Annotated in this window: 55 protein-coding genes and 1 tRNA gene (1 of these 56 cut by a window edge); 29 read left to right on the plus strand and 27 right to left on the minus strand. The window is 35.4% G+C overall.

Translation table 11 applies throughout. The features are described 5' to 3' along the window. Positions 1-1,446, plus strand: the 3' portion of a protein-coding gene (locus GJU43_RS03915) for a prolyl oligopeptidase family serine peptidase (RefSeq protein ID WP_154339512.1). 1,134 nt of this gene lie to the left of the window's left edge; 1,446 of the gene's 2,580 nt are visible here — the last part of the coding sequence; the start codon falls outside the window, past its left edge; its stop codon occupies positions 1,444-1,446. 35 nt (positions 1,447-1,481) lie between these two features. On the opposite strand, the gene GJU43_RS03920 is transcribed toward GJU43_RS03915, so the two are convergent. The 3 genes from GJU43_RS03920 to GJU43_RS03930 form a co-directional block, all read right to left on the minus strand. Continuing rightward, positions 1,482-1,757: a DUF6520 family protein gene (locus GJU43_RS03920; RefSeq protein ID WP_195760016.1), complete on the minus strand. Its 276-nt coding sequence runs from the start codon at positions 1,755-1,757 to the stop codon at positions 1,482-1,484. A 93-nt stretch (positions 1,758-1,850) separates the two neighbouring features. After that, positions 1,851-3,380 (minus strand): DoxX family protein, encoded by a 1,530-nt coding sequence (locus GJU43_RS03925; protein ID WP_154339514.1) that lies wholly within the window; start codon positions 3,378-3,380, stop codon positions 1,851-1,853. Positions 3,381-3,616: 236 nt separating this feature from the next. Further along, positions 3,617-4,381 (minus strand): LexA family transcriptional regulator, encoded by a 765-nt coding sequence (locus tag GJU43_RS03930; RefSeq protein WP_154339515.1) that lies wholly within the window; start codon positions 4,379-4,381, stop codon positions 3,617-3,619. Between the two features lie 85 nt (positions 4,382-4,466). Here GJU43_RS03930 and dinB point away from each other — a divergent pair, with 85 nt between their 5' ends. Together dinB and GJU43_RS03940 are read left to right on the plus strand one after the other, a co-directional pair. After that, positions 4,467-5,648 (plus strand): DNA polymerase IV, encoded by a 1,182-nt coding sequence (gene dinB, locus GJU43_RS03935; protein WP_152561045.1) that lies wholly within the window; start codon positions 4,467-4,469, stop codon positions 5,646-5,648. A 3-nt stretch (positions 5,649-5,651) separates the two neighbouring features. Continuing rightward, complete coding sequence (locus GJU43_RS03940) at positions 5,652-8,714, plus strand: DNA polymerase III subunit alpha (RefSeq protein WP_154339516.1); 3,063 nt, start codon at positions 5,652-5,654, stop codon at positions 8,712-8,714. 306 nt (positions 8,715-9,020) lie between these two features. On the opposite strand, the gene GJU43_RS03945 is transcribed toward GJU43_RS03940, so the two are convergent. Genes GJU43_RS03945 through GJU43_RS03960 form a run of 4 tightly spaced genes read right to left on the minus strand, consistent with a single transcriptional unit; the run spans position 9,021 to position 14,493 of the window. Next, positions 9,021-9,899: a hypothetical protein gene (locus GJU43_RS03945; protein ID WP_154339517.1), complete on the minus strand. Its 879-nt coding sequence runs from the start codon at positions 9,897-9,899 to the stop codon at positions 9,021-9,023. Between the two features lies 1 nt (position 9,900). Beyond that, positions 9,901-11,430, minus strand: coding sequence for an AAA family ATPase (locus GJU43_RS03950; RefSeq protein WP_154339518.1), 1,530 nt, complete (start codon positions 11,428-11,430; stop codon positions 9,901-9,903). Then, positions 11,427-13,100 carry a restriction endonuclease subunit S gene (locus GJU43_RS03955; protein WP_154339519.1) on the minus strand — a complete coding sequence of 558 codons (1,674 nt, stop codon included), beginning with the start codon at positions 13,098-13,100 and terminating at the stop codon, positions 11,427-11,429. Before GJU43_RS03955 ends, GJU43_RS03950 begins: the two co-directional genes overlap by 4 nt. Continuing rightward, positions 13,090-14,493: an N-6 DNA methylase gene (locus tag GJU43_RS03960; protein WP_154339520.1), complete on the minus strand. Its 1,404-nt coding sequence runs from the start codon at positions 14,491-14,493 to the stop codon at positions 13,090-13,092. Before GJU43_RS03960 ends, GJU43_RS03955 begins: the two co-directional genes overlap by 11 nt. 364 nt (positions 14,494-14,857) lie before the next feature. Here GJU43_RS03960 and GJU43_RS03965 point away from each other — a divergent pair, with 364 nt between their 5' ends. Beyond that, positions 14,858-15,904, plus strand: a complete 1,047-nt coding sequence (locus GJU43_RS03965) for a hypothetical protein (protein ID WP_154339521.1) — start codon at positions 14,858-14,860, stop codon at positions 15,902-15,904. 279 nt (positions 15,905-16,183) lie between these two features. Here GJU43_RS03965 and GJU43_RS03970 read toward each other — a convergent pair whose 3' ends face one another. The 3 genes from GJU43_RS03970 to GJU43_RS03980 form a co-directional block, all read right to left on the minus strand. Further along, positions 16,184-16,450, minus strand: a complete 267-nt coding sequence (locus GJU43_RS03970; protein WP_154339522.1) for a helix-turn-helix domain-containing protein — start codon at positions 16,448-16,450, stop codon at positions 16,184-16,186. A gap of 210 nt (positions 16,451-16,660) precedes the next feature. Then, complete coding sequence (locus GJU43_RS03975; protein WP_154339523.1) at positions 16,661-17,896, minus strand: site-specific integrase; 1,236 nt, start codon at positions 17,894-17,896, stop codon at positions 16,661-16,663. 300 nt (positions 17,897-18,196) lie between these two features. Next, positions 18,197-18,271: transfer RNA gene (locus GJU43_RS03980), tRNA-Pro, on the minus strand. A gap of 335 nt (positions 18,272-18,606) precedes the next feature. On the opposite strand from GJU43_RS03980, the gene GJU43_RS03985 reads away from it, so the two are divergent. The 6 genes from GJU43_RS03985 (at position 18,607) to GJU43_RS04010 (ending at position 23,909) form a co-directional block, all read left to right on the plus strand. Then, positions 18,607-19,374 (plus strand): ParA family protein, encoded by a 768-nt coding sequence (locus GJU43_RS03985; protein WP_029272236.1) that lies wholly within the window; start codon positions 18,607-18,609, stop codon positions 19,372-19,374. 5 nt (positions 19,375-19,379) lie between these two features. Continuing rightward, complete coding sequence (locus GJU43_RS03990; RefSeq protein WP_154339524.1) at positions 19,380-20,282, plus strand: ParB/RepB/Spo0J family partition protein; 903 nt, start codon at positions 19,380-19,382, stop codon at positions 20,280-20,282. After that, a complete protein-coding gene (locus tag GJU43_RS03995) occupies positions 20,282-20,839 on the plus strand; it encodes a DUF5683 domain-containing protein (protein ID WP_370455490.1) in 558 nt (185 codons plus the stop codon). The genes GJU43_RS03990 and GJU43_RS03995 overlap by 1 nt, the downstream gene beginning before the upstream one ends. 39 nt (positions 20,840-20,878) lie before the next feature. Next, on the plus strand, positions 20,879-21,580 hold the full coding sequence (gene dapB, locus GJU43_RS04000) for a 4-hydroxy-tetrahydrodipicolinate reductase (RefSeq protein WP_154339525.1): 702 nt from the start codon (positions 20,879-20,881) through the stop codon (positions 21,578-21,580). Between the two features lie 67 nt (positions 21,581-21,647). Beyond that, positions 21,648-23,201: a signal peptidase I gene (lepB, locus tag GJU43_RS04005; RefSeq protein ID WP_154339526.1), complete on the plus strand. Its 1,554-nt coding sequence runs from the start codon at positions 21,648-21,650 to the stop codon at positions 23,199-23,201. A 93-nt stretch (positions 23,202-23,294) separates the two neighbouring features. After that, positions 23,295-23,909, plus strand: coding sequence for a WbqC family protein (locus tag GJU43_RS04010; protein ID WP_154339527.1), 615 nt, complete (start codon positions 23,295-23,297; stop codon positions 23,907-23,909). Between the two features lie 60 nt (positions 23,910-23,969). Here GJU43_RS04010 and GJU43_RS04015 read toward each other — a convergent pair whose 3' ends face one another. From GJU43_RS04015 to GJU43_RS04040, 6 genes are all read right to left on the minus strand, one after another. Continuing rightward, positions 23,970-25,016, minus strand: coding sequence for an endonuclease/exonuclease/phosphatase family protein (locus tag GJU43_RS04015; RefSeq protein ID WP_195760017.1), 1,047 nt, complete (start codon positions 25,014-25,016; stop codon positions 23,970-23,972). Positions 25,017-25,035: 19 nt separating this feature from the next. After that, positions 25,036-25,899 carry a rhomboid family intramembrane serine protease gene (locus GJU43_RS04020; protein ID WP_154339528.1) on the minus strand — a complete coding sequence of 288 codons (864 nt, stop codon included), beginning with the start codon at positions 25,897-25,899 and terminating at the stop codon, positions 25,036-25,038. A 44-nt stretch (positions 25,900-25,943) separates the two neighbouring features. Continuing rightward, positions 25,944-26,693, minus strand: coding sequence for a rhomboid family intramembrane serine protease (locus GJU43_RS04025; RefSeq protein WP_154339529.1), 750 nt, complete (start codon positions 26,691-26,693; stop codon positions 25,944-25,946). Beyond that, positions 26,690-28,600 (minus strand): DNA mismatch repair endonuclease MutL, encoded by a 1,911-nt coding sequence (gene mutL / locus GJU43_RS04030; RefSeq protein ID WP_154339530.1) that lies wholly within the window; start codon positions 28,598-28,600, stop codon positions 26,690-26,692. Before mutL ends, GJU43_RS04025 begins: the two co-directional genes overlap by 4 nt. A 178-nt stretch (positions 28,601-28,778) precedes the next feature. Then, positions 28,779-29,351 (minus strand): 6,7-dimethyl-8-ribityllumazine synthase, encoded by a 573-nt coding sequence (ribH, locus tag GJU43_RS04035; RefSeq protein WP_154339531.1) that lies wholly within the window; start codon positions 29,349-29,351, stop codon positions 28,779-28,781. Between the two features lie 88 nt (positions 29,352-29,439). Continuing rightward, a complete protein-coding gene (locus tag GJU43_RS04040) occupies positions 29,440-30,219 on the minus strand; it encodes a tol-pal system YbgF family protein (RefSeq protein ID WP_154339532.1) in 780 nt (259 codons plus the stop codon). Positions 30,220-30,588: 369 nt separating this feature from the next. Here GJU43_RS04040 and GJU43_RS04045 point away from each other — a divergent pair, with 369 nt between their 5' ends. From GJU43_RS04045 to GJU43_RS04090, 10 genes are all read left to right on the plus strand, one after another. Continuing rightward, the gene (locus tag GJU43_RS04045) at positions 30,589-31,668 is read left to right on the plus strand and encodes a DNA replication/repair protein RecF (RefSeq protein ID WP_154339533.1); all 1,080 of its coding nucleotides are present in this window, start codon (positions 30,589-30,591) and stop codon (positions 31,666-31,668) included. A gap of 214 nt (positions 31,669-31,882) precedes the next feature. Next, positions 31,883-32,560, plus strand: a complete 678-nt coding sequence (locus GJU43_RS04050; protein ID WP_154339534.1) for a DUF2461 domain-containing protein — start codon at positions 31,883-31,885, stop codon at positions 32,558-32,560. A gap of 94 nt (positions 32,561-32,654) precedes the next feature. Continuing rightward, on the plus strand, positions 32,655-33,713 hold the full coding sequence (locus GJU43_RS04055) for a glycosyltransferase (protein ID WP_154339535.1): 1,059 nt from the start codon (positions 32,655-32,657) through the stop codon (positions 33,711-33,713). Positions 33,714-33,882: 169 nt separating this feature from the next. Next, positions 33,883-34,896: a UDP-N-acetylmuramate dehydrogenase gene (gene murB / locus GJU43_RS04060; protein WP_154339536.1), complete on the plus strand. Its 1,014-nt coding sequence runs from the start codon at positions 33,883-33,885 to the stop codon at positions 34,894-34,896. Positions 34,897-34,983: 87 nt separating this feature from the next. After that, a complete protein-coding gene (locus tag GJU43_RS04065) occupies positions 34,984-35,598 on the plus strand; it encodes an FMN-binding negative transcriptional regulator (RefSeq protein ID WP_154339537.1) in 615 nt (204 codons plus the stop codon). 83 nt (positions 35,599-35,681) lie between these two features. Continuing rightward, positions 35,682-36,788, plus strand: coding sequence for a glycosyltransferase (locus tag GJU43_RS04070; protein ID WP_154339538.1), 1,107 nt, complete (start codon positions 35,682-35,684; stop codon positions 36,786-36,788). Next, positions 36,779-37,330, plus strand: coding sequence for an RNA polymerase sigma factor (locus tag GJU43_RS04075; protein WP_154339539.1), 552 nt, complete (start codon positions 36,779-36,781; stop codon positions 37,328-37,330). Before GJU43_RS04070 ends, GJU43_RS04075 begins: the two co-directional genes overlap by 10 nt. Before the next feature lie 165 nt (positions 37,331-37,495). Further along, positions 37,496-38,317 (plus strand): energy transducer TonB, encoded by an 822-nt coding sequence (locus tag GJU43_RS04080; protein WP_154339540.1) that lies wholly within the window; start codon positions 37,496-37,498, stop codon positions 38,315-38,317. Positions 38,318-38,429: 112 nt separating this feature from the next. Further along, complete coding sequence (locus GJU43_RS04085; RefSeq protein WP_154339541.1) at positions 38,430-39,161, plus strand: DUF4184 family protein; 732 nt, start codon at positions 38,430-38,432, stop codon at positions 39,159-39,161. A 66-nt stretch (positions 39,162-39,227) separates the two neighbouring features. Further along, complete coding sequence (locus tag GJU43_RS04090) at positions 39,228-39,608, plus strand: PH domain-containing protein (RefSeq protein WP_154339542.1); 381 nt, start codon at positions 39,228-39,230, stop codon at positions 39,606-39,608. A 58-nt stretch (positions 39,609-39,666) separates the two neighbouring features. Here GJU43_RS04090 and GJU43_RS04095 read toward each other — a convergent pair whose 3' ends face one another. After that, positions 39,667-40,533, minus strand: coding sequence for a M48 family metalloprotease (locus GJU43_RS04095; protein ID WP_154339543.1), 867 nt, complete (start codon positions 40,531-40,533; stop codon positions 39,667-39,669). 331 nt (positions 40,534-40,864) lie between these two features. Here GJU43_RS04095 and lipA point away from each other — a divergent pair, with 331 nt between their 5' ends. From lipA to GJU43_RS04110, 3 genes are all read left to right on the plus strand, one after another. Next, entirely contained in the window at positions 40,865-41,731 is an 867-nt protein-coding gene (gene lipA, locus GJU43_RS04100; protein WP_154339544.1) for a lipoyl synthase, read from the plus strand. Between the two features lie 90 nt (positions 41,732-41,821). Beyond that, a complete protein-coding gene (gene gap / locus GJU43_RS04105) occupies positions 41,822-42,820 on the plus strand; it encodes a type I glyceraldehyde-3-phosphate dehydrogenase (protein WP_154339545.1) in 999 nt (332 codons plus the stop codon). 27 nt (positions 42,821-42,847) lie between these two features. Then, on the plus strand, positions 42,848-45,019 hold the full coding sequence (locus GJU43_RS04110; protein WP_154339546.1) for an ATP-binding protein: 2,172 nt from the start codon (positions 42,848-42,850) through the stop codon (positions 45,017-45,019). A gap of 3 nt (positions 45,020-45,022) precedes the next feature. On the opposite strand, the gene lpxK is transcribed toward GJU43_RS04110, so the two are convergent. Genes lpxK through GJU43_RS04125 form a run of 3 tightly spaced genes read right to left on the minus strand, consistent with a single transcriptional unit; the run spans position 45,023 to position 46,555 of the window. Continuing rightward, positions 45,023-46,045 (minus strand): tetraacyldisaccharide 4'-kinase, encoded by a 1,023-nt coding sequence (gene lpxK, locus GJU43_RS04115; protein WP_154339547.1) that lies wholly within the window; start codon positions 46,043-46,045, stop codon positions 45,023-45,025. A gap of 4 nt (positions 46,046-46,049) precedes the next feature. Further along, complete coding sequence (locus GJU43_RS04120) at positions 46,050-46,331, minus strand: Txe/YoeB family addiction module toxin (RefSeq protein ID WP_154339548.1); 282 nt, start codon at positions 46,329-46,331, stop codon at positions 46,050-46,052. Beyond that, positions 46,313-46,555: a DUF2683 family protein gene (locus GJU43_RS04125; protein ID WP_154339549.1), complete on the minus strand. Its 243-nt coding sequence runs from the start codon at positions 46,553-46,555 to the stop codon at positions 46,313-46,315. Before GJU43_RS04125 ends, GJU43_RS04120 begins: the two co-directional genes overlap by 19 nt. 179 nt (positions 46,556-46,734) lie before the next feature. Here GJU43_RS04125 and GJU43_RS04130 point away from each other — a divergent pair, with 179 nt between their 5' ends. From GJU43_RS04130 to GJU43_RS04140, 3 genes are all read left to right on the plus strand, one after another. Further along, a complete protein-coding gene (locus GJU43_RS04130) occupies positions 46,735-47,829 on the plus strand; it encodes a Nif3-like dinuclear metal center hexameric protein (protein WP_154339550.1) in 1,095 nt (364 codons plus the stop codon). 3 nt (positions 47,830-47,832) lie between these two features. Further along, positions 47,833-48,612 carry a zinc ribbon domain-containing protein gene (locus tag GJU43_RS04135; protein ID WP_127338398.1) on the plus strand — a complete coding sequence of 260 codons (780 nt, stop codon included), beginning with the start codon at positions 47,833-47,835 and terminating at the stop codon, positions 48,610-48,612. Between the two features lie 178 nt (positions 48,613-48,790). Then, the gene (locus GJU43_RS04140) at positions 48,791-49,651 is read left to right on the plus strand and encodes an alpha/beta fold hydrolase (RefSeq protein ID WP_154339551.1); all 861 of its coding nucleotides are present in this window, start codon (positions 48,791-48,793) and stop codon (positions 49,649-49,651) included. A 97-nt stretch (positions 49,652-49,748) separates the two neighbouring features. Here GJU43_RS04140 and GJU43_RS04145 read toward each other — a convergent pair whose 3' ends face one another. Further along, positions 49,749-50,426, minus strand: coding sequence for a helix-turn-helix transcriptional regulator (locus tag GJU43_RS04145; RefSeq protein ID WP_154339552.1), 678 nt, complete (start codon positions 50,424-50,426; stop codon positions 49,749-49,751). A 77-nt stretch (positions 50,427-50,503) separates the two neighbouring features. Between GJU43_RS04145 and GJU43_RS04150 the strand changes: the two genes are divergently transcribed. From GJU43_RS04150 to rluF, 3 genes are all read left to right on the plus strand, one after another. Beyond that, on the plus strand, positions 50,504-51,673 hold the full coding sequence (locus GJU43_RS04150; protein ID WP_154339553.1) for a cytochrome P450: 1,170 nt from the start codon (positions 50,504-50,506) through the stop codon (positions 51,671-51,673). After that, positions 51,670-52,014 carry an antibiotic biosynthesis monooxygenase gene (locus tag GJU43_RS04155; protein ID WP_154339554.1) on the plus strand — a complete coding sequence of 115 codons (345 nt, stop codon included), beginning with the start codon at positions 51,670-51,672 and terminating at the stop codon, positions 52,012-52,014. Before GJU43_RS04150 ends, GJU43_RS04155 begins: the two co-directional genes overlap by 4 nt. 154 nt (positions 52,015-52,168) lie before the next feature. After that, positions 52,169-52,981: a 23S rRNA pseudouridine(2604) synthase RluF gene (gene rluF / locus GJU43_RS04160; RefSeq protein ID WP_154339555.1), complete on the plus strand. Its 813-nt coding sequence runs from the start codon at positions 52,169-52,171 to the stop codon at positions 52,979-52,981. Between the two features lie 29 nt (positions 52,982-53,010). On the opposite strand, the gene GJU43_RS04165 is transcribed toward rluF, so the two are convergent. The 6 genes from GJU43_RS04165 to GJU43_RS23220 form a co-directional block, all read right to left on the minus strand. Continuing rightward, positions 53,011-53,757: a LytTR family DNA-binding domain-containing protein gene (locus GJU43_RS04165; RefSeq protein ID WP_154339556.1), complete on the minus strand. Its 747-nt coding sequence runs from the start codon at positions 53,755-53,757 to the stop codon at positions 53,011-53,013. Next, positions 53,750-55,288, minus strand: coding sequence for a tetratricopeptide repeat-containing sensor histidine kinase (locus GJU43_RS04170; protein WP_229654997.1), 1,539 nt, complete (start codon positions 55,286-55,288; stop codon positions 53,750-53,752). Before GJU43_RS04170 ends, GJU43_RS04165 begins: the two co-directional genes overlap by 8 nt. A gap of 220 nt (positions 55,289-55,508) precedes the next feature. Beyond that, on the minus strand, positions 55,509-56,006 hold the full coding sequence (locus GJU43_RS04175) for a hypothetical protein (protein WP_154339558.1): 498 nt from the start codon (positions 56,004-56,006) through the stop codon (positions 55,509-55,511). Between the two features lie 296 nt (positions 56,007-56,302). Further along, positions 56,303-56,452 (minus strand): bacteriocin, encoded by a 150-nt coding sequence (locus GJU43_RS04180; RefSeq protein ID WP_154339559.1) that lies wholly within the window; start codon positions 56,450-56,452, stop codon positions 56,303-56,305. Positions 56,453-56,476: 24 nt separating this feature from the next. Continuing rightward, entirely contained in the window at positions 56,477-56,626 is a 150-nt protein-coding gene (locus GJU43_RS04185) for a bacteriocin (RefSeq protein WP_154339560.1), read from the minus strand. 197 nt (positions 56,627-56,823) lie between these two features. Then, positions 56,824-56,961, minus strand: coding sequence for a bacteriocin (locus tag GJU43_RS23220; RefSeq protein ID WP_370455493.1), 138 nt, complete (start codon positions 56,959-56,961; stop codon positions 56,824-56,826). Positions 56,962-57,114 lie beyond the last annotated feature (153 nt).

Here is a 57,114-nt window from a genome sequence, read left to right on the forward strand (position 1 = left end):
CAGCAAAACAGCTCCATGTCATGGCAGATATCTCCTGATGGTAAATACCTGACCTACTTTACACAAGGTCATTGGTACAATTATAATTTTTCGAAGGGCATTCATGCAAAGTTGTCACATAATTTTCTGGCTGGCTCAGATACACCAAGCTCTAAGGTAGCACCTAATGCACCTGTTCTCTGGACAAAGGATGGTAGATCGATACTTCTGTGTGATGATTTTGATATTTGGCTGGTATCGGCTGACGGTAGATATACCAAGCGGCTGACCAATGGAAGGGAGCATAATATTATTTTAAGGATACCCCAGCAACATGCCGTTAGTCCTTTAAAACCTATTATCAATGGCTGGGGTAGCTCCAGCGTGGATATGACAAAAGATATTGTCCTTGAGGCCAGGGCCCCGGACTATAGCAAAACAGGGTATTATCTCTTAAAGAAAAATGGTGTACTGGAAACTATAGTTTTTGACCAGTCACGTAACTACAATCTGGCTCAAGCCGGGAAGACCATTAGCTGGTATTCGGAGCGTTATGACAGTCCCACAGCAATTCGTTGCCGCAGAGGAAAAGGCCCAATTGTAGATGTAACGCAAAATCAAAAGTCAATCGCAGAATTTTACTGGGGAGAATCAAAGCGAATTTCTTATCAATGGAAAAATCATTCACTAGGAGGGATATTATATTATCCGGCAGATTTTAGAAAAGGAAAAAAATACCCGATGGTCGTTCACGTATATGAAAAACAATCCCAGCGCTTACATTATTTTATAAGGCCAAGCCTTTACGATGGTGAAGGTTTTAATGTTACAAATTTAACCAACAAAGGCTATTTCGTTTTTCTGCCAGATATTGTGTACCAACTCGGCAGCCCAGGCGATTCTGCACTGAATTGCACTCAGGCAGGTGTGATAGCTGCTATTACAGAAGAAGCTGGAATTGACGCTGCGCGGTTAGGTCTTATAGGCTATTCTTTTGGCGGATATGAAGCGAGCTTTATTGCTACCAAAAGCACTATGTTCAAAGCTATTGCCGCTGGAGCAGGGGTTACGGATTTTGCAAGCAGCTATTTTTCCTTGGCAGAAAACTACAATATTCCGGAATATTTCCGGTTTGAAACTTTCCAAATGAGAATGGGAAAACCTTTCCATGAAAACATTCAGGGGTATATCGAAAATTCTCCTGTTTATCAGGCAGCAGGTGTAAAAACGCCTATCTTAATTTATACTGGAGGAAAGGATAAACAGATTCGTCATAATCAAAGCCGTGAATTTTATTTTGCCCTTAGACGATTGGGAAAACCAAGTATTCTTCTTGTTTATCCAGAAGAAGACCATGCTTTTGAAGATCGAAAGGCAATTATGGATCTGACCCATAAAATTGAAGTATTCTTTGGACATCATCTCAAAGGACTTGAAAAGGAAGACTGGATGGAACCCAATTTTTAATAACAATGCAGCCCTAGGGCTGCATTGCTTTTTTGCTATTGTGGGCGGAAAAGCTGCACAATGCATTGGTTGTTCTGATTCTTTTTCCATAAGCGTGTAGCTCCTGGAACATCTCCCACCGTACACATTTGGCTTCCTGTAGGAGAGCACTCGTCGGATGGTTCACAATCGGTAAGATTGCTGTGGCGTATATACCCCACCTCATTAACAAGTGCATTTTTTACCGAATTTTGCGGTGTATTCATCGCCGCTGCTGCGGCAAATCCCATCACTACGACAGGCAAAATGAATTTCAATAATCTTGTTTTCATGATTTAAAAAATTATGGTTTGCAGCCTACTCTTTTTCAGGTTTTCGGCTAAATCCCTGATACCCCGGCCAGGTATATTTAAAACTAATTGCTTTTAGTTTAAGTTGACGGACTTTGATTTATATTTATTGGTAAGATCTTTATTAAGAGGTACTTTCGATATCCAATTTCCGCTAAGGGCATATAAAGTATTTCCCTGAACCATAAAACTGCGCATGGGTTTGTTTTCCACATGGTAGATGTAAAAACTGGAATCGTATGAATTATTGTTTATATTATAGACATCTATGATGCTGGCCTGCCTCCACATCTGTGCATCTTCATATCGCCCGATTAGCTGGGAGTTCACAAATAATAAATTGTCATATGCCGCTGCGGTTCTGTTGACAATAAGAGGTGGTGCCGATAATTTTCTCTCGTGACGACCTTTTAAATAAGCAACCTTCAAATTAGCCTGATAAACGGTATCAATAGTATGTGCCCTTCCTCTCATTATTAGGCTGCTATCCAATCTGAAAAATTCATTACGATAAAAATAGATGTAGTGAAAATCGGAAGTGTATCCATTTCTGAATAATAGACCATCACTGTCAAAAATACCATCATGTTGGGATATAATTAGGCCGGGCTTCCATATAGGATTTGCTGAGCTGTTAAAATCCAATAACGCAAGAGAGTTCTGCATTTGTGTGGGATGGATTGCGCGTATCACCATATGAAGGGAATCAATAGGCTCAGCATGAGTAAAAGGCACTTCCTGTTTATCAATTAGCTTTGCCTTCCAATCTTTCAGATTACCACGAAATACGCAAGGCACAGTACCATCGGTAAGATAAAAAAATGGAGGTGCAACCTGAATATGAACTGCCCTGAAAGGCAAATCCATATGATCAAGCTCAATTAGAATACGGTCTACTTTATTAAAGCTCGTATTAATGGCAAGCACCATTCGTGGTGCCAGTGTATTACCAAGATAGATGGTTGATCCGTCGGCACCGGCAAAATAAAAAGAGGAGGATTTAAGATCAAGCTTTTTACTCTCAGGTTCAGAAAATGCAGAATAACGCCGGACAAAATTATTGCGGTGGTGGATAATATCTTCCGACCATACGTAAAGCAGGACCATTGTTATAATATTAAACACAAATAGTATGAGTATTCTAAATGCTGCTTGTAAAGGTCTTTTGAAAAACTTATCTTCTTTTGATGTCAAATCTAAAATTATCGCCAGAAATAATAGAAGAACGAAGAAAAGATTAAAAAGAAGATGTTCCTGCCAACTAAGCTTTTCCAGTACACCGCCACAGGAACATGGAACATATGATCCGTAATTCAGTATAATATAGATATAAGCTGTGAACATTGCCATTAATGAAAAAGCCAGTACTAATCCCACGAATCGGGTACGGGGTATCGCTAACATTATTGCTATGATAAGTTCGCTCAGCGGAACCAATATAGCAACCCATCCAGCAAAAGCACTTAACATGGGTGACTGTCCAAGCTGTACACTAAAATTTTCAAAATCCACAATTTTACTGACAGATGCATAGACGAATAACAAAATACAAAGAAGACAAATAATCTCAATGATAATATTTCTTATGGATTTAGGTATTTTCATCTCATCAGTTTTAATAAAGTAAAAAGCGGCTTTTCTGATACGGAATTATTAATTTCCAATTTATGCTCACTAAAGTTTTGATCTTCAATCACAAAGCGAAATTAGAACAATAAAATAGAAGGATTGTTAACAAAAACGATCCAAAATTTGCAAAAAACGATCCATTTTGCATTGTATGAGAGAATTACGAACAAAAAAGCTGGCATAAGCCAGCTTCATAATTCAGACTATCCCATTTATCTCTTTCGTTCCAGTCTTCGAATGTCATTCTTTAATTCCATAAACATTTCTTCAATACTGCTGGGAGTAATGGTAATCTTCTTCTTGTCTTTTTTGCCTAGATTACATTTGAATTCCCATATTTGTTCAATTTCTGATGCCCTGACTTCATAAGGATTATAAAAAGATTCGTCAGATTCGAGTACCAATACATTTTTTTTGTTTTTATTTAATCTTTTATAAACGATACCATCATTTTTAGTTATTATAATATAAGTCCTCCCATCTACTACCTCACTAAGTCTCTCAATATATTTGGCGACAATAACATCACCATCTTCATGTGGAGGCATAGAATCCCCATCAACTGTAAACCCCCTATGAAGACCAGGACCTAAAAACGGCAGTGAAATACGCGGTAGGTTTTCGATATATTCCGGATCTGAATATCCATTCATATAGCCTGCCTTAGCTTTTTGCGTAACAATTTCTATAAAACTTTCACCTTCATTATTCACTATAACTGGTAATAGAACCCTGTTATCCTCAAGCTTGACCAAATCATCAATTTTGACTTTCCTTACGTCAATGCATAGCAGGATGTCAATGCTGACGTGGTAATATTTTGATATTTTTTTCAATATTTCATAGGGAGCTTCAGAAGTCCCGTCTTCATATTTCGCATACCTTCCACGCGTTATTAGAAGGCTTGTAGCGACTTTTTCCTGAGAAATTTTCTTTTTTAGCCGTAGGCTTCTGATGTTGTCGGAAAATAAAGACATATAGTTTTTGTTACAAATTGTATCAACAAATATAATTTATTTGTTACAACCTGTACTAATTTTGTATGGTACAAAAATGAAAATTATGGGAAGGGCAATTGTACATATGGATTTGGATACATTTTTTGTGTCCTGCGAGAGGCTGACCGATTCACGATTGAATGGTATCCCGCTTATTATTGGCGGGGGTGAAAGAGGTGTTGTGGCCTCATGTTCTTATGAAGCGCGAACTTTCGGGGTGCGCTCTGCAATGCCTATAAAAATGGCTCTTCGACTATGTCCCCAGGCAAAAGTGATGAAGGGTGATATGGAGCTATATTCCAGATTATCCCATGCCGTAACCGAAGTGATTGAAGAAAAATCGCCGGTTATGGAGAAAGCCAGCATCGATGAATTCTATCTTGATATAACGGGTATGGATAAGTTTTACGGCTCATACACATGGACCAACGAACTTGCACAATCTGTTACAAAGGAAACAGGTCTGCCCATAAGTTTTGCCTTGTCTGTCAATAAGACCGTATCTAAAATAGCTACCGGTGAAGGAAAGCCTAAAGGCAATCTTGAAATATCAGAAGAGATGGTAAAACCTTTCCTAAATCCGCTATCCATAAGAAAAATACCAATGGTAGGCGATGCTACTTTCCAGTTGCTATCACGTATTGGCGTTAGAAATATCCAAACACTTTCTGAAATGCCTGCGGAAGTATTACAGCAGATGATAGGCAAAAACGGAATCGAATTATGGAAAAAAGCAAATGGAATAGACAACAATCCTGTAGAACCTTACACAGAGCGCAAATCAATTTCTACCGAGGATACTTTTTTGCAGGATACAATTGATATCAATATGTTAAAAAGCATACTTCAGGGTATGGTAGAAAAGCTGGCTTTTCAGCTTCGCTCTGAAGAATGGCTTACCTCAACAGTAACCATCAAGATACGATATTCAAATTTTGATACTGAAACCAAACAATGTAAGGTTCCATATACTTCTGCTGACCATATACTGATTAAGTGTGTAATGAATCTGTTTGATAGATTGTACCAGCGCAGAATGCGTCTTCGCCTGATCGGCATACGATTTAGTGGTCTGGTAAGGGGTACATATCAAATAAATATGTTTGATGACACCGAGGAAATGCTTTCCCTCTATCAGGCTATGGACAGAATGAAGACCCGTTATGGTTTCGATGCTGTTATGCGTGGGGGTGGTGCTATCTTAAAGCCTAATAATAAGGCTGAAATATTAAAGAGAAAAAAGTAAGCTATGTATCTTAACTGTCATTCTTTCCATAGTCTCCGCTATGGCACAATCCCTGTTGAAGAACTAGTCCAACAGGCATCGAATTGCTATGTAAAAGCAATTGCGCTGACAGATATTAATACAGTAACTGGAATTTATGATTTTATCAAATTATGCCAAGCCGCAGATATAAAACCTTTAGTAGGTATTGAATTTCGTTGCAACAATACATTGCGATATATAGGCCTTGCCGTAAACCGTGAGGGATTGGGCGAAATGAATCGGTTCTTAACACAGCATAATTTTAATGATTTGCCTTTACCGGCAATGGCTCCTGTTTTTGAAAATGTTATAATTATATATACAATTCTTGATGCGCCCTCAGTCTTAAAAGAACATGAGTACATTGGGATAAAGAGTGATGAACTCATGCTGTTGTTCCAAGATAAGTGGAAAAATAGGCTTGATAAACTAGTGCTCTTGCATTCTATTACTTTTAGAAATAAGAAAGAATATAATCTACATAAAATATTACGCGCCATTGATCTCAATATATTAGGTTCCAGATTATCACCAAATGATTACTGTAGTAACTTGGAGACTATGTTGCCGCTTTCAGAATTATTGGAAAAATATGCGAATTATCCCTCTATCATTCAAAACACTCAAAAGATAATTGACCAGTGCAATTTCGAATACGAATTTGGAATACCACGTAATAAAAAATATTTTACTAACAGCCGTGAGGAGGATATGCAACGTTTGAGAACACTCGCCCAGGAGGGTATGGTCAAAAAATATGGTCCTGATAATATCATTGCAAAGCAACGTGTTGAAAAAGAACTAAAAGTTATTGAAGAATTGGAATTCAGCGGTTATTTCCTCATAACATGGGATATAATCCGCTATAGTACCAGTATGGGCTTTTTACACATAGGGCGTGGCAGTGGTGCTAACAGCATAATTGCCTATTGTCTGGGCATTACCGATATCTGTCCTATTGAACTTGATTTATATTTTGAACGGTTCCTAAATGTAAACCGCAAGAGCCCCCCCGATTTTGATATTGACTGGTCTTGGAAAGAGCGCGATATAATACTGGAATATATTTTTAAACGTTATGGAGCCGATCACGTGGCTTTTTGTGGTACTAATGTTGAATTTAAATATCGGTCAATATTCAGGGAAGTTGGAAAAGTATTTGGACTCCCAAAAGAGGAACTTGATGCCCTAGCTAAAAATCCGATTGAGCTTCATGATAGCAATAAGGTAGTAAGGATGGTTCAGGAATATGGAATGATGCTTGAAAAATACCCGAATCAGAGAAGTATGCATTCATGTGGTATACTCATTTCTGAAGAACCTATTACAAATTTTACAGTGCTTGAAATGCCGCCGAAAGGATTTCCAATTGTTTTGTTCGATATGCATACGGCCGAAGACATCGGTTTTGAAAAGTTTGATATATTGAGCCAGCGCGGAATAGGCCACATTGACGATAGTGTAAAGTTGATACGGAAAAACCGTGGCATTAATGTCGATATTAGGGATACTTCACTTTCTAAAGATGAGGTTTTGTGCAATCAGTATTTAGGTCGTGGCAAAACTATCGGCTGTTTTTATATAGAAAGTCCCGCAATGCGCGGGCTTCTCAGAAGACTAAAATGTAATAACTACAAAATCCTTGTTGCTGCATCGTCCATTATTCGTCCTGGCGTTGCTCAAAGCGGTATGATGAAAGAATATATTTTTCGCCATAATAACCCTGAAAAGTTTGAGTACTTCCATCAAGTATTTAAGGAGCAGCTTGGAGAAACCTACGGCATAATGGTATATCAGGAAGATGTTATAAAAATCGCATTGCACTACGGCGGGCTTCCTGCTGCCGATGGGGATATATTAAGAAGAGCTATGAGTGGTAAAGGCAGGTCAAAGGCTGCTCTTCAAAAAGTCAAGGATCATTTCTTTGAATGCTGTCGAGAACAAGGACATCCCGTCGAGCTTAGCCAGGAAATTTACCGTCAGATCGAATCGTTTGCCGGATATTCTTTTTGCAAAGCTCACTCAGCATCTTATGCGGTTGAAAGTTATCAAAGTTTATATCTTAAGGTGCATTATCCTATTGAATTCATGGTTGCTGTTATCAATAACCAAGGAGGTTTTTACAGGACTGAAGTATATATACATGAAGCGCGAATGTCTGGTGCTACCATCCACAATCCTTGTGTAAACAAAAGTGAATATGAGACCACCTTATATGGTATTGATATTTATCTGGGGCTGATGCATCTTGAAGGACTTGAAACTAAAGTCGCTCAGCAAATAGTTTCCGAACGTGAGTTACATGGAGATTACCTCGCATTGGAAGATTTCATTAATAGGATCCAAATCGGGATTGAAAGCATTCAAATCTTGATTTTTATAGGCGCATTTCGATTCACGGGAAAAACCAAAAATCAACTACTTGTAATCGTTCGTTTGATACTGGTCAATTTTAAACCGGAGAACAGAAATATTATGCTGATACAGGAACCTATCAAAGAATACAGCCTTCCAAAACTCGAGCGCTCAGAATTTGAAGATGCCTTTGATGAAATTGAACTGCTTAGTTTTCCTGTTACATGTTCACCATTTGATTTGTTATATACAAAATTCAGAGGTGATGTATTGGCTAAGGATTTATTAAAGCACCATAAGAAGCAAGTTCGTATGTTAGCCTATCTGATATCCCGTAAGCATGTTCCAACAAAATTAGGAGCCATGTACTTCGGAACATGGATAGATGCGGAAGGCGAATTATTCGATACAGCACACTTTACAGGTAGCTTAAAGGAATATCCCTTTCAAGGTGGGGGCTGTTATCTGCTTTTGGGTACTGTCGAGGTCGATTATCATTTTCCAACTATTACAGTAACTAAAATGGCGAAAATGCCATTTATATCTGATCCTCGCTATTCCAATGCTGATGAGAGGCAGTTCAAAGTACATGAGCAAATTAAAGAAGATGTCAGTATGACCCAAAGGCAACCATATCCGCAGGAGCATGAAATTAATCTTCCAAGGCATAAGATGGATCAAAATAGTTAAGAGTCTAAAATCTTAATAATGTATTGGAATAATTAAAGATAATTTAAACGCGTTATTTGATGATCTATCGATACTAATGCAGCACTAAAAGGAGAATTAAATCAATTTTTAATCCTAGGGATATCAAGCAAGAGACTTGCAAAATCGATATTTTTGTAAAACATCTAACATTGAGATAAATAAGGTATTTGTATATTTCTAAACTAAATATTATCCCTCTATAAACTTCAAGTAGAAACAATAAAATTTTCATTTTGCGCTAATTATTATATAATTACGCTTATAGAAGAAGATTTGTCAATATATCTAATTTGGAAGATATTCTTCCATCCATGAATAGTCGGCTCGAGAAATGTTAAGAGCACATCTTTTAGCGCCTGCAAATGGAGATTCATCACAGATTTTACTATAAATATCGGCGAGGTAATTGTCGAAAATCTTCTTTTCATGTTCTTCATTTCCACCTCCTCTTGATTGCCATATTTGATAAATTGCATCTGCATTTTTAAGTGAAATTTTTAATTCTTCAACTGCACTTGTTCTATTACTTGCTGTTTCTAACTTATCTAAATGAAACAGCCATATAGTAATTTTCATTCTTTTTTGTTCAAAATCCGTAGGTTTCCTTCTCCAGTTGCTAAATCCGGGATTCCCATCAGGCCCAAACCACATCATTGCGACGTCAGTGGCTGAACACGGATCGAGAGGCAAAACCGCCTCAGTAATTAAATTGAGTGGCGTTTTCTCCAATGCTCTCAATCCCTCAACTGGAAAATAATCCCATTTACCACCATCAGTTTGTTCATCAACTCTTCTTTGATTTGAGTGCATGCTAGAAAGCCTAAAGTTTTCTAAATCAAAAGCTAACCACCAGTAACCACCAGAATCAGTATTTAGATTAGCCAATGTTTCATTGTTAATTTCTTTCACTCTGCCTTTAGGTCGGAAATGATCAATATTTGGATCAGACCCTGTAAGGTCAACTTCAGAATACCAGCATTTATTTCCTACTACGTTTCTTAATGCAGCTATTAAATCGTCATGACCCCAGACATCATTCCTTTTTTGTGTTATAAATGATATTCGTTCAATTTCGTCTTTTGCTAAAAGTTCAGCTTTAAGTGTCTTTGCTTTATCTAACCAATTTTGTGTAGGTCTTATCTTTGTTGGATTTATGTAAATCATATTATTTTGAAGATTCTTTGTAAAGGTAATTTGCAAGATTTTCTATTGCTTTTATCTTTATATCACTTGTCGTATCAGACAAGACAATCTTGTCTACAGCATTTTTATATGCCAATTTAGCAATATTTCTATAAGGATCAGGGGAGGTATCAGTTGCTGTTAGGCCTGGGACAATTTTTCTAAGTCTTTTTAAATGCTTTTGCTTTTGAGGGTAATCTTCAAGCATAGATATCTCGTATATACGTTTTAAAACTTTTAAGCTAAAATTGTCTAATTGGCTTTCTAGTCCATACAATTCACTGGTTAATACACCTGCTACGCCAGTACCACGTGGGCTTTCTTCAGGCTCAATTGCTGATACAATACCATTGTTGTCACGTGATAAAACTTTTATTTCTTCTTTTAATAAACCAGCAACTAATAGAGGATCATGAGTTGCTAAGATTGTATGACTATTTTTGTTGATGCCTCCTATTTTTCTTAATCTGTCCAAATAATCAAGTCCCCACGCAGGATTTAAATGTGTATCTGGTTCATCTAAGATATATAGAGAACCCTCATCCTGAGTAAATTTCATTAATCCTAAAACTGTCAAAAGTTGTTGCTCACCTTCACTTAATTGTCTCGTATGGATTGCGGCAGAAGCACCTTTAACTTTAACTCTCACCCTAAAGTCTGCTATTAAATCGCTCAACCTCATAGTGTCTAAAGCTTGGAAAAATGCTCTTGGATCTTGTCCGTACTCCGAAGCAAGGTTATGTAATGAATCCAAATCAGGTAAATGCAAATAGACTAACTCCTTTTTAGTTCGATGCCTAAAGTCAGTAAGGACATTTACAGACCTAGTGAAAGGGACAAGGCTATGTTTTTTTATACTTTTTAATAGCTCTCCTACTGGCCCTTTTGCACCCCAAAAATTTTCAGAGCTTGAGTCAGTTTTAGCCCATTTTGGCTTTTCCAAAATTATTAGTGCTGAATCAAAAGATTCAATTCGAGGATAATTTTCTAAAAAATCTACAATTTCATCATCGTGTGAGAGATAAAAAGCCAACAAGGCAAATAATCCATGAACTGGACGGGCACAAATAAATCTCCTAAAAGATAATTTTTCATTTGGGTTTACCGAACTTAATGTACCTTTTAAAGCTTCTTTATCGTGCTCATGAAATAATTCTTGAAATCTATCACTTGCTCCGGAATAATAGCCAACGATATATCTTGGAATCCAATTATCTTTCAAATCTTTAAATGATATATTCTTATTTTGAACTTTTGCTCTTGCTACTTTATTAATATCTGCTTCTACTACAACAATATTGTTGTTTAAAGAATATTCAATGTTATAGCTAAAAGGTGATGGTTGTTTTAAGTCTATATCTCTAAAAATTTTAATGATTGTCTCTAATAAATTGCTTTTTGCAGATCCATTTTTACCAAGTAAGACCGCTATGTCACTATCTTTATTAAAATTTACTGTAAAACCCTTGAGGTTTTTCCAATCACTAGTAATTGATAAATTTAATATTTTCATCTTTTAATAGTTTTTATTAATCCATCGTGCCCAACAGGTACTTGAAGTAAGTTATTATTACGTCCTTCACGGAGTAGTTCAAAAAATAAGTCAACATTATCTTCTAAATTAGATAGTAACAATAAGGTTTCCGGCATAGCTTCTCCACCTACTTCTTCTAAACATTTAACAAACTCCGCAAAGTTTTTTACAGGAACTGTTTTCATTATACTCTTATTTGTTGTCTTCTTATTAGTTATAGGTTTTTTTATATTTTCACGATCTTTTATTAGTTGATTAATCTCATCTATAGAAAGTGGTGACTCTGAATTGTTCTGTATTAACTCACCGCTAAAAGCCATTAGATAGATTCTATTTTCCAAGCTATGTAAAATTTTCTTTAAATTCCCTAACCTTCTATCTATTAATTCAAGAAGGGTGTAATAATTATTAACTCTTTTTACAATTTCAATCTGTTCCTTGATCGGTGGTAATGCGATCGGGACGTTTGAAAGGGATTTCAAACTAATTGATGCTAAATTTACTGTCTGGCTCGCATTTTTAAAAAAGTAATCAGTCGCAATAAGAGATTTAGTAAATATTGTAATGTAATCTGGGGTGACAAATTCTTGATTTACACGAGCTCTAAATATATGATTTTGATGGATGCAATTTTCTATTTCATTATTCCACACTGTCCCTCTTCCTAACTTATCCCTGTCACCACCTTCGGTCATTAAGATGTCGCCTTTTTCTAATTTAAATTTTTTAAAATCAGTAACTGAAGAGTTAATAGTCTTTATTTCAGAAAGGTTTAAAAAACCGTCTTGAACATTTGCTACACGAAGATAGGGAACGGTTATCATATCTTCATTTGATTTTTTGCCTTTAGTTATTCCTCCTGTAACATTTGATATGGTTAGTAAATTGGTCCAGCACCAGCTCTCGGGCAAAATATCTTGCGTACCGTTTTCATAATTAATTTTTCTAGAAAAGTTTTTTCTACTTTTATCTAAAATTTTAAAAGCTTCTTTTGCATTGACTATTTTTTCCAGAAGTATCTCCGCATTCTCAATATTTGGATTATTATCTCTCCAGTCTGAAGTTAAATTACCAGTAGCAGCTGAATTTATAACAAAATCTCTAGCATAATGCATTATATCTGGAATCTTTGAGACTTTCAAATTTATAAAATTAAGTTTTGCAAAAAGCAAATCCATTTTATCAGCGATTTTATTTTGAATAGCAATTGGAGGAATAGGGAGAATGATTTCTAACAAATCGTTCTTATTAAATCCATCTTGAGCACTACGTCTGGTACTGAGAATTACTTTTTGAAAAATTTCTGACCGAAGTAGATAATAAAAATATCTTTTATTAAAATTTTCGGGTATAACAACTTTGGCTAAAGCTACATTATATGCCCCTTTTTGACCAGTAACAATTCGACCAATAGAGGCTCCATACCTCGCAATAAGAATGTCATCTTCATTACATGTTTTCAACTTATGAGAGATTGGGATATAAGTTGGCACTGGTTTTCTTCCAAAATCCCTTATTTGAAGCAGCCTAATGTAGCCTTGTTTTTCTTCGTATATGAAATCGCTTTTAGGAGGTTGAGTGCCTCCTTGAATATCTAAAATATCTAGAAACGGCACTTCTATCCATGAACTAGGTAATTTATTCTTCATCTATTTCAAGTAATTGCGTAATTTCTTTTAGGTCGTCAATAATTAACTCCATTTCACTAATTGCTGTAGATAATAAAATTTTTGGATCAATTTTAGAATAATGATCAGTTATTGTAACCTCTTTTAACCAAGAAATGTCAAGTTTGTAGCCTCTTTCTTTTATAATTTCAATACCAAATTTTTTAAATCTACTATCATTACCAATGTCTTTTCTGCTAAAGTTAGCATTAGGATCCGAACCGTATGATTTGATAAAGTCTTCGAAATATTTTGCAGATAAAGGCCTGGTATTTTTAGTTATGCTATCTGAATTTGTACGCGCATCATATATCCAAATTTCCTTTGTTGGAACAGATTTCTGTAAAAAAATAACGTTCGCTTTTACATTTGCATATGGTAAAAAAGTACCATCGGGTAATTTTAAAATAGTATGAATATTACATCTTGACATTAAATATTCCCATAATTCAGCAGCTTTATCTTCAAAAAGAACATTATCTGGTAATACTATAGCAGCCCTTCCAAAATCTTTTAAACAACTATAAACATGTTGAATGAAATTTAATTGTTTGTTACTTGTTTTAATTACAAAATCGCTTCTGTCAGGAACTTGATTCGCACCTTTTGTACCAAATGGGGGATTCGTTAATATGCAAGAAAATTTATCTTTTCTTAAAGGTTCATAAATTGTGTCGCCAAGTATAATACTCGGTTCTATACCATGTAAATACAAATTCATTTGTGCCATTCGGCGAGGTCTTATAACTAATTCCTGGCCATAATAGGTGTGTTTAAAAACCTTTTCTAACTCTTTATCTGTTAGGTTGCTAGAGAATTTATTATTCTTAAACCACTCGTAGCTAGAAATTAAAAATCCAGCCGTTCCACAAGCAACATCAGAAATACTAAAATTTGGCTCTTCATATGGATTAGGTTGCATTACTGAGACAATTGCATCGATTAGAGGTCGTGGTGTAAAATATTGCCCAGCACCTTTTTTACTTTCAGATGCGGCTTTCTCTAACAGTCCTTCAAACATTGAACCTAAAACATCTTCATTGAAATTTGACCAATTGATTTCGTCAATAAGATTTAGTAACTTTTTTAGACTTAATGAATTTCTTATTTTTGCTATTGGCTGAGTAAAAATATCACCTAATATATTATCTTGCTTACTAAGTTTAGCTAGAATATCATTATAAGTTATTAAGAGTTCTTCATCTTCGTGGGAAATCAAATCTTGCCATTTGCATCCAGACGGAATTTTTATACCTCTTTCATCAGCGATTTTCAGGAATATGAGATAGGTAAGTTCTTCTATATAATCGCTGTAGTCAATACCTTCATGACGAAGTGTATGACAATAATTCCAAAATTTTGCAACTAGATCCATTTGTAGTTTTCAAGAAAAAAAATTAAAGTAAATTAATATTTACTATTCAAATGTACATTGTTTAAAGTGGATATGCAAACAAAATAGTAGGCTGAGTTCAGCGCAAAATTACCTTACCTTTTACGCTACTTTTTGTTTAGCTATTAATGTAAATCTGTAAAAAAAACGGATAAGGAGTAAGAAAAAAATGTCAAATTATCCTATATTATTGATGTCCTAATTTTATCAACGGAAGACAGCTCGGTCTATGTCAAAATAAAATTTCTTAGTAAAAACATACTAAATATTAATGAAAATCAGCAATTTTAATTAAGGCTTGTCAAATGATGCTCGTAAATACTATTTGTTTAAATTTGGACAAAAAATGGAAAAATGTCGTCTATGTTTAAATAATGTTGCGAACGAAACTGGTTCGCATACAGTTCCAGCATTTATTTTAAAAACGCTATTTCCACGCGATAAAGAAATGGTTTTTACTATTAAACCACGCAATATTACTGCAAACGTTGGTCGTGCTGTTTTGCCTGAAGATGTAAAAGAATTTGTAGGCAAAGAGCTTACAGATGAAGAGATTGCAGCGAATAAAATTCCGTTCATTGAAGATTATATTTTCTGTAAAAGTTGTGAAAAACGTTTAGGTCATTTGGAATCAAGGTATGCTGATGTGATTCAAAAGCAACTGAATAAACAAGCCAATACTGGAAAAAGTGAAATTCTGAAAATGAAAGAGAAATCGTTTTTGGTTTCGTTATTTTGGTATTCTGTGATATGGCGATGTTCTGTTTCTTCTAATTATCTTTTCAATCTGCAAAATGGTGATGAGGAAATTTTGCGAGCTTATCTTAATGAAAACCTTTTTGATTCATCTCAAAATCTTCTTTCACATATTGATTCTAAACCTAATGAATGTTTGTTTCCACTAGCTGTCTTTTTTTATTTAAATTCTGAAAACGATTCATCAAATGTTTTGGAACCTAATTCGGAATATTTCAATCCATATATATTACATATCAATGAATATATTTTGATTTTATATGTTGGTGATGCTAAAACAGAAGAGCCTTTAAATGACTACATTGGGTTAGAAAAAGACTTCATGATAACAGAATTAATCAACAGTAAAGATCCACAAGAATTTTTGATAGGTATTGTGAGCATTGAAATATGGCAAGAAATTAAGATAAATATTTATAAAGACCGCGCTGAAACTCAAATTAGGCACTATGGCACAGTTTATAAAAATGTTGCTGATTACTACCGTTTACCGTGCGATGATGAAGATATTAGAAAGTTTGTAAAAAGTATTACTGATGGTGACATGAACTATGCAGAAAAGTATTCTGAAAAAAGGCGAAATGAACTTTTAAAAGTTTCGCTTAAGGAATTGATAATACGAAATTCTGGAATGTAGCAAAGGACGTTGCAAGAACATTTCGCTTACTTATAAATGGCTGTAACTTTATAATGTAAGCCTATGTTCTTATAAATATATTTGCAAAGGAATCTATAGTAGATAATTAGAGTTTAACAGAAATTTGTGTTTTTTAAGAAAGTATCAAAGACTGAACATTTCTTTAGACAAACATATTAATACCTACATGGCCATTTTCATATGGAAATCTTTGGTATTTATGGACTAATAAGGAGTCGAATCCTCAAAAACTTACGGTTTGATTGAAACTCATGATTACTAAACTCCATCCATCAACTTTTGAATGTCCTCATAGCGATAGTACATAAGTCCACCAATTTTATTATACGGAAGAGTGCCATTGATCCGAAGGTTTTGCAAAGTGCCAGCTGAAATATTTAGAAGTTTACGAACCTCATAGCTTTTAAGCCATACACGAGTTTCCTGACCTTGTTTACGCGGATATTGCTGGTATCTTCGAATTTCTTCTAAAAGTTCTTTTTTAAATTTATCAAGGTCATCCCTGGTAATAAGATCTACATTCATAATTCTCACTTTTCATTGAACAATTTCTAACTTAGATTTTGGCAGTTTTTACAAACCATTTACAAAATAAAGGATTTACTGAACTAAAAGAGTAATACTGTCCATGTTTGGCTGATTATGGCACTCTTTTACGAGCAAAATGCAGCTGTTATATTATACATAGAAGGTGGTCAATATCGACCACCTTTTAAATTTCTATTTTAGATTGTATTACACACCAGCAGACATTCGTTGTTTAAGATTATGCATATCTTCACTTAGCTTAGACTCTACAACCTTAGCGTAGATTTGAGTGGTACGAATACTTGTATGTCCCAGCATTTTTGATACGCTCTCAATCGGTACGCCGTTGCTCAGTGTAACGGTCGTTGCAAAAGTATGTCGTGCGATATGAAAGGTTAGCGTTTTTGTTATTCCGCAGAGGTCAGCTATCTCTTTAAGGTAGCCGTTCATACGCTGATTTGAAATTACGGGAAAAACTGTACCGTTATTAAGGGCCCTTGGATCATCTATATATTTTTCCATTAATTCTATCGCCTGTGGCAGAAGCGGCACAAGTACGCCTGTATCTGTCTTTGCCCTGCTTGTAGATATCCAAAGCCCGCCGTCTATACCTGTAATAATCTTGCTTGGGGTTAGTTCAGCTAGTTCAATATATGAAAGACCGGTGTAACAGCTATACAGAAACATATCCCGAACATTTCTCAGCCTTTCGATAGTAAATTCTTTATTTACCAGCGATGCAAGTTCTTTACCGTTCAATGAATGCCGTTCCACTTTGTCAAAATGTTTTTTAAAGCTCCCAAAAGGATCTTTAGCAAGCCAATCCAGCTTGACAGCCATATTTATCATTTTTCGCAGCCTTTCGATATGCTTCATGATGCCGTTGTTATTAAGTGGCTTCTGGTGGTCCTTGGGAACATAATTAAATAAATAGCGTTCAAAATCCAGAATAAATTTGTACTTAAGCTGCGAAAGGGCAATATCATTTCTGTATAGTTTCTCCCTCAGGAATGTTTTTACATACCGTTGCGTGGTATGGTAATTCTTCATGGTTCCCGGAGCAAGTTTATGCATCTGCTGTTCATTATGATATTCCATCAGTGCAATTAAAGTTGGAGTTGTATTGTCCGTGCCCATTACCCGGTCGCGTATCGCAGGGCCGTCTATAGCAGCATCATTCAGTAGCATCTGCTGATAGGTATTTATGATTTTTGCCTTGAACTGGTTAAGAAAAATGTTGAGTTCAGTAATTTCTTTGCGGTTTCCCTTAGCCATGCCTTTTCTTTCATCCCATTCGGCTGCCTTAACGGAACGCTTGACTGAAATCTCAGTCCGTTTTCCATTTACCGTTACTCGGGCACAGATAGGAGCCGAACCTTGGATCGTGGTTTTTTGGGTCTTTAGGTAAAAGAGGACCCCGAATGTAATTCCTGCTGTTTTCATATCTCAAAAATTTAATGTTTCAAAAGATTTGCACATTAAATGGGTCTCAATACATCTGATTTTTTGATCAAATAAACGCGTATTATGAGAAGCATCAAATGTTAAAATTTGAGCACAACAGACTGAAAACGATGGTATTAAAATGATTTTTGGGACCTGCAAGGTAAAAAAAGAAAAGGGGTAGCCGAATAGGTCCCATTTTCTTTGATATAACTTGAATATTTTGGAGTTGAATAAAAAGAAAAACCCCTTAAATCATACGATTTAAGGGGTTTTGACTGCCTTTTAAAGGCTCTTTAGTCGGGGTGGCAGGATTCGAACCTGCGGCCTCCTGCTCCCAAAGCAGGCGCGATAACCGGGCTACGCTACACCCCGTAAGCGGGTGCAAATATATAACTATTTTTTGCTTATCCAAAACAATTTACGAAATAAGAACTATTTTTAATTTCATACAATGAATTTGAAAAATCCTGAAAGAACATCCCAATTCATTTTTATTAAAATTAAATTTCATTGTATTACACTTTTTAAAGCCAAATCCATCCGAAAAGACATCCCTTTTTTATAGCTGTTTTCTTTGAAAAACAAAAAACAGATCCAATCAAACACCCACCAAACAACGGTTAACCTAAGTTTCTTAAATGTTAACAAAATAGATTTTCAAAAACCATAAATAATTGTATTTTTACGGTTCAAAATTCAGAAAATAAATGGGCAAAATCATTGCGATTGCTAATCAAAAAGGAGGCGTTGGAAAGACTACTACATCTGTAAATCTTGCAGCCTCATTAGGTGTTTTAGAAAAAAAAGTATTACTGATAGACGCTGATCCTCAGGCGAATGCTACATCTGGCCTTGGAATTGATGTAGAATCTGTAGAAATCGGTACTTATCAGATACTTGAACATAGTCACACCCCAAAAGAAACTATTGTTCAATGTTCAGCTCCAAATGTTGATGTGATACCTGCTCACATTGACCTTGTTGCCATCGAAATCGAATTGGTTGATAAAGAAAACAGAGAATATATGCTTAAAAAAGCATTAGAAAGTGTGAAAGACGAATATGATTATATCATTATCGACTGTGCACCTTCTCTGGGCTTATTAACTTTGAATGCTTTAACAGCGGCTGATTCTGTAGTTATTCCGATTCAGTGTGAATATTTTGCACTTGAAGGATTAGGAAAATTACTGAATACCATAAAAAGTATCCAGAAAATTCATAACCCTGATCTTGACATCGAAGGATTGTTGTTAACCATGTACGATTCGAGATTGCGTTTATCCAATCAGGTTGTGGAAGAGGTTCAAAAACACTTTAACGACATGGTTTTTGATACCGTTATTCAGCGAAATGTAAAATTAAGCGAAGCACCAAGTTTTGGTGAAAGCATCATTAATTACGACGCAACCAGCAAAGGAGCCGTTAATTACATTAATTTAGCTCAGGAAATTATAAAGAAAAACAGTAAATAGTTTTTATGACAAAAGCAATTAAAAAACAAGCCTTAGGAAGAGGATTATCAGCATTATTAAAAGATCCGGAAAACGACATTACCTCAGTAGAAGACAAAAATGCTGACAAAGTTGTTGGAAACATCATAGAGCTTGAAATAAGTGCTATCGAAATAAATCCGTTTCAGCCAAGAAGCAATTTTAATGAAGAATCATTACGTGAATTAGCCACTTCTATTAAAGAACTTGGCGTGATTCAGCCTATTACTGTTCGAAAATTAGATTTCAATAAATACCAGCTAATTTCCGGAGAGCGTCGTTTACGTGCCTCTACATTAGTAGGCTTAACTACCGTTCCTGCGTATATCCGTATTGCCAATGACAACGAATCACTGGTTATGGCTTTGGTGGAGAACATCCAGCGTCATGACTTAGATCCGATTGAAATTGCACTTTCGTACCAGCGTCTGATTGATGAAATTCAATTGACACAGGAACAAATGAGTGAGCGTGTGGGTAAAAAACGTTCTACAATTGCCAATTATCTGCGTCTTTTAAAATTAGATCCGATTATCCAGACGGGTATTCGTGATGGTTTTATCAGCATGGGACACGGAAGGGCAATCATTAATATTGAAGACTTAGATGTTCAGACCGATATCTACCAGAAAATAGTAAGCCAGAATTTATCGGTTCGTGAGACCGAAGCTTTGGTAAAAAACTATCATGAAGGCGAAAAACCAAAAGCGGAAGGAAAACCAAAATCAGAATCTTCTTTTGAAATTGAAGAAATCAAAAAAAGCACTTTCAACGAATATTTTGGTGCGAAAGTTGATATAAAAGTCGCTGGTAACGGCAAAGGAAAAATCACAATTCCTTTCAATTCTGAGGCCGACTTTAACAGAATTATAAAATTAATAAACGGATAGTGAATAAAATTGTCCCCATAAGTCTATTGTTCTTTCTCATAGGAACCGTTTCTCTTTTTGCCCAGTCAAAAGAAGAGACGGTTTTAGTCGCTAAAGACACTACTAAGTTACAGGAAATAGACCCGCTTACCCCAGCAAAAGCAGCCTTTTATTCTGCGATTTTACCAGGTCTTGGTCAGGCTTACAATAAAAAATACTGGAAAATTCCATTAGTCTATGGAGCCATCGGAACCAGTTTATACTTTTACCTTGACAACAATAAAAAATACAATAATTATCGCGATGCCTACAAAAAAAGACTGGAAGGCCTTCCTGACGATTATCAGTTTTTAGACGACAGCAGGCTTATTGCAGGTCAGAAATTCTATCAGAGAAACAGGGACTTATCTGCATTATTTGTTGTAGGGTTTTATGTTTTAAACATTATTGATGCCAATGTTGACGCGGCTTTAATTCAATTCAACGTAAACGAAAGACTATCATTGCGTCCGGAAATTTATCCTGATGACTTAACATTCAGACCCAACGTTGGACTCACTTTTAATTACCACTTTTAGGTAGATATACTTTCTATTTAAAATTCAAAAAATATACAAATGAAAATTGCGCTTTTAGGATACGGAAAAATGGGTAAAGTAATCGAAAGAATTGCTTTAGAAAGAGGCCATGAAATTGTTTTAAAGAAAGACGAATTTAATACCTACGACGGACTGTCAACTGCTGATGTTGCTATCGATTTTAGTGTTCCGACTGCTGCCGTAGCTAATATCTCAAGTTGTTTTCACGCTAATGTTCCTGTAGTATCAGGTACCACCGGCTGGCTGGAACATTATGAGGAAATGGTTGCCCTTTGCAATGAAAAGCAAGGTGGATTTATCTCCAGTTCCAATTTTAGCTTAGGTGTGAATATTTTCTTTGAACTGAATGAATATTTAGCCAAAATCATGTCTCAGTTCGATTCCTATAAAGTGACGATGGAAGAGATTCACCATACCCAGAAATTAGATGCTCCGAGCGGAACGGCCATTTCATTAGCCAAAGGTGTTATTGAAAACAGCAATTACGCGAACTGGACTCTGGAAGACGCAAAAACGAATGAAATTCATATAGAAGCAAAAAGAATTGGAGACGTTCCCGGAACGCATACCGTGACGTATGATTCAATTGTTGACAGCATCGAATTAAAACATACCGCTCACAACCGTGAAGGTTTTGCTCTTGGAGCCGTTATAGCCGCGGAATGGCTGGCAGGCAAAAAGGGAATCTATAACATGAAAGATGTTTTAAATTTAAAATAAAGCAATTTAAGGATTAAGGGAAAAGCGCACTTTCGATACCTTCATCCGAACATTTAAACAAAATATTATGACACTATATCTTTGGTTTGTTTTTTTCTTAGCAGTACAGCTTATTCATTTCCTGGGAACATGGAAATTATACCAGGCAGCAGGAAGAAAAATTTGGGAAGCTGCAATCCCGGTATACAATTCAATTGTTTTAATGAAAATCATTAGCCGGCCGACCTGGTGGACTTTATTACTTTTCATACCGATCATTAACCTGATTATGTTTCCGGTTGTGTGGGTGGAAACTTTAAGAACATTCGGCAAGAAATCTACTCTTGATACCTTTTTAGGAATTTTCACTTTCGGATTTTACATCTACTATGTAAACTATACGCAGAAATTAGAACATAATGCTGATCGAAAATTAACACCTGAAAACAAAACTGCTGATACCGTAAGCTCCTTACTTTTTGCTATCATCGTAGCCACATTAGTACACACTTACGTAGTACAGCCGTATACAATTCCGACTTCTTCATTAGAAAAATCATTATTAATTGGTGACTTTTTGTTTGTAAGTAAAGTGAATTACGGACCAAGAGTTCCAATGACAACGGTAGCACTACCAATGGTTCACGACTCTATCCCATTTTTAAAACGAAAATCTTATTTGAAATGGCCACAATTACCTTATTTCAGGCTGCCTGCTCTTGAAAAAATAAAAAGAACAGATATTGTGGTTTTTAACTGGCCTGTTGATACCGTACATTATTTCTACGAACCAAAAGGAAGACCAGGCGTTATAAAGCCAATCGATAAAAAATCGAATTACGTAAAAAGATGTGTTGGTATTCCGGGAGACAGCCTGTCTATAAAAGACGGTTTTGTTTTCATTAACGGAAAAAAATTAGTTTTACCGGAAAGAGCTAAACCTCAATATTCTTATGCCGTTGCGCTTGACGGAAAGACTCCTATTGACTTTGAAACGTTATTAAAAGAGTTAGATATTACGGATCGCGCCGGTTTCAAAAGCGAAAAAAGAGATACGATTTTTTTCGCAGCTTTAACAGAAGCCAGTGCTGAAAGACTTAAAAACACACCTGGAATTACCGATGTAAGAAGAGAAATTGACAAAGGAAATGACAATGCCATTTTCCCTCATATCAACAAATGGAATCAGGATAATTTCGGACCAATATACATTCCGGAAGCCGGAAAAACGGTTGCTTTAAACAATGTTTCGTTACCCTTTTACAAAGAAATCATTACGAATTACGAAGGCAATACGCTACAAATAGACGGTTCTCACTATTTAATAAACGGAAAGCCTGCAACAACGTATACCTTTAAGCAAAACTATTACTGGATGATGGGAGACAACCGTCACAACTCCGAAGATAGCCGTTATTGGGGTTACGTTCCTGAGAGCCATATTGTAGGGAAACCGGTTTTCATCTGGCTCAGCTGGGATACCAACGGAAAAGGAATCAATAAAATTCGCTGGAGCAGGGTATTTACAACAGTTGATGGTGAAGGACAGCCTCAATCCTACTTCAAGTATTTCTTAATTCTTCTTGCCCTTTATTTTGTTGGAGAATTCTTCTGGAGAAAAAGAAAAGAAAATAAAGCATAAAATAAAGTTTTTTTAGTTTCAGGTTTCAAGTTTAAAGTTCTACGCGAACCTGAAACTTGAAACCTGAAACTTTTAACACAAAACGAATCAAACATGAACTCCTTGTTACTTCCTACCTATTTTCCGTCCATCAGCCACTTTGCAGTGATGGCTCAATCTGAAAATATTACTTTTGAAATAGAGGATAATTTCCAGAAACAGACCAACAGAAACCGCACGTATATTTACAGTCCAAACGGAATTCAGCTATTAAACATCCCTGTTAAACATTCTAAAACAACACATCAAAAAACAAAAGAGGTGCGAATCGAGAATGAATTCGACTGGCAAAAACAACATTTTAAATCGTTAGAAGCCGGATATAGAAGCTCTCCTTTCTTTGAGTTTTTTGAAGATGATATTCGTCCTGTTTTCGAAAAAAAACATACTTTCCTAATGGATTTAAACATGGAAGTTTTAGATATCGTAACGAAGTGTTTAAGAATGAAATTAGAGTTCGGAAAGACAATAGAATATTTTGCTGAGACCGAAAACATGACGGACTTCAGATTTTTGGCAAACGGAAAAAAAGATCCCCATACATTTGAAAAATACACTCAGGTTTTTGATGACAAACACGGTTTTATAAACAATTTGAGTATACTGGATTTGCTTTTTAATGAAGGTAAATTTGCAATGGATTATTTAAAAACACAAAAAGTATTCTAACCAGATCCTATGCTTTTTCTGACTTGAATTTGGAATTTAAAAATTTGGAATTTCCTCAGTCTATTCCATTGAAAGTCTTGCCATGATCGGATAATGATCGGAATTTTCGAAATCAGAGAAGCTTTGAAATTGTTTCACTTTCATCTTACTATCGGTAAAAATATAATCGATTCGGGCCGGATAATAACGAAATTTATAGGTTGCCCCAAAACCTTCACCAGCCTCCTCAAAGGTATCTTTCAGCTTTCCTTTTATGTTTCTATAGACGTACGAAAAAGGACTGTTATTCATGTCTCCGCAAATAATAATGGGGCTTTTACATTGTTTGATATTCTCCTTGAAAATTTCAGCCTGCTCCTGCTGCTGCCTGAATCCTTTACTGATTCGGGTATAGATTAACTGTGATTTCTGCTGATTCACATTGTCGATATTATCTGAAATATCATTGACATCCGGAGAAATCTTAATCGACTGCAGGTGCATATTATACACCCGTATTACATCCTTACCACGCTTTATATCCGCATAGATCACATTGTTGTCCGACTTAGGAAAAATAATACTCCCCTGATACAGAATTGGAAATTTCGAAAAAATCGCCTGTCCTGTTTTTATCTGATTCCCGTCTATAAAAATATAACGGTGTGGATACACTTTTAAGTCAATATGAGCAGAATTGGAATATTCCTGAATGCATAAAATATCAGGATCTTTTTCGTCTATAAACGCTTTAATATTCGATGGAATATCATCACGGTCTAACCATTTAAATACATTAAAAAGACGAACATTATAACTCATTACAGAAAAATCCTTCTCATCTTCTACATATTCTTTGCCGGAAAATTTATAGAATTTATTAATAAAGGTAATTCCGGTCAGCAATACCAGACCAGACAAAATAAGGCGTTTTTTAAACTGAATCGCCCAATAAAGGAAGAACAAGCCATTCATCACAAAAAAAGCCGGCATAAACAGCGTCAGCACCGACAAAAGCGGAAAGCTCTTGGGTGCTAAAAATGGCAAAACATAGATACTAAATGTTACTACAGTAAGTACTATATTCAAAAAGAACATCAGTTTATTAAACCAAGACAGGTTTTGCATGCTTTTTTTATTACAAGGATTATTTTCCTGCTTTAAATAAAAATTCTTTTTCTTCTTTGGTCAGACAATCATAGCCGGACTGGCTGATTTTATCCAAGATTTCATCAATTTGCTGTTGCGTTTTGTCTTTCGTAACAATTCTTGAAATTGGTTTTTCTGTAGGTTTTTTATAATTCTTATGTACTGTCCTGAAAGGGGTTGCAGGTGATTTTCTGAACAAATTAGTAAAAAAATCCAATGTTCTGGAAACCATAATGCTCAGGTCAGTCCCATTTTGAAGCAATTTAATAAAAATAAATCCAAATACAGCACCGGCTAAGTGCGAAATATGCCCGCCCATATTACCGAGGCGCAGCTGCATTAAATCTAAAATTAAAATTACGGCTGTAATGTGCCACAATTTTACATTTCCAATCAATAACAAACGAACATTCATTAATGGCTGATACGTTGTTGTTGCTACTAAAATAGCCATAATGGCCGCCGAAGCACCAACAATTGAAGCGGAATAATTTAAAAAATAATAGGTTAAAACAAAAACGATTCCGGAGAAAACAGCGCTTAAAATGTACAATCCCAGATATTGTTTTTGCGTAAAAAAGGTTAAAAACAGCGAACTCGAAAAATTCAAAACCATCATATTAAACAGCAAATGCAAAAATCCGTCATGAAAAAAGGCATAGGTTAAGAATGTCCACGGCTTAAATAAAAACACTTCAGGATCTGATGATAAAGCCAGCCAGCCCGGAAAAGCAAACTGCCCGATTGAAAATTGGTAAAAGAACACTAAGGAAATCAGAAAACAGGCAATGTTCCAATAAATAACACGCATGGCAATGCCTCCTAATTTATACTGCAATTTTAAATCATCGAGAATATTCATAAAAGCTTTTTTAAGTTTCTATTGTTTGATCTTAAAATTAAAAATTAATTCCAACGGTTTTTATTAAACTGATTTTTTTTCCAGTACAGCATCATTAAAAAACCCGTTAATGCTCCGCCTAAGTGAGCAAAATGGGCAACACCGGTACCACCGCTTCCAAATAAAGAATTACCTCTAAAACCTAAGAACAAATCAATTGCTAAAATTACCGGAACAAAGTATTTTGCTTTGATGGGAACCGGAATAAACATTAAAGCCAGCTCTGCGTTAGGAAACATAAAAGCAAAAGCCGTTAGTAAACCATATATTGCACCAGAAGCACCTACAACAGTACCCATATAAGCCCCCGTAAAACTCTCAAATTGCGAAACCGTAAGTAATTCCTGCCATCTGGTATCTATTTTACCTTCATTCAGAAGCTGCAAAATATCTGTTTTGTTAAAACCATTAGCTGTCAGCGTACTGATACTATCCTGAAAAAAATAATAATTTACACCCGTATGCAATAATGCAGCTCCCAGTCCGCAAGAGATATAAAAGAACAGGAATTTTTTACCGCCCCAAAAATGCTCTAATGCCGATCCGAAAGAGACCATGGCAAACATATTAAATGCGATATGTAAAATGCCACCATGCATAAACATATGCGTGATAGGCTGCCAGGCCTTAAAACTTGGGTTTTCCGGAAAAAACATCGCGAAATATTCATAAGAAACAGGTACTAATTGCGAACCAATAAAAAAGATAATATTGATTATCAGCAATTGTTTTACTACAGGAGTCATGTTCATCATAAGGCAAACTTTTTATCTATATCTTCCACACGCATTGTGATGAAAGTCGGTTTTTGAAAAGGTGAAATATTAGGATCTTTACAGGCAAATAATCCGTTTACTAAATTATCCTGCTCTTTTTCGGTTAAATAAGATCCGGTTTTAACCGCTAAACTTTTGGCCATCGATTTGGCTATTGTATCGTTTTGACTGTAACTGCTCGCCGGAATTCCGTCCTGCAGATCACTTAATAATTGTTCGATTACCATTGAAACTTCGCTTTCTGTAATATTGACAGGAATTCCCGAAATCACAATATGATCGGTTTGGGCTTCATCAAAAACAAAACCTGTTGTTTCCAAAGAAGGTTTCAGTTCTTCAATTAAGGTCATTTCATCTGAAGAATAGAACAAATTCAAAGGAAACAGCAATTGCTGACTTGAAGCCTGATTTACCGTCATATTCAGCAAAAACTGCTCGTATAAAATACGCTGATGTGCCCTTTGCTGATCCACAATCACCATTCCGGATTTTATGGGTGAAACAATATATTTTTTATGAATCTGATAGGTCTTCTGACTCACCTGTTCTACATCCTCATCGTTAAATAAAGAGGAAGTAACTTCTTCATTTTCGAATGTGAAAGGAGAGCTTTCAATATTTTCTGTTTCTGTTTCCAAACCCACATACAAACTTTCCCAACTGGCTGTTGGTTCCACTCTCTTAGAATATCCGGAATATGAGCCTGATCCTGAACCGGAACTACCTGCGTAACTTGCTCCTGAACCGGATTTAGAATAATGCTGGTTGGTTTTGTCGTCCGTAAACGGATTAAAGTTTCCATCCACCTGAATCGTTGGTGTTTCTCCTTCTAAATCTTTATAATGATACGGTGTATCTAAATTAGCATCACGATCAAAATCGAGTACGGGAGCCACATTGAACTGCCCTAAACTGTGTTTAATTGAAGCTCTCAAAATAGCATATAAAGCTTGTTCATCATCAAACTTGATTTCCGTTTTAGTCGGATGAATATTGATATCAATGGTATTGGGCGGTACTTGCAGATAAAGGAAATAACTCGGTTGCGAACCATCTTTCAAAAGTCCGTCATAAGCCGCCATTACAGCGTGGTGCAAATAACCGCTTTTAATAAACCGGTCGTTTACAAAAAAAAACTGCTCTCCCCTGTTTTTCTTAGCGAATTCAGGCTTGCATACAAATCCCTGCACGTTTATGATTTCGGTTTCTTCGTTTACAGGAACTAACTTTTCATTGGTTTTTCCGGACATAATCCCAACAATACGCTGACGATACCCCGCAGCAGGCAAATTGTACATCTCGCTTCCGTTATGATAAAAAGTAAAATGAATATTGGGATGTGCCAAAGCTACACGCTGAAATTCATCCATAACATGGCGAAATTCAACAGTATCGGATTTTAAGAAGTTACGGCGTGCCGGAATATTAAAAAACAGATTTTTAACCGCAAATGACGTTCCTTTGGGTAAAACGGCTACCTCCTGAGAGATAAATTTACTGCCTTCAATAACGATGTGCGTTCCCAGTTCTTCCTGGTCCTGTTTCGTTTTCATTTCCATATGGGCAATCGCAGCAATAGAAGCTAGTGCCTCACCGCGAAACCCTTTGGTATGAAGGGAGAATAAATCTTCTGCCTGACGTATTTTTGAGGTGGCATGACGCGCAAAACACAAACGCGCATCGGTTACACTCATTCCTGCCCCATTGTCAATCACCTGAACCAACGATTTCCCGGCATCTTTAATAATCAATTTAATGTCGGTTGCTTTGGCATCAACAGCGTTTTCTAACAACTCTTTTACAACCGAAGCAGGTCTTTGAACTACCTCTCCGGCGGCAATCTGATTAGCAACGTGATCAGGAAGTAATTGAATAATACTTGACATTTAAAATTTTAGATTGTAGATTAACGATTTAAGATTTTTTGATTTAAAATCTAAACCAAGGTGTACAAATTTAATGAATTTCCGTTGGCTTTTTAAATAAGTGGCATCATAAAAAAAACAAAAAACCCATACTATTTTTACACAGTACAGGTTTTAGTATTTTTAAAACGCTTGTGTTTTATTCTTTCTCGATTTTTATTGGCGTCTCTTCGATTTGAATAGCGCCAGAAGCCAGTAAAGGCTGATTAAAAGGGTGTGACATAGAAGCCTGTTGACGAATATAAGCCATTTTTATAGCTGCGATTGCCGCTTCGGTTCCTTTGTTTCCGTGAATTCCTCCACTTCTGTCGATAGATTGCTGCATGTTATTGTCTGTTAAAACACAAAAAATAACCGGAATATCAGTTTGTACATTCAAATCCTTAATTCCCTGTGTAACGCCTTCGCATACAAAATCAAAATGTTTCGTTTGTCCCTGAATGACACATCCAATTACGATAACGGCATCAACATTTTGTGTCTGCAGCATTTTTTTTGCACCATAAATAAGCTCAAAGCTTCCCGGTACATTCCAACGGATAATTTGTTGAGCGGGTACTTCATTATCAATCAATGCCTCAAATGCACCATTGTAAAGTCCCTCAGTTATAGTTTCATTCCACTCAGAAACAACAATCCCAAATCGAAAGTCTTTCGCATTTGGGATTGTGTTTTTATCGTATTCTGATAAATTTTTATTTTCGGTAGCCATCTTTATATTTTAGATTTTAGATTTTAGACTTAAGATTTCAGATTCTGAAATACAAATCTACAATCTTAAATCTAAACTCTGCAATAAATTATTGTGCTAATCCAATCAATACATCAACAGAAGCAGCTTCCGGTGTTGCATCGAAGTTTTCTTTAATATCTGTAAAATATTTTAAGGCATCCTCTTTCTGACCTAAAGCCAAAGCTGTTTTACCTGCTTTAAGCAAGAAACGAGGTGTGGTAAAATCGTTTTTGTTAGATTCAGCCGCTTTTACATAATAGTCTAAAGCCTCTTTTTGTTGGTTTTTCTGAGAGTAAGCATCTCCGATTGCACCTTTTGCCAAAGCACTTAAGATCAAATCTTCAGATTTGAACTCTCCTAAATACTTAATTGCATCATCGAATTTACCTGTATTCAGATACGCCATACCTGCATAGTAATTGGCTAAGTTTCCGGCATCAGTTCCGGAATATTCTTCGGCAATTTTAAGGAATCCGAATTTACCTTCAGAACCGTTCAAAGCCAATTTATATAAAGAATCGCTGGCTACACCATCAGTCGCCTTTTGGAAATTTTGTTGTGCCACAAACATTTCGTTTGCAGCTTCGTCTTGTTTCGGAGCTTCGATAAATTTCTGGTAAGCCAAATATCCAATAGTTGCAACCGCAATACCAGCAACTAAACCAATAATGATTTTTTGATTTTTAGCAACCCAGTCCTCCGTTTTAGAAGCAGTCTCATCTAATTTTGAAAAAACACCAGCCGTTGTGCTGTCTTTTTCGTCAATGATTACCTGTTGTTCTTCATTTACTTCTTTAACTTCCTTTTCTTTTGGTGCTTTATATCCTCTTTTATTGTAAGTAGCCATTTAAAATTAATTTAGTGAACGGCAAAAATAAAATTTTTATTGAAACTGAGGTAAAAAAAATCAATTTTATCACTATTTTAAAAAAAATAATTTCAACAATCGCAACTCCTTTGGCTTCAGCGACAAAATAATTCATCCTGAAAAGCTTCAAAAGCCTTTTATATCGATAATTTTCGATAATTTGCACCCTCAAATTTTTGTTGTTCAAAACATGACTTTTCCTGAGCTGCGGGTATCATTTTAGCCACAGATTTTACAGATTAGAGCACTATTTCAAAAGAAATCCTTTGAAAATCCTTCAATCTGTGGCGTAAAAATTAAATCTCCGGTAAAAGTCCTTGCTCAAAACAACAGATTTTATCCTTAAAAATGCATTTAAACAAAATTTCTTTATTCAATTATAAAAATTTCTCCGAAGCCAGTTTTTACTTCGACCACAAGATCAATTGTTTTGTTGGGAAAAACGGAATAGGAAAAACTAACGTGCTGGATGCTATTTATCATTTGGCTTATGGAAAAAGTTATTTCAATCCGTTGGCCGTTCAAAACATCAGACATGGCGAAGAGTTTTTTGTGATTGATGCCGAACTGGAAAAAAATGACAGGACCGAGCAAATTGTCTGCAGTTTAAAAAAAGGACAGAAAAAAATCTTAAAAAGAAACGGCAAAGCTTACGATAAATTCTCCGATCATATCGGGTTTATTCCGTTAGTGATTATTTCACCCGCCGATCGCGACCTGATTGTGGAAGGAAGCGAGACACGCCGTAAATTTATGGACAGCGTGATATCGCAATTAGACCATACGTATCTGCATCAGCTCATTCAATATCAGAAAATAATTGTGCAGCGAAATGCCCTCCTGAAATATTTTGCCCTGAATCATGTTTTTGACAATGATACCTTATCTATATACAATGAACAGCTGGATGCTTTCGGGAAATCTATTTTTGAAAAGCGAAAAGATTTCCTCGAACAGTTTATACCTATATTTACTAAACATCATCAGGCCATAAGCGGAGCTGAAGAATCGGTGCAGCTGGTCTATGAAAGTCATTTATTCGAAAAAGACCTGTTGACGCTTTTACAGGAAACAATCAATAAGGACCGCGCCTTACATTATACCAGTTCAGGAATTCATAAAGATGATTTATCTTTTGAAATAGACGGACATCCGATAAAGAAATTTGGTTCGCAAGGCCAGCAAAAGTCGTTTCTGATTGCCCTGAAACTGGCCCAGTTTGAATTTCTGAAAAAACAAAGCGGTGTAAAACCTCTTTTACTTTTTGATGATATTTTTGACAAATTAGACGAAAGCAGGGTGGCCAAAATTATCGAAATGGTAAACAGTGATACTTTTGGACAGCTCTTTATTTCCGATACCCATCCGGAGCGTACCGAAGCGATTGTAAAATCAACCCATCAGAGTTATAAGATCTTTAATTTGTGAGACGTTTTTTTTGCCACGAATTTCACGAATTTTCGCTAATTATAATTGTCTGGAATAATCATTAGCCACAGATTTAGAGGCTTTTTAAAAGCTAAACGACTAAAAACCATTTAAAAATTCGTGCTAATTCGTGAAATTCGTGGCGAACTTTATACCCACTCTGATAGAGAAGTATTAAATTAGCCAAAACAAATAACTGTCATAAATATCCAATATGCTAACGAAAGAATCATTGCAATTTTTAGACGACTTAAAAGCCAACAACAACAGAGACTGGTTTCAGGATAATAAAAAACGATACGAGATTTTCAAAAAAGATTACCATCAGTTAGTGGGTAATTTTCTTGATGCGATGAAACCTTTAGATCCTTCCCTGGAATTACTGGAAGTTAAAAACTGTACGTTTCGAATTAATCGCGATATTCGGTTTTCTAAAGACAAATCTCCTTACAAAGCACATTTAGGTATTTGGATGTCCGGTGGAACGAAGGGATTGAATCGTGCCGGGTATTATGTTCATATCGAAAAAGGCGCCAGTTTTATTGCCGGCGGATTTTATTCACCTGAATCTGAGGATTTGAAAAAAGTACGAAAGGAAATTGCGTTTTTCCATGAGGATTTAGAAGCCATTATAGCGGATAAAAACTTCAAAAAAGAGTTTGGAAGTCTGGATATAAATGAAAACAATTCACTTAAAAGCATGCCGCGTGGTTATGAAAAAGACCATCCCGCCATTGAATTTTTAAAATTGAAAAGTTTTACTGCTACTCAGAAATACGACATCAAAGAAGTGACCCAAAAAGACTTTGTATCCAAAATGAGTCAGAAGCTGATTGCCTTAAAACCTTTAAACGAATTCATCAATCGTGCTTTAGAAACGGATGAATTTTAAATTCAGATAAATTTCAGCCACGAATTTCACCAATTAGTACGAATTAATTAGTGGGAATTCGTGAAATTCGTGGCTGGAAAAACAATATTACGGAATGAAAAGAAAAATACTTTTTCTTGGCGAATCCTACCGCGCCGATGCCATCACCTGGATGAAAGGCCTGAAAGAATTTGGCGATTTTGAAATTATAACCTGGGAACTTCAGACACCCAATAATTCAAAACTAAACCGATTCAGGCGTATTGCAGAATATTTTTTCTCACCTCTTGCTATTCGAAAAATCATCCGGAGAGAAAAACCCGATATGGTAATTGCCGAAAGAACCACCAGTTATGGGTTTCTCGCCGCTTTGTCCGGAGCTAAAACCATTGCTATTGCCCAACAGGGAAGAACTGATTTATGGCCCGAAGGTTCCATTTTATTGCCTCTTAAAAAATTCATTCAGAAATACGCTTTCAAAAAAGCACACCTTATTCATGCCTGGGGACCTGTGATGACCATTTCGATGAAGGAAAGAGGCGTTGACATGAGTAAAGTGCTGGTGCTGCCAAAGGGAATTGATTTTTCAGTTTTCACCCCGTCTATTTCAAATGCGTCCAGAATTGAAGCTATTGTAACGCGTTCTTTACAGCCGGAATACCGACATGATTCGATTTTAAAAGCTTTCTCGATTTTAAATCAAAAAGGAATTGATTTTTCACTGACTATTGTGGGCGACGGAACCCGTTTGTCTTTTTTGAAAGATTTGGCAAAAGATTTACAAATTGAAAACAAAGTACGCTTTACAGGAAGAATTCCGAATACCGACCTTCCCAAATTATTACAGCAATCGAATATCTACATCAGCATGCCGATAACCGAAGGTGTTTCGGCTTCTTTATTTGAAGCGATGGCCTGCAACTGTTATCCCGTAGTTTCTGATATTCCGGGAAATCAAAGCTGGATCAGGCATCGCGACAACGGACAATTGATTGAAATTGATAATATCGAAATGCTGGCAGAAGAATTAATCTGGTCTCTTAAAAATATTGAATCACGAAATAACGCAATTTTACAGAATAGAAAGTTTGTAGAAGAGAATGCGAATTATAATATCAATATGAAAGTTATTGCGGATAAATATCATGAGTTGTTAGATTTGCGAAATATTTAACCGCAAGGTTCACGAAGTTTTACGCGATGAACGCTAAGCTTTGCGAACTTGGCATATCCAGACACCTTTCGGGATTGCGCTCTTTGCGGTTAAAATACATTTTATCAAAACTCAGCTCAAATAAATTATAATCCTTACTTTTGAACTCAGATTTAAAAGCCTTTTATTTATGGAAATCCAGTCCAATTTTTCTTTAAAAAAACACAACACTTTTGGTATTGAAGCCAAAGCGAAACAATTTGTAGCCGTTCATTCAATAGCCGAATTGAAAACCATTTTAGAGGAAAACAAAAACCAGAAAAAATTTGTTTTGGGCGGTGGCAGCAACATGCTTTTAACGAAAGACATTGATGCTTTGGTCATACATATTGATTTAAAAGGAAAAAAAATCATTAAGGAAGACGAAGATTTTGTCTGGGTTGAAAGTCAGGCGGGAGAAACCTGGCATGATTTCGTTCTTTACACTATTGAGAATAATTTTGGCGGTTTAGAAAATATGTCCTTAATTCCAGGAAACGTTGGTACGACTCCGGTTCAGAATATCGGTGCCTATGGTACTGAGATCAAAGATACTTTTGTTTCCTGCGAAGCGATGAATATTGAATCTCAGGAAATGAGGACATTTACCAACACCGAATGTAATTTTGGCTACAGGGAAAGCATTTTTAAAAATGAAATCAAAGACCAGTATATTATCACATCGGTCATTTACAAACTAACGAAACGCAATCATAAAATCAATACTTCATACGGCGATATTCTGGCTGAACTGGCTAAAAACAATATCACGACGCCTACTCTGAAAGATGTAAGCAATGCTGTCATTACCATCAGACAAAGCAAATTACCGGATCCGAAGGAATTGGGGAACAGCGGAAGTTTTTTTAAAAATCCGATTTTACTGAAATCTGATTTTGAGAAAATCCATCAAAAGTTTCCGGAAATGAAATATTACGAAGTTTCAGAAACGGAGGTAAAAGTACCTGCGGGCTGGCTGATTGAACAAGCCGGCTTTAAAGGAAAACGTTTTGGAGATGCCGGAGTTCATAAAAACCAGGCTCTGGTTTTGGTGAATTACGGAAATGCCACAGGACAGGAAATTTTAGCCGTTTCAAAAGAAGTTCAGGATACGGTTTTTAAAACGTTTGGCATTCATATCGAAGCTGAAGTAAATGTGATTTAAATATATTACCACGAATTAACCCAAATAAATTAGTGAAAATTAGTGCAATTAGTGCAATTCGTGGCAAAAAAAGAAACAAAACCCAAAATGTACACACCTGAGATATACAAAGACGAAGATCCGGAATCGATCAGAAATTTCATAAAAGAGAACAGTTTTGGCATTCTGATCAATCAGACCAATGGAAAATTATGTGCTACCCATATTCCGATAGAACTCGAAATTACTGCTGACGGAAAAGAAGTTTTGCAGGGACATATTTCAAAATTAAATCCACAGGCAGAAGGTTTTGCAGAAAACGATCAGGTTCTTGCTGTATTTTCGGGTCCACACAGCTATATTTCTTCTTCGTGGTACGATCATGAAAATGTCCCGACATGGAACTATATAGCCGTGCATGTTTACGGTCGTATCAAAATTACAGATGAAACGGCAACAATCGAATCCCTTAAAAAATTGGTCGACAAATACGAAGCAGGTTCAGAAAATCCTGTTCGTCTGGAGAACCTGTCCACAAAAACAATGCGTGAGGCCAGGGGCATCTTTGGTTTTGAGATCGCAATAGATGAAATTCAGGCGACAAAAAAACTATCGCAAAACAGAGACGATCATAATTATAAAAACATAATTTCGGAGTTGGAAAAAACTGAAAACGCTCAGGCTATTGCTGTTGCAAAAGAAATGTCAAAATGCCGAAAGTAAATTAGTTTTAATCATTGGAAATTAGGAATTCATAAGTACATTTGCACGCGCAAGATTCAGAAATTAAAAGACATTAAAATCAGATGCTTACATTCATTTTTTACTTTTTTATTGCTATTGTTGTTCTACAACTTTCTTACTATCTGGGTATTTTCGGGAAATTTGCTTTCGGCAAACCACAAAGCATTACACCAAAAAACATTCCGGTTTCTGTGATTGTTTGTGCCAAAAATGAAGAAGAAAATGTAAAAAAATACATCCCATTATTAGCGGAACAGAATTATCCTGATTTTGAAATCGTTTTAATTGATGATGCTTCAAGTGATGAAACACTGGAGGTTTTTGAAGAATTTGAAAAACAATATCCGAACATTCGACTGGTAAAAGTAGAAAACAATGAAGCCTTCTGGGGTAACAAAAAATACGCTTTGACACTCGGAATTAAAGCATCCAGAAAAGACTATCTTTTATTTACGGATGCCGATTGTTATCCGACCTCAAAAGAATGGATAACGGCAATGACTTCACAATTTACCACAGACAAAACCATTGTTTTAGGGTATGGAGGGTACGAGAAAAGAGAGCGTTCGTTATTAAATAAACTCATTCGATTTGAAACTGTTCTTACGGCAGTACAATATTTCTCCTGGGCAAAAGCCGGACTCCCTTATATGGGTGTTGGCCGAAATTTAGCATACAAAAGAGAAGAGTTTTTTAATGTAAATGGATTTATTGAGCACATTCAGGTTCGCTCGGGTGATGATGACTTATTCGTCAATCAGGCTGCCAACAAAAGCAATACTACTATTTCGTATAGTCCTGAAAGTTTCACGTATTCGAAACCAAAAGAAAGCTACAGTGAATGGTTTTCCCAAAAAAGAAGACATGTTTCTACGGCCAATTATTACAAAGTATTTGATAAAATTCAGTTAGGTCTTTTTTATACCTCACAATTATTTTTCTTTTTATTAGTTATACTTCTACTGTCTTTTCAATTTCAGTGGATTGCTGTACTGGCTTTAATAGCGACACGCTATACCATTGCCTGGATTGTAATGGGGTTTTCAGCAGGAAAACTGAGAGAGAAAGATTTAAAAGTATGGTTTCCTGTTGTAGAAATCATGCTTATATTCACACAAATGAATATCTTTATAACTAATATCTTTTCAAAACCGGTACATTGGAAATAAATTCTAAAATAGAAAAAGCAAAAAAAGGCGATCAGATCGCCTTTACTTTTTTATTGGATTTCTATTGGAATGAAGTGTACGGATTTATGCTAAAACGTACCGAAAACGAAACTACTGCCGAAGATATTACCATTGAAACTTTCTCTAAAGCTTTCGACAAAATCGCCTCTTACAATCCTGAATTTCAATTCAATACCTGGTTGATTGCGATTGCAAAAAATGTTTACATTGATTTATTACGTAAAAAGAAAACCAATCTTTTTATAGAAATTACCGATACCGAAGACCAACAGGCCTACAATATTGCTGACACCACTCCATCAGCCGAAGATGCCTTAATCAAAGAGCAAAACCTTTCCCGTCTGCTGCAATGCATCAAAGAATTAAAACCCCATTATCAGGAAGTAATTCACCTGCGTTATTTTCAGGAAATGACTTACCAGGAAATTGCACTCAAGATTGATGAGCCTTTAAGCAACGTGAAAGTAAAACTTCTGCGCGCTAAAAAATTGTTAGCCGAAATTATCGAACGTAACAGATAATTTATTATCTTTAGTTAAAGATTAAAATAGCCACGTATTTTTTCTTAAAAAATTAAAGTTTCCACAAACCCTTAACATGTTCTTTTGTTTTTATTGTCCAATCAAAATTAAAAATTTTGTTGCTTATGATTTAATGTTTACTTAACCTTAAAATCCAATCTAATTATGTCTAAACTAAGCATTTATGAAACCAAGTGGACCAATCTTGTTTTCGAAAACAAAAACAAAGAATACGGCGCGTATCAATTACGCCAGGAAAGTTCTAAAAATTCAATAACAGCTTTATTTGCAGGATTGCTAGTCATAGCAACTTTAGGAAGTGCCTCCGTTCTGGTAAACAAATTTAAACCAACTGCGACCGTTGAGCCAATACCTACGGATATTCCTTTGGATCCTGTTGTTGTTACAAAAGTAGACCTAACTCAGGACATACCGCCCGCTCCTCCTGCACCTCCGCAAACTGCTTCGACACCAGTAACTGAAGTAGTTCAGCTTACAAATCCTGTTGTTGCAAGGACTCAAGAGGCTGTGCAAGAAATTGCTACTAATAAAGTAAATGCACCGGTAGTTGAAAACACTAGCGGAACAGGGATTGCCACTACTAATGTTTTACCATCAAATGGCAATGGCGGACAAGTTGCCTCAACAGCTCCGACTACTAACGAGCCTGTACTTGCTGCAACGTTAGACAAACAACCTGAATTTCCAGGGGGAATGGCTAAATTTTATACTTTCGTTGGAAATAATTTCCAAAGACCGGAACTGGATGCTGAAAGAACTTTACAGGTTTATGTTTCTTTTGTAGTTGAAAAAGACGGTTCTTTAACAGACATCCTTGTAAAAAAAGATCCGGGTTACGGAATGGGTAAAGAAGCTGTTCGCGTTCTGAAATCATTAAAAACAAAATGGAGCCCTGGTATCTTAGACGGAAAACCGGTTCGCACCGCATACAATCTTCCAATTACAATAAAAACGGAACTGGAATAACAAAACAAAGAGGCAGAATTTAGTTCTGCCTTTTTTTATGAACTTTTTTTAATGCGCTGATTAAAAAAGAAGGCCATTTAGTTAACTTCGTTTAAACAATATGATATCTTAAATGCCTTTTACTTTTTCACATCCTGCCCTAATTTTACCGCTGAAATATTTGCCCCGAAAATGGTTTTCACTAACCGGACTTATTATTGGTAGTTTAACGCCCGACTTCGAGTATTTTCTCCGAATGAAAGTTCAAAGCAATTACAGCCACACATTCACCGGCATCTTTTGGTTTGATTTACCTCTAGCACTGTTACTTTCTTTTCTTTTTCACAATATCGTAAAAAAGGACTTATTTGAAAATTTGCCAAAAAATATTCAATCCAAAATTTTAGGTTACACTAAATTTAAATGGAATAACTATTTCAAAAAGCATTGGATTGTTGTTTTAATTTCGATTTTTATTGGTATTGTGTCTCATCTTTTTTGGGACAGTTTCACTCATGATCATGGCTATTTTGTCAATAAGATTCAAATCCTCAAAAGTTCTATCATTATTTTTGATAGAGGAATTCCAATTTTGAAAATCGCACAACATTTAAGCACCTTAATTGGCGGATTGCTTATAATTTATACCTTGTCAAAACTTCCTGAAAACAATATCGCCACGCATAAGCCTAATAAAACCTACTGGATAACTCTAATTTTTCTTTCAGCACTGATAATTTCGATCCGATTCGCAACCGGTCTGAATTATAAAGCTTATGGTCATGTGATAGTATCCGTAATTTCATCCTTTTTACTATCTTTTATACTTACTCCTTTCTTTATAAAATTAAAAACCAATTCATAAAATCAGTAAAATCAATTACATTTACAGTATATAAAAAGATTGAATTAAAAATTAAAAACAATACAAATGGGAATATTTTCGGCTATTATTGGCAATGCTGGTTCAGTAAGTCAGGAAGATTTAATTAAAAAATACGGACAGCTTTTAACAGATAATGAAGAAATCGAAATGGGTTTCAAACTTATTCGCGATACTTTCATCTTCACGAACAAAAGATTAATTCTGGTGGACGTACAAGGAATTACAGGAAGCAAAACAGAATACAAATCAATTGCTTACAAAAGCATTTCAAGATTTAGCATAGAAACTGCGGGCACTTTTGATCTTGATGCTGAATTAAAAATCTGGGTTGCGAGTGAATTACAACCAAGCATCGTAAAACAATTTAACAAATCGGTAAATGTGTATGAGGTACAAAAAGTTTTGGCACATCACGTTTTAGGATAATAAAAAAACCCGACAATTTTAAAACTGTCGGGTTTCTTTTTATGATTATCAGAGGCAATTACTTCTTTTTAGTACTTGCTTTTTTAGTTGTTTTCGCTTTTTTAGCCGGTGCCGGAACAGTGTTCACAATTTTTTGCTGCACATAAGGTTTGTACAAACCATCCTTTTCAGCTCTTGCCTTAGCATCATCAGCTCTCTTTTTGGAGTCCGGATGCGAACTCATCATCTGATCGATAAAGGAAGCTTCAGTTCCTTCACTCATTTTTGCTAAAATCCTGAAGGCAGATTCTTCGGCATTAATGTTATAACCGTTTTTCTTCAAAAAATTATACGAAAACAAATCAGCCTCAGTTTCCTGTTTTCTGCTGTGTTTACTGTCGATTAAAGCGCTACCGATTTTACCCAGCTGACTATCTGTTACTGATGCAACAGTAGCCGATTGTGAAGAAACACCGTCAATCAATGCTTCTTTCTGGTACGCTGCACGCATTGCATCTCTTGAATCGTTATTGGCAACGTGACCAATTTCATGTCCGATTACAGCCAGCAATTCATTATCATCCATAATATCCATCAAACCCGAATACACACGAACGCTTCCGTCTGCTGTGGCAAATGCATTTACTTCTTTTACTTTATACACTTTATAGTTTAAAGTATATCCTTCACCTGCACTGTGCTTGCCGAAAACCCTGTTTAACCGGATGGCATATCCGTCTGTTGCCGGTGCAACTTCATGCTCTGCATCTAATTTTGCAACTGCTTCTTTAGATAAAGCTGCAGCATCAGCATTGCTAAGGGTAAAGCCAGCAACTCCTTTCTGAACAGCTCCAAGGGCTTTTTCGCCAAAATTAATCTGCGCATTCATACTGGTAAAACTAAAAGCTGCAAACAAAGCTCCTGATATAATTAATTTCTTTTTCATGTTTTTTATACTATTACAATTTAACAACAAATGTACTATTAACAAAATACTATTTTATCTCTTTTCGGGTAATTTTATAACAAATAAAGATATAAATTTTAAACCTTTAAAAATCAAACACACAACATAATTATTCGATTTAAATCGATAAACAAACAAAAAAATCAGCCAAAGAACATAACCAAACTTCTTAAGTCAAAAATTTAACACAAAAATAAAATTATATTCAAAAACAAACAGAAACACATTAAGCAAACCTGCAGCAAATTAACCCGTAAACAAATCTCCAAATAAACTACATTCCGTATCTTTGTGTTTTGAATTTTGATATATGGAAACAGTCATTGAAAATATACCAACCGGAAAACCTAAATGGTTAAAAGTAAAACTTCCTATTGGACAAAAATACACTGAACTTCGTGGTTTGGTCGATAAATACAGCTTAAATACCATTTGCACCTCAGGAAGCTGCCCTAATATGGGAGAATGCTGGGGAGAAGGAACAGCCACTTTTATGATTCTTGGAAACATTTGTACCCGTTCCTGTGGATTTTGCGGCGTAAAAACCGGAAGACCGGAAACAGTAGACTGGGATGAACCGGAAAAAGTAGCGCGTTCCATAAAAATCATGAACATTAAGCATGCTGTAATTACAAGCGTTGACAGAGATGATCTAAAAGATGGTGGTTCTATCATATGGATTGAAACGGTGAAAGCAATCCGCAGAATGAATCCTAATACGACTCTTGAGACTTTAATTCCGGACTTTCAGGGAATTGAAAGAAACCTTGACAGAATTGTGGAAGCGAATCCTGAAGTAGTGTCTCACAATGTCGAAACGGTTCGACGCTTAACACGTGAAGTACGTATTCAGGCGAAATATGATCGCAGCCTTGAAGTCCTGCGCTATTTAAAAGAAAAAGGGATCAACAGAACCAAATCCGGAATTATGCTGGGACTTGGCGAAACAGAGGAAGAAGTTTTTCAGACCATGACAGATTTACGAAATGCAAATGTAGATGTGGTAACCATCGGACAGTACCTTCAGCCCAGTAAAAAACATTTACCGGTAAAAGAATTCATAACCCCTGATCAATTTGCCAAATATGAGAAATTTGGTCTTGAATTAGGTTTCCGACATGTTGAAAGCGGACCATTGGTTCGTTCTTCTTACAAAGCACAAAAACATATTTTATAGAAAAGGCCATTCGTCAAACGGCTAATCGCTTAATTGAACAGATAATTAAGTGATTAAACCGCTAAACGATTAAAGAAATAAACAAAAAGATTGAAAACAAGAATTGCTATAAACGGTTTTGGAAGAATTGGAAGAAATTTATTCCGTTTACTCTTAAACCATCCTGAAATTGAAGTCGTTGCTATTAACGATATTGCAGACAACAAAACCATGTCGCATTTGATAAAATACGACAGCATTCATGGTGTTTTACCCTTTAAAGTAAGTCACGATGAAACAAGTATTATTGTAGATGGAAAGCATTTTTTATTTTTTCATGAAAAAAGTATTTCAAATTTAGACTGGAAAAGCCAATCTATTGATTTTGTGATCGAATGTACCGGAAAGTACAAGACGCATGAAGAACTAAACACACATATTGAAGTTGGGGCAAAAAAAGTAATTCTTTCCGCTCCTTCTGAAGTTGAAACGATAAAAACGGTCGTTCTTGGAGTTAATGACAACATTCTGGATGGAACTGAAGCTATAGTTTCGAATGCAAGTTGTACCACAAACAATGCTGCCCCGATGATCAAAATCATTGATGAATTATGCGGAATTGAACAGGCATACATTACAACAATACATTCTTATACTACCGACCAAAGTCTTCACGACCAGCCACATAAGGATTTGCGCCGTGCCAGAGGTGCCAGTCAGTCAATTGTTCCGACTACGACGGGCGCAGCTAAGGCTTTAACAAAAATTTTTCCTAAATTGCATGAAAAAATAGGGGGTTGCGGAATTCGGGTTCCTGTTCCGGATGGTTCATTAACAGACATTACGTTTAACGTAAAACGTGCTGTCACTATCGAAGAAATCAACAACGCTTTTGAAAACGCCTCAAATACAAGTTTAAAAGGAATATTAGATTACACAGAAGATCCGATTGTATCGGTTGATGTAATTGGCAATAGAAATTCGTGCCTGTTTGATGCACAACTAACTTCCGTTATTGATAAAATGGTAAAAGTTGTAGGCTGGTACGATAATGAAATTGGCTATTCATCAAGGCTGATTGATTTGATCCTGTTGATGAGAAAAGCATAAGATTCATTGTAAGAAGCATTGCGATACATGAAACACTACCTTTTAATTCTTATAAGTTTTTTAAATCCATTTTTGTATTCTCAGTCCAAAAAGAGTACAGATAGCATTATCTATTACAATAAACTGGCAAACAGCAATCTTCAGAATAAAAAGTACGATAAGGCCGTTTTTTATACCGAAAAATCGATTGCTTTTTCTGCTTCCAATAACAAATCGGAGAATTTAGCCAATCAGACTTTTAAGCTTGGTAAAATTTATTACAACCTTGGGAATTATGAAGAGGCCTTAAAAAACTTTCACAAAAGTGTTTCCTTATTCACTAAAATAAAACCAACCTGTACTAAAGCCCTGGCACTGCACTACATTGGTGTCACGAATACTGCAAAAGGAAATTACAAGACCGCTGATATCTATTACAAAAAAGCAGAGAATCTTCTAAAGCAATTAAATATTGTTGATAGCGCCCAAATTCTAAGCTATCAGAAAGCGATGGCATTCAAGGCCAATAACAACTTTCCTTTGGCGGTAAAAACTTTTCAAAAAATAATTAAAAAACCGGATAACAGCGCTATTCTAAAAGTAAAAACAGACGCCTATTATCAGCTTGGACTGCTGGAAACCCAGCTAAAACAAAACGATTCTGCGCTTGTTTATTTTGATACTGCCTTAGAAATCAACAAAAAAAGTAACGATTTAGCCCAAAAGTCAAAAATCGTTCTGGGTATTAGTCAGTATTACAAAAATAACAGGAATTTTGATCTCGCCTACTCTTACCTTGATGAACACTATCAGATTGAGAACTATATCTTAAAAATAAAAAATGCAAAATTAGATTTAAATGAGTTTGAAAAGTTTAAAAAAAACCAGTTCATCAGCAATACTTTAAAACGCGAGAGTGAAGAGAAAATTCAGTTAAAAACGTATCGGTATTCTAAACTGGTTAGTATTTTAGCCATTGCCTTAATTTCTATTTTATCGCTTTTGAGTCTCGCTCTGTACAAAAATAATATTATTCGAAATCAGAATAATTTACTTTTGAGAGAGAAAAACAAGGAACTAATCCTGGCCAAAAACAAAGCCGAAAAAGCATCAAAAGCCAGATCAGAATTTTTATCAACCGTAAGCCATGAACTCCGGACACCTCTGAATGCCATTAACGGAATTACCCATTTACTACTGGAAGACAGTCCTAAAAAAACACAGTTAAAATACCTGGAGTCGTTAAAATTCTCCGGAAATTATCTTACCACTTTTATCAACGAAATTCTTGAGATCAATAAAATAGATTCTACGAAAGTAGAAATTGAAAATATCTCTTTTAACCTGAAAGAGTTGCTATTCAACATACAAGGCTCCTTAAAAGAGTTAGCAACAGCCAATAAAAATTATTTCAATCTTGAAATAGACAAAACCATTCCGGACAATTTAATTGGCGACCCTACCAAATTATCCCAGATTATACTCAATTTAATAAACAATGCGTTAAAATTCACGCAAAACGGACAAGTAAGTGTAATTGCCAAACTATTTGCTCTAGAAGAGGATAACGTAACGATTTATTTTGAGATTGTAGATACAGGAATTGGAATTCCCGAAGACAAATTGCAAACCGTTTTTGAAAGTTTTTCGCAGGGATCTATAGAAGTTAACCGCAAATACGGCGGAACTGGCTTAGGACTTACGATTGTAAAGAAATTAATTGAACTGCTCGGTGGTGAAATCAAACTCAAAAGTGAAGTCGGCAAAGGTTCTACTTTTACCTTCAAGCTCGATTTTAGAATAAACACAGAACCTCTTGAGATAAAGGAAGAAACAAAACCATACAACGACAGGCAATTGAAACACAAATCGATTTTACTGATTGAAGACAACAAAATCAATCAGATGATTACCCGAAAAATGCTGGAAAACAAAGCAATTACCTGCGAAATAATCGACAATGGTGAAGATGCAGTGGAGTTATTGAAAGTAAAAAAATTCGATATGATTTTAATGGATGTTCACTTACCTGGAATCAACGGAACGACTGCTACCAAACAAATAAGGGAATTTGACAAAACCACTCCAATTATCGCTTTAACTGCAATTTCACTGGATGAAAACAGGGACATGCTTTTATCTTTCGGAATGAATGATGTGATTACAAAACCTTTTGTGCCTGACGAATTTTACAGTATTATTGCAAAATTTTTCGATTAAAAACTAAGCTTCTGAGTTTGACTTAACATATTCCAGGACGGTTGCATCGAAATTTTGGGAATGACCGATAAATGTACTTTTGATGGGCAGGTAATACAATTGAGAAGCCAGTTTAGAATCCTTCAGACGTACAAAATCCTTCTCTGTCGTAATGATTTTTTTGCTTCCGGCTTTACTCTGAATGCTGTCTAAATCTGAATCAGAAAAATGATGATGATCCGGAAAAATCAGCGTTTCATCTTTTTCATTTTTTAGATAGTCAAAAAACGGTTTGGGCTTTGCAATTCCGGCCAAAAGCAGTTTCGATTCGTTTTTAATTTCATTTACAGCTATTTTCTGCTCTTTACCATAAATAGAATCATCATAATCAATAAAAGTAAAATAGATTTGTTGCGAAGAAGTCGGTTTCAGTTTCAGACGAATCTGCTCCTGTTTTTCAGCATTCAAATCTTTTGGGCATTTTGTAACTATAATAAGATTAGCTCTTGTGGCTCCGCTTCTGCTTTCTCGAAGATTTCCGGTCGGCAGCATAAAATCGTCAGCATATAAATCATCATACGAGCTTAACAAAATATAAAAACCTGCTTTTACTTTTCGGTGTTGGTAAGCATCATCTAATAAAATTACCTGCGGTTTTTCATTTTGGGAAAGCAATTGTGTAATTCCATTTGTTCTGTCCGCATCAACAGCCACCTGAATATTTGGGAATTTCTGATAAAACTGAAAAGGTTCATCTCCTAAAATTTCAGCATTGGAGGCCGCTCCGGCCAGAACAAAACCTTCCGATTTTCGCTTATAGCCGCGACTCAGTGTTGCCACTTTGTATTTATCTGACAACAATCGAATGAGATATTCGATCTGAGGTGTTTTTCCGGTTCCTCCAACACTCAGGTTTCCGACAGCAATAACAGGAATATCAAATGCATTAGATTTCAAAATTCCCTTATCAAAAAGATAATTCCTGACTGATGTAATGAATCCGTATAAAATGGCAAACGGAAAAAGTATTTTTCGAAGTAAGTTCATAGAATTATTTATCAGAATAATGTCCCATTGCAGAAACTATAATAACGGTTACAATTTCTTCGTCTACCCTATAAATAATTCTGTCCCTTTGATTAATTCTTCTGGACCAATATCCTTTAAGATCATATTTTAACTCTTCAGGCTGACCTTCACCAAAAAAAGGATCTTCAGTAAGTTCTAGCAGTATTTTTTCAATCTTTTTTATAGTAGCTTTATTACCTGATTTATAGTGGCTTTTCAAATCTCTACGGGCAATATTATCAAATTCTACAAAATACTTCCCCATATATCCTCAGGATTTAATCTTGTAGTTTTTCCTTTTTTAATATTTGATTCTGCTTTTTTAATTTTTGCAACAAATTCAGGACTATAAAAGCTTTCCCCTTCTTTATTTTTTTCAGAATCTGTGTCAATAATTTCTATTCCTTCAACACCTTTAAAAAAAGCTTCAAACATAGCCATAAATGCTTTTCCTGTTTTGGTACGCTCGTTGATTTTTATAGTAGTCATAACTTTAAGTTTAGAACTACAAATATACTAAAATCATATGAGTGGTATATATAATATAAATGAAACAAACATCCTTTGTGACAAACATTGAGTTAGTAATGTATATTTTTTTTCGTTAATTTGTTTCAGGTTTCAATTCCCATAAAAATTTTGAAACCTGAAACCTGAAACAAAATTCAATGAAAATCAAAGAAATAGTAACAGTTCTTGAAGAAATGGCTCCTTTAGCTTATGCCGAAGATTTTGATAACGTCGGACTTCTGGTGGGTGATGCCGAAATGGAAAGCACGGGTGTCTTAGTTTGTCACGATGCCTTAGAAACTGTTATTGCCGAAGCTATTGCTAAGAATTGCAATCTGGTCGTTTGTTTTCACCCTATTTTATTCTCCGGAATCAAGAAAATTACCGGCAAGAATTATGTGGAGCGTGCGATTTTAAAAGCAATTAAAAATGACATTTCAATTTATGCGGTTCATACTGCTTTAGACAATCATTCAGCAGGCGTTAATAAAATATTCTGTGATGCATTGGGCTTATTAAACACGAAAGTATTGATTCCAAAACAGAATTTCATTCAGAAATTAGTTACGTATACCACTCCGGATAATTCTGAAAAAGTTCGAAACGCCTTATTTGACGCCGGAGCAGGAACTATAGGAAATTATGACAATTGCAGTTTTAATACCGAAGGTTTTTTCACTTTTAAAGGAAATGAAGACAGCAATCCTGTTATTGGAGAAAGAGGAAAATTACATACCGGAACCGAAATAAAAATTGAAGTTATTTTTGAAAAACATTTACAGTCTAAAATTCTGAAAGCCCTTTTTGCCAGTCATATTTACGAAGAAGTCGCTTATGAAATTTATACCCTGCAAAATTCACATCAGAATATCGGGTTAGGAATGATTGGCGAATTTGAGACTGAAATGGAGGAGAAAGACTTTTTATATTTTGTAAAAAATAAAATGATTGCCGATGGAATTCGCCATTCTGCTTTTCTGGGAAAAAAAATAAAAAAAGTAGCCGTTTTGGGAGGTTCGGGAAGTTTTGCCATAAAAAATGCCATTCAGGCCGGAGCAGATGCTTTTTTGACCGCAGATTTAAAATACCATCAATTTTACGAAGCCGAAAACCGATTACTTTTGGCCGATATTGGTCATTTTGAGAGTGAACGCTATACAAAAAACTATATTGTTGATTATCTTCAAAAAAAAATCCTTAATTTTGCCATCATTTTAGCAGAAGAAAATACAAATCCAGTTAAGTACTTATAGAATATGGCGAATACGAAAGAATTAAGTGTTGAGGACAAGTTAAGAGCAATATACGATTTACAGCTTATTGACACCCGAATTGACGAAATCAGAAACGTAAGAGGAGAACTTCCGTTAGAAGTTGAAGATTTAGAAGATGAAGTTGCAGGTTTAAGCACGCGTTCAGAGAAATTGAAAAGTGAACTTGAAGTAGTTGAGGATCTTATCAAAGCAAAGAAAAATGCAATTGATGAGCACAAAGAAGTGATCAAAAAATACACAAAACAACAAGAATCAGTTCGTAATAACAGAGAATTTAATTCTTTGACTAAAGAGGTTGAATTTCAGGAATTGGAAATTCAATTGGCTGAGAAGCAAATCAAAGAAATGAAAGCTTCTATCGAGCATAAGAAAGAAGTTATTGCTAATTTAAAAGAAAAACTAGATTCAAAAAGTTCTCATTTAAAACATAAAAAATCAGAACTGGATGCAATTATGGCAGAAACTCAAAAAGAAGAAATCTTCTTGTCTGAGAAATCTGCAGAGTTTTCAGCATTGATTGAAGAAAGGTTATTAGCGGCTTATACAAGAATCAGAACTAGTGTTCGTAATGGTTTAGCGGTTGTTTCTATCGAAAGAGGAGCATCTGCAGGATCATTCTTCACTATTCCTCCACAAACTCAGGTTGAAATTGCTTCAAGAAAGAAAATCATCACCGATGAGCACTCCGGAAGAATTTTAGTAGACAGCGCACTGGCTGAAGAAGAGAAAGAAAAAATGGAACAATTGTTCTCAAAATTCTAAATAACTGTCCCGATCTGATCGGGACTTTTTTTTGTTAAAATTTTTCGCCACGAATTTCACTAATTTCACCAATTTTTAAATACTAAGAATAAAAATTCGTGCTAAATTTGTGAAATTCGTGGCGATCTTTTTTAGATCTCGTTTCGAATAATTATACTTTATAATTAAAACTATTATTTTGGGACTTAAAAAAGGAATTCGTTTTATTACATTAAAATCGGTCGGATCATATATTAACTTCCTGAGTTATGTACGCCCGCAAAAAGCTCTTGCACTTTCTTACGCATTATTTAGCCAGCCAAGAATTGGAAGGTTAAACAAAGAGCAATTACCCAAAATATTACAAAAGGCCGAAACAGAAACGTTTCATCACAACGAACATTATTTTCAAACCTATATCTGGAACGGAAACGAAACCAAAATCTTACTCGTTCACGGATGGGAAAGCAATGCTTCCCGCTGGAAAAAAACCCTGCCTCATCTTCAGAAATCAGGAAGTACTATTATCGCTATTGACGCTCCGGCTCACGGGCAAAGCAGCGGTAAAGAATTTAATGTTCCGCTCTATGCTGAATTCATCAATAAAGCCGTAGAAAAATACCAGCCCACAATTATTATCGGTCATTCTATTGGTGGAGCTGCCTGCGTTTACCATCAGTATTTATTCCCGAACACCAGCATTACCAAAATGGTAATTTTGGGTGCACCTTCCGATTTGAAGACTCTTATCAATAATTACATTTCGATGCTGAGTCTGAATACCAGAATGTTTTCGCTTCTGGAAAGCCGTTTTGCGGATCGCTTCAACTTTAAACTGGAAGATTTTTCAGGAAAGAAATTTGCCGCGGAATTTAATATTCCGGGATTAGTCGCTCACGATACTACAGATAAAATAGTTGCTTTTGAAGAAGGAAAAAAAATTGTCAGTAATTGGAAAAACAGTCAGTTTATAGAAACCAAAGGTTTAGGACACGGAATGCATGATGACGAATTGTATCAGAAAGTGATTGACTTCTTGTTTTCCGAACAGGTTTCTTAGGAGGTTCAGAGAGGCTAAGGTTCAAAGGAACAAAGGTTTCTTACTGAACCGCGCATCTCACATTTTCACATTCTCAAATTTTCTCATTTTCTCATTTTCAAACAACAATTTTAAAATACCCAAAAAGCTCTTTTTCTCCTTTTCCGGTAATCTGTATGGCTCTTGAATCTTTTGTTCTTCTTAACCAGTCATCAGCAATCATTTTATCTAATAAAGATGCTCCAACTGAACCGGCAATGTGATTTTTTCTTTCACTCCAGTCCAAACAGGGTTTGAGAAATAATCGTCTTTGTTTTTTCAGATCTTCGACATTAATTCCGAAATCAGAAAACCATTTTACTCCTTCTGAACTTACTTCGAATCTGGTATCCAAATCCAGGATAATATGCTGTTCCAGTAAACTTTCGGCAACTGCAACACCAATTTTCCCCGCCAGATGATCGTAACACGTCCGGCAGTGTTTTATCGGGGAATGTTTTTCGGAATTTTTCTTTTGCAGACTGACCGGCGGAATCAAGCTTGCCATGGCTTCAATTGCATACGCCACTTCCTTATTCGAAAATCTATAATATTTATGACGTCCTTGTTTTTCTACAGACAGCAGACCTGCATCTAACAGTTTTGCCAGATGCATGCTGATATTTTGTGGCGATGTAGAAACGGTAATCGCCAGTTCAGTCGCTGTAAAAACTTTACCATCGAGTAAAGTCCACATGATGACTGCCCGCACCGGGTCTCCGATTAACGAAGCTATCTTTATAAACTGATCTTCCATTTTATGCAATCATAGTTAAACTCACACTGAAGTATTACATCGTAAAGTTAAATAACTTTGTCAAAAACAATTACACCATGTCTACTTTATTTCTACAGTCCGAAGTCAAAAACCCCTATTCTTTCTATCAACAAATGACAGCGGAAAACCCTGTTTACTGGGATGAAACCCATAAAATCTGGGCCCTTTATTCCTATTCCGCCTGTGTCGAAATATTAAACCATACCGCCGCGCACATTCCAGCCTTTCCTGCAAACGATAATTTTAATACATCTGCTGCGAAAATCATCAGGAACTTAGCCCGGTTATCAAACGGAATTCAGCACGAAATCGCAAAAGAAACTGCGGTTATTCTTTTTTCATTCCTGAAAAATGTTGGAATAGACACTATTTTAGAAGAATTGCTTCCAAAAGAAGTAATTCAGAATCCCATAAACTGGGTGGATCTGGTCTGCAAAAAATTACCAATTTTAACGGTTTTAAAAAGTTTTGATTTTAATGAAAAAGACACTCATTTCATCTGTGAAAAGATAACGCAGCTTGTCAAAATAATGCAACCTAACAAAACCGCTGAAGCTATCGAATCAATCAATACCGTTTCGGAAGAGATTTATGGCATCACGGAAAGACACATTGTAAAACTTCCTTTTTATAAAGCCCTGATTGATAAAATTTCGGCCTCTTACTGTATTTCTTTGGAAGAAGCGATTTCAATGGGCGTAAGCAATCTAATCGGATTGTTTATACAAAGTTATGATGCCGGCAGAGGACTTTTAAGCAATTCATTACTTCAAATACTTTCGAAAGAGAACCTTCCTGAAAATAAAACAGAGAAAGGCCTGATACAAAAAATGGTTTTGGAAACCTTACGCTTTGATCCACCCATTCAGAATACCAGACGGATGGCAACAGAAGACATTCCGTTAAATAAAATCACCATCAAAAAGAACGATTCAATTTTGATTGTGCTCGCGGCCGCTAATCGTGATCCGCTGCAATTCATAAATGCAATGAATTTTGATATTGAAAGGAATAACAATCACGAACATCTGACTTTCGGATCCGGCGGCCATATGTGCGTGGCCAAACATTTCTCTGTTCATATTACAACAGAAACTTTGTACTATTTGTTCCGCAACTTCAATATTGTACTTTCGGGGAATGAAATAACATACGAACCACTAATAAATGTCCGATTACCAAAAGCAATCTGGATTTCACTTTATAATTTAAACCAAACACTATGATAGCCGTAATTTTTGAAGTCATACCAAACGAAGGAAAAAAAGCAGAATATCTGAACATTGCAGCAAATCTAAGACCCGAATTAGATCAGATAGACGGGTTTATTTCCATTGAAAGATTTCAGAGTTTTAACGATCCAGACAAAGTGCTGTCTTTATCTTTCTGGAAAGACGAGGAAAGCATTTTGAAATGGAGAAATCTTGAAATGCACCGCTTTGCGCAATCCAAGGGACGTGAAGCGATCTTCAGGGATTATCATTTAAGAATTGCGACTGTCGTTCGTGATTATGGCATGTTCGACCGTAAAGAAGCCCCGAAGGACAGTTTAAATTTTCATGGTTGATTTTTTTTAAGGGACAAAGGGACAAAGATGCAAAGGTTCAAAGATGGTTTTTTAGTTAAAACCTAAGAAACCGAGCCATCTAAGATCTAAGAAGTCTAACAATCTAAAAATCTAATAAAGTCCAATAAATCTAAATTTTGACTACTTTTGCAGTATGGAAGAGAATTTAAAACGTCTTAATAAATTTATTGGGGAAACCGGTTATTGTTCCCGTCGTGAAGCCGATAAACTTATCGAAGAAGGACGTGTCACAATAAATGGAGTTGTGCCTGAAATGGGAACGAAAGTTTCTCCGGATGATGAAGTACGCATAGACGGAAAATTAATCGTTGAGAAACACGAAAAAATGGTGTATCTGGCGTTCAACAAACCCGTTGGAATCGAGTGTACTACTAATTTGGAAGTGAGAAATAATATTGTGGATTATATCAATTATCCGAAACGTATTTTTCCAATCGGACGATTGGATAAAGCCAGTGAAGGATTAATTTTCATGACGAATGATGGCGATATCGTCAACAAGATTTTACGCGCCAGAAACAACCACGAAAAAGAGTATACGGTAACCGTAAACAAACCTATTACGGATCGTTTTATACAACGAATGGGAAATGGGGTTCCGATTCTGGATACAGTTACCCGAAAATGTAAAGTAGAACAAATCAGTAAATACACCTTCAAAATCATTCTGACTCAAGGTTTAAACCGCCAGATTCGTAGAATGACCGAATATTTAGGGTATGATGTAACCGCATTGAAACGTATCCGAATTATCAATATTTCGCTGGATGTTCCTGTTGGACGTTACCGCGATCTGACTGATGATGAGATTAAAGAATTAAATCGTTTAATCGAGCCCTCCAGTAAAACAGAAGAAGCGAGCTTACCTAAAGCCGAAGCGCCAAAAAGGAGAACAGAATTTATTTCAGAACACGATCCGAGATTTAAGAAAAAAGGAGATTACTGACAATCTCCTTTTTTCTTTTTATAACATATTTACCTTAATATTCTGAAGTTTTTTACAAAGTCTTTGTATTTATCGCTCAGGGTTACTTTATGATTTCCTTTTAAAATTACCAGATTGTCATTGACAATGATCTCTTCTATTTTCGTTGCATTTACGATATAATTGCGATGCGTCTGAAAAAACTTAGTGGAATCCAATAGCTGAATAATTTTGGTTAATGAAATCAGAATTACAAATTTCTCGACATCGGTTATGATGTTACAATAGCGGTCTTCCACTTCAATGTAAACGATATCCTCGATTTTAACTTTCTTTAACGCTTTATTTTTTTTGATAAAAAGAGAATCATTACTTATGACGGCATTTTGGTCTTCACTATGAAAAACATTGGTCTGTCCGTAGAATTTCTCGATGGCCATTTCGAGTGCATATAAAATCTCGAGTTCATTAAACGGTTTTAACAAAAAGCTAAAAGGTTTCGTCAGTTTAGCCCTTTCAAAAATCTGACGATCTTTAGAGCTCGTTAAAAAAACAAAAGGTTTCAGACCATTAGGAACAATCGTGATGGTTTCTGCAAAAGTAATTCCGTCCGGCTTTCCATCCAGAAAAACATCAATCACTACAATATCAATCACATTATTATAAAACAATTTCAGTGCTTCATTGTAATTGGTTGCAATTCCAACAATGGTATAATTGTTTTCGGTAAGTACTTTTACAAGTGCATCGCTTTCTGCAGCAGTGTCCTCGATAATAAGTACATTAATATTATCCATGATTTTTAAACTTTTGTAATGCAATAATTATTTTAGTCCCAATATTCTCTTCGCTTTCGATCTCCAGTTTTCCACCATTTTTATGAATCATACTTTTGCATAACTGCATTCCAAGACCGGTTCCAATTATATCATCATTTTTCTTTTTAGAAAGCAGAATCGTTTCTTTTAATAATTCTTCCCGGGTTGCTTTACTCATTCCCAGCCCGGTATCTTCGATCACTAAATAACAAAATTCTTCTGAGGCAGGACGTGTGTAAACAGAAATCGTTCCGTTTTCTTTAGAGAATTTAATGGCGTTATCCAGAAAATTGCGAATAATAATTTTGAGCGAATCCAGATCGGCAAATACATAATCGGAAGTAGTCACTTCATTTTTAAAATCGATGTTTTTATTTAACATCAACGGTTTATAATTATACTCCACATGTTGTACAATCGTAGCCAGATGCAATGATTCCTGATAAAAATAAGCCTGCCGGGTTTGTAACAAAGCCCAATTAAGCAGATTGTCCAATAAATTATAGGCGCCATTGGCAATTGTACTATTATTGTGAAGCAAAACATCGAGCTCTGTAAAATTCTTGTTTTCCAGATTCTCTATAAGCTTTCCGTTACTGACTTTCAAGGCATTTACGGAAGATCGCAAATCATGACTAACAATAGAAAACAACTTGTCTTTTGTGGCATTCAATTCATCGAGCTCATTTTTCTGAGCCAGAATAATTTTGTTGTTTTTAATTTTTTGCCTGTAGAAATAAACTCCGGTTCCAAACAAAATCAGCAATAAAACCGATGAAATCAGAAAACCATTTCTTTCGGCTGCTTTTAATTTATTTTCGGCTGCCAGAACATCTACTTCTTTTTGTTTTTGCTTTACAGCAAATTTCTTTTCGAGGTCTGCAATGGCCCAGACTTTATTTTGGTCGTTTAAGGAATCTTTCCATTGCTCAAACTCTTTTCTGTACGTTAAGGCCAACGGGAAATTTTTTCTGTTTTCTTCTACTGCTGCCATATTTTTGGCTGCTGTTTTTTTTAGGTCAAAGGATTTTACTTTTTTAGATAAATGATATGCTTTCTCAAAATAAGGTATCGCTTGATTATCTTTATACTGTGTATAATATAAATTAGCAATATCCATATAGGAACCAATTAGTAATAAAGTGTCTTTTTCAATCTCTTGCAATTCAGCTCCTTTAAACAAATACTTTTCTGCTTCGTTAAAATTCTGTTGATGTAAATGACATATACCTATATTATGTATAACAGTACTTTTCTTAAAATCATAAAAATTTTCATTTAATTTTTCGATTGTACTAAAATGTGATAACGCAATTTCAAATTCATTTTGTTCTAAGGCAATTTCACCCAAAGAAAAATTGACTTTATAATAAAATTGAAAGTCAGGAGAAATAAAATTAAATTCTTTCTTTGCCTCTTTTAAAATTTTTTTCTCAAAGAAGCTAATCGCTCTAAAATAATGGCAATAATTTTTTAACTCGGCAGCATTTCTGCTGCTAAGCTGTTTCATAGAATAAACTAATGTAGAATCCCAAACTTTTTCAAAAAAGAAATATTGAGCTTTATTAAAATTAATCTCATTATACTTTTGCGCCTTTTTTCTTATTTCAGACTCTAATAAATTGCCTGTAAGATTTTTTTGCGAAAAAAGAAACAAAGGATTAAATATAAAGAATAATGCAATAAAAAAACCACCTCTAATCATTGTATTTTTTCATTATATAATCATTCTAATTATGTTGTACAGTAGTTTCAGTTCCTCTCGAAGTTTCAGGATCAATATCCCAAAGAAAAGTCTGAATTGTTTCTATATTAGCAAAAGCATTTTCTCCATAAGGGTCTTTTTCAGCTCTGAAACTTGCTTCATAAACATCAAAATTTACTTCTATGTTATCATCGATATCATACGCTATAAAAAACTGCAGCTGTCGCCTTCCGGAAAGATCAACATACCAATTTTGATAAATGTCAAATTGTAATTCGTCTATTTTATCGCCTTCATCTTCTTTTTGTCCTTTCGGTTTACGGGCGACCAAAAAAACGGCTCTAATTTGAAAGATTCCATCCTTCATTAATGTCGCCTGAACAATTGGAGCAAAAGGAATTTTTGAAATATTCTCCGGAAAACGTATAGGCTTTATTGTTAGCCTACTTCTGTTTTCGGTTTCGATACATTTACCTGGTGGGTAGATTTTGTCAGTTGGTGAAGAAAGGGTAGTTTTTGTCATGGGTTTTGTTATTAGGTTAAACGTTACTGATTATCTATATTTATAAGAAATATTTTAACTAAACAAATATAAATTGATCAAAAAAAATGTTTTTGGAAACCAAATATAGTAAACATTTTCCTAATAAGTTTTACACCCTTCTAATAAGTATATTAATTAACAATTACTTATTGGTACATTTTATAAAAAACGCCCTAAATACAATCTATCAGAAGAATACTACCCGGTTTTTTTTACGACAAAAAAATCCCATTCAAAAATAAATAGGATTTTTTAATACTAATAAAAGCTTTGAATTATATTGTTCTCACAGGTGTTTCCGTACCTCTAATAGTTTCAGGCCCTCCTATAACTGATTCTAATTGTTGATTTGTTAATGGTTTGAAAACTTTAGCTGATTTTGATTGAGTTTTAGCTTTTGCTGAAATAAATTTTAGTATTTTCATAATTTAAGCTTTTTTAATTATTAATTAACCATGTTGAACAACTGTTTCTGTTCCTCTAGAAGTTTCTGGCCCTCCTATAACTGATTCTAATTGTTGATTTGTTAATGGTTTGAAAACTTTAGCTGATTTTGATTGAGTTTTAGCTTTTTCTGAAATAAGTTTTAGTATTTTCATAATTTAATTTTTTTAATTATTAATTAACCATGCTGAACAACTGTTTCCGTACCTCTTTTAGTTATTGGACAACCAACAACTGCTTCTAATTGTTGATTGGTTAATGGTTTGAAAACTTTAGCCGATTTTGATTGAGTTTTGCTTTTTTCCGAAATAGATTTTAGTTTTTTTCATAAATAAGTTTTAATGGAAGTTAATTATGCTGTGCCTGGCTGAACAGTAGTTTCTGTACCTCTTGAAGTTATTGGTCCACCAACAACTGATTCTAATTGTTGATTTGTTAATGGTTTGAAAACTTTAGTCGATTTTGATTGAGTTTTGCTTTTTTCCGAAATAGATTTTAGTTTTTTTCATAAATAAGTTTTAATGGAAGTTAATTATGCTGTGCCTGGCTGAACAGTAGTTTCTGTACCTCTTGAAGTTATTGGTCCACCAACAACTGATTCTAATTGTTGATTTGTTAATGGTTTGAAAACTTTAGTCGATTT

The organism is Flavobacterium sp. LC2016-23, from assembly GCF_009674775.1.
Lineage (GTDB): Bacteria > Bacteroidota > Bacteroidia > Flavobacteriales > Flavobacteriaceae > Flavobacterium.

Excerpts from the sequence above, each read along its gene's own strand:
- GJU43_RS04080 (WP_154339540.1), top strand. The coding sequence starts at position 37,496 with ATGTCTAAACTAAGCATTTATGAAACCAAGTGGACCAATCTTGTTTTC.
- ribH (WP_154339531.1), bottom strand. The coding sequence starts at position 29,351 with ATGGCTACCGAAAATAAAAATTTATCAGAATACGATAAAAACACAATC.
- GJU43_RS04055 (WP_154339535.1), top strand. The coding sequence starts at position 32,655 with ATGAAAAGAAAAATACTTTTTCTTGGCGAATCCTACCGCGCCGATGCC.
- GJU43_RS04150 (WP_154339553.1), top strand. The coding sequence starts at position 50,504 with ATGTCTACTTTATTTCTACAGTCCGAAGTCAAAAACCCCTATTCTTTC.
- GJU43_RS03985 (WP_029272236.1), top strand. The coding sequence starts at position 18,607 with ATGGGCAAAATCATTGCGATTGCTAATCAAAAAGGAGGCGTTGGAAAG.
- GJU43_RS04120 (WP_154339548.1), bottom strand. The coding sequence starts at position 46,331 with ATGGGGAAGTATTTTGTAGAATTTGATAATATTGCCCGTAGAGATTTG.
- GJU43_RS04125 (WP_154339549.1), bottom strand. The coding sequence starts at position 46,555 with ATGACTACTATAAAAATCAACGAGCGTACCAAAACAGGAAAAGCATTT.
- GJU43_RS04025 (WP_154339529.1), bottom strand. The coding sequence starts at position 26,693 with ATGATGAACATGACTCCTGTAGTAAAACAATTGCTGATAATCAATATT.
- GJU43_RS04130 (WP_154339550.1), top strand. The coding sequence starts at position 46,735 with ATGAAAATCAAAGAAATAGTAACAGTTCTTGAAGAAATGGCTCCTTTA.
- GJU43_RS04145 (WP_154339552.1), bottom strand. The coding sequence starts at position 50,426 with ATGGAAGATCAGTTTATAAAGATAGCTTCGTTAATCGGAGACCCGGTG.
- GJU43_RS03960 (WP_154339520.1), bottom strand. The coding sequence starts at position 14,493 with ATGGATCTAGTTGCAAAATTTTGGAATTATTGTCATACACTTCGTCAT.
- GJU43_RS04065 (WP_154339537.1), top strand. The coding sequence starts at position 34,984 with ATGTACACACCTGAGATATACAAAGACGAAGATCCGGAATCGATCAGA.
- GJU43_RS03970 (WP_154339522.1), bottom strand. The coding sequence starts at position 16,450 with ATGAATGTAGATCTTATTACCAGGGATGACCTTGATAAATTTAAAAAA.
- GJU43_RS04020 (WP_154339528.1), bottom strand. The coding sequence starts at position 25,899 with ATGAATATTCTCGATGATTTAAAATTGCAGTATAAATTAGGAGGCATT.
- GJU43_RS04050 (WP_154339534.1), top strand. The coding sequence starts at position 31,883 with ATGCTAACGAAAGAATCATTGCAATTTTTAGACGACTTAAAAGCCAAC.
- GJU43_RS04110 (WP_154339546.1), top strand. The coding sequence starts at position 42,848 with ATGAAACACTACCTTTTAATTCTTATAAGTTTTTTAAATCCATTTTTG.
- lipA (WP_154339544.1), top strand. The coding sequence starts at position 40,865 with ATGGAAACAGTCATTGAAAATATACCAACCGGAAAACCTAAATGGTTA.
- GJU43_RS04095 (WP_154339543.1), bottom strand. The coding sequence starts at position 40,533 with ATGAAAAAGAAATTAATTATATCAGGAGCTTTGTTTGCAGCTTTTAGT.
- GJU43_RS03990 (WP_154339524.1), top strand. The coding sequence starts at position 19,380 with ATGACAAAAGCAATTAAAAAACAAGCCTTAGGAAGAGGATTATCAGCA.
- mutL (WP_154339530.1), bottom strand. The coding sequence starts at position 28,600 with ATGTCAAGTATTATTCAATTACTTCCTGATCACGTTGCTAATCAGATT.
- GJU43_RS04010 (WP_154339527.1), top strand. The coding sequence starts at position 23,295 with ATGAACTCCTTGTTACTTCCTACCTATTTTCCGTCCATCAGCCACTTT.
- GJU43_RS04090 (WP_154339542.1), top strand. The coding sequence starts at position 39,228 with ATGGGAATATTTTCGGCTATTATTGGCAATGCTGGTTCAGTAAGTCAG.
- lpxK (WP_154339547.1), bottom strand. The coding sequence starts at position 46,045 with ATGAACTTACTTCGAAAAATACTTTTTCCGTTTGCCATTTTATACGGA.
- rluF (WP_154339555.1), top strand. The coding sequence starts at position 52,169 with ATGGAAGAGAATTTAAAACGTCTTAATAAATTTATTGGGGAAACCGGT.
- GJU43_RS04185 (WP_154339560.1), bottom strand. The coding sequence starts at position 56,626 with ATGAAAATACTAAAACTTATTTCAGAAAAAGCTAAAACTCAATCAAAA.
- GJU43_RS03940 (WP_154339516.1), top strand. The coding sequence starts at position 5,652 with ATGTATCTTAACTGTCATTCTTTCCATAGTCTCCGCTATGGCACAATC.
- GJU43_RS04175 (WP_154339558.1), bottom strand. The coding sequence starts at position 56,006 with ATGACAAAAACTACCCTTTCTTCACCAACTGACAAAATCTACCCACCA.
- GJU43_RS04155 (WP_154339554.1), top strand. The coding sequence starts at position 51,670 with ATGATAGCCGTAATTTTTGAAGTCATACCAAACGAAGGAAAAAAAGCA.
- GJU43_RS03920 (WP_195760016.1), bottom strand. The coding sequence starts at position 1,757 with ATGAAAACAAGATTATTGAAATTCATTTTGCCTGTCGTAGTGATGGGA.
- murB (WP_154339536.1), top strand. The coding sequence starts at position 33,883 with ATGGAAATCCAGTCCAATTTTTCTTTAAAAAAACACAACACTTTTGGT.
- GJU43_RS03945 (WP_154339517.1), bottom strand. The coding sequence starts at position 9,899 with ATGATTTACATAAATCCAACAAAGATAAGACCTACACAAAATTGGTTA.
- GJU43_RS04040 (WP_154339532.1), bottom strand. The coding sequence starts at position 30,219 with ATGGCTACTTACAATAAAAGAGGATATAAAGCACCAAAAGAAAAGGAA.
- dinB (WP_152561045.1), top strand. The coding sequence starts at position 4,467 with ATGGGAAGGGCAATTGTACATATGGATTTGGATACATTTTTTGTGTCC.
- dapB (WP_154339525.1), top strand. The coding sequence starts at position 20,879 with ATGAAAATTGCGCTTTTAGGATACGGAAAAATGGGTAAAGTAATCGAA.
- GJU43_RS04015 (WP_195760017.1), bottom strand. The coding sequence starts at position 25,016 with ATGCAAAACCTGTCTTGGTTTAATAAACTGATGTTCTTTTTGAATATA.
- GJU43_RS03955 (WP_154339519.1), bottom strand. The coding sequence starts at position 13,100 with ATGAAGAATAAATTACCTAGTTCATGGATAGAAGTGCCGTTTCTAGAT.
- GJU43_RS04085 (WP_154339541.1), top strand. The coding sequence starts at position 38,430 with ATGCCTTTTACTTTTTCACATCCTGCCCTAATTTTACCGCTGAAATAT.
- GJU43_RS04165 (WP_154339556.1), bottom strand. The coding sequence starts at position 53,757 with ATGGATAATATTAATGTACTTATTATCGAGGACACTGCTGCAGAAAGC.
- GJU43_RS04070 (WP_154339538.1), top strand. The coding sequence starts at position 35,682 with ATGCTTACATTCATTTTTTACTTTTTTATTGCTATTGTTGTTCTACAA.
- GJU43_RS04135 (WP_127338398.1), top strand. The coding sequence starts at position 47,833 with ATGGCGAATACGAAAGAATTAAGTGTTGAGGACAAGTTAAGAGCAATA.
- GJU43_RS03950 (WP_154339518.1), bottom strand. The coding sequence starts at position 11,430 with ATGAAAATATTAAATTTATCAATTACTAGTGATTGGAAAAACCTCAAG.
- GJU43_RS04045 (WP_154339533.1), top strand. The coding sequence starts at position 30,589 with ATGCATTTAAACAAAATTTCTTTATTCAATTATAAAAATTTCTCCGAA.
- GJU43_RS04170 (WP_229654997.1), bottom strand. The coding sequence starts at position 55,288 with ATGAAACAGCTTAGCAGCAGAAATGCTGCCGAGTTAAAAAATTATTGC.
- GJU43_RS03925 (WP_154339514.1), bottom strand. The coding sequence starts at position 3,380 with ATGAAAATACCTAAATCCATAAGAAATATTATCATTGAGATTATTTGT.
- GJU43_RS04180 (WP_154339559.1), bottom strand. The coding sequence starts at position 56,452 with ATGAAAATACTAAAATTTATTTCAGCAAAAGCTAAAACTCAATCAAAA.
- lepB (WP_154339526.1), top strand. The coding sequence starts at position 21,648 with ATGACACTATATCTTTGGTTTGTTTTTTTCTTAGCAGTACAGCTTATT.
- GJU43_RS03930 (WP_154339515.1), bottom strand. The coding sequence starts at position 4,381 with ATGTCTTTATTTTCCGACAACATCAGAAGCCTACGGCTAAAAAAGAAA.
- GJU43_RS03965 (WP_154339521.1), top strand. The coding sequence starts at position 14,858 with ATGGAAAAATGTCGTCTATGTTTAAATAATGTTGCGAACGAAACTGGT.
- GJU43_RS03975 (WP_154339523.1), bottom strand. The coding sequence starts at position 17,896 with ATGAAAACAGCAGGAATTACATTCGGGGTCCTCTTTTACCTAAAGACC.